Origin of the sequence: Caballeronia sp. ATUFL_F2_KS9A (assembly GCF_023630765.1) — a bacterium.
Taxonomy (GTDB): Bacteria; Pseudomonadota; Gammaproteobacteria; order Burkholderiales; family Burkholderiaceae; genus Caballeronia; species Caballeronia zhejiangensis.
In genome coordinates, this window is record NZ_JALQEK010000004.1 from 114,219 (window position 1) to 170,678 (window position 56,460).

General features: G+C 63.9%; 55 protein-coding genes (2 of these 55 running past the window's edge). 42 read left to right on the plus strand and 13 right to left on the minus strand.

Going from position 1 to position 56,460, the window contains the following annotated elements; all coding sequences use genetic code 11:
• Positions 1-1,549: the 5' portion of a protein adenylyltransferase SelO gene (locus NCS67_RS06185; RefSeq protein WP_250434688.1), read on the minus strand. 44 nt of this gene lie to the left of the window's left edge; 1,549 of the gene's 1,593 nt are visible here — the first part of the coding sequence; it begins with the start codon at positions 1,547-1,549; the stop codon falls past the left edge of the window.
• Positions 1,550-1,654: 105 nt separating this feature from the next.
• Here NCS67_RS06185 and NCS67_RS06190 point away from each other — a divergent pair, with 105 nt between their 5' ends.
• From NCS67_RS06190 to NCS67_RS06235, 10 genes are all read left to right on the plus strand, one after another.
• Entirely contained in the window at positions 1,655-3,313 is a 1,659-nt protein-coding gene (locus tag NCS67_RS06190; protein ID WP_250434689.1) for a 3-(methylthio)propionyl-CoA ligase, read from the plus strand.
• 171 nt (positions 3,314-3,484) lie between these two features.
• The gene (locus NCS67_RS06195) at positions 3,485-5,569 is read left to right on the plus strand and encodes a 3-hydroxyacyl-CoA dehydrogenase NAD-binding domain-containing protein (protein ID WP_250434690.1); all 2,085 of its coding nucleotides are present in this window, start codon (positions 3,485-3,487) and stop codon (positions 5,567-5,569) included.
• Complete coding sequence (pncA, locus tag NCS67_RS06200; RefSeq protein ID WP_284504053.1) at positions 5,562-6,212, plus strand: bifunctional nicotinamidase/pyrazinamidase; 651 nt, start codon at positions 5,562-5,564, stop codon at positions 6,210-6,212. Before NCS67_RS06195 ends, pncA begins: the two co-directional genes overlap by 8 nt.
• Positions 6,209-7,387, plus strand: a complete 1,179-nt coding sequence (locus NCS67_RS06205; RefSeq protein ID WP_034473389.1) for an acetyl-CoA C-acyltransferase — start codon at positions 6,209-6,211, stop codon at positions 7,385-7,387. Before pncA ends, NCS67_RS06205 begins: the two co-directional genes overlap by 4 nt.
• A 60-nt stretch (positions 7,388-7,447) precedes the next feature.
• On the plus strand, positions 7,448-7,750 hold the full coding sequence (locus NCS67_RS06210; RefSeq protein ID WP_061161325.1) for a Dabb family protein: 303 nt from the start codon (positions 7,448-7,450) through the stop codon (positions 7,748-7,750).
• 5 nt (positions 7,751-7,755) lie between these two features.
• Complete coding sequence (locus NCS67_RS06215) at positions 7,756-8,238, plus strand: PaaI family thioesterase (protein WP_008349701.1); 483 nt, start codon at positions 7,756-7,758, stop codon at positions 8,236-8,238.
• Between the two features lie 27 nt (positions 8,239-8,265).
• Positions 8,266-9,270: an NADP-dependent oxidoreductase gene (locus NCS67_RS06220; RefSeq protein ID WP_175982904.1), complete on the plus strand. Its 1,005-nt coding sequence runs from the start codon at positions 8,266-8,268 to the stop codon at positions 9,268-9,270.
• The gene (locus NCS67_RS06225; protein ID WP_250434691.1) at positions 9,270-10,130 is read left to right on the plus strand and encodes an SDR family oxidoreductase; all 861 of its coding nucleotides are present in this window, start codon (positions 9,270-9,272) and stop codon (positions 10,128-10,130) included. The genes NCS67_RS06220 and NCS67_RS06225 overlap by 1 nt, the downstream gene beginning before the upstream one ends.
• Before the next feature lie 49 nt (positions 10,131-10,179).
• Positions 10,180-11,139, plus strand: coding sequence for an alpha/beta hydrolase (locus NCS67_RS06230; RefSeq protein ID WP_008349697.1), 960 nt, complete (start codon positions 10,180-10,182; stop codon positions 11,137-11,139).
• A gap of 40 nt (positions 11,140-11,179) precedes the next feature.
• The gene (locus tag NCS67_RS06235) at positions 11,180-11,416 is read left to right on the plus strand and encodes a hypothetical protein (protein WP_008349694.1); all 237 of its coding nucleotides are present in this window, start codon (positions 11,180-11,182) and stop codon (positions 11,414-11,416) included.
• Here the strand turns inward: NCS67_RS06235 and NCS67_RS06240 are convergent, their stop codons facing one another.
• Both NCS67_RS06240 and ygfZ read right to left on the minus strand, forming a co-directional pair.
• Positions 11,417-12,235 carry an NRDE family protein gene (locus NCS67_RS06240; RefSeq protein ID WP_244808081.1) on the minus strand — a complete coding sequence of 273 codons (819 nt, stop codon included), beginning with the start codon at positions 12,233-12,235 and terminating at the stop codon, positions 11,417-11,419. It lies immediately after the preceding gene.
• Between the two features lie 12 nt (positions 12,236-12,247).
• Entirely contained in the window at positions 12,248-13,234 is a 987-nt protein-coding gene (gene ygfZ / locus NCS67_RS06245; protein ID WP_250434692.1) for a CAF17-like 4Fe-4S cluster assembly/insertion protein YgfZ, read from the minus strand.
• Positions 13,235-13,338: 104 nt separating this feature from the next.
• Between ygfZ and mltG the strand changes: the two genes are divergently transcribed.
• The 9 genes from mltG (at position 13,339) to NCS67_RS06290 (ending at position 22,347) form a co-directional block, all read left to right on the plus strand.
• Entirely contained in the window at positions 13,339-14,349 is a 1,011-nt protein-coding gene (gene mltG, locus NCS67_RS06250; protein WP_008349688.1) for an endolytic transglycosylase MltG, read from the plus strand.
• Positions 14,350-14,970, plus strand: a complete 621-nt coding sequence (gene tmk, locus NCS67_RS06255; RefSeq protein ID WP_008349687.1) for a dTMP kinase — start codon at positions 14,350-14,352, stop codon at positions 14,968-14,970.
• A gap of 18 nt (positions 14,971-14,988) precedes the next feature.
• Positions 14,989-16,026 carry a DNA polymerase III subunit delta' gene (locus NCS67_RS06260; protein WP_008349685.1) on the plus strand — a complete coding sequence of 346 codons (1,038 nt, stop codon included), beginning with the start codon at positions 14,989-14,991 and terminating at the stop codon, positions 16,024-16,026.
• 60 nt (positions 16,027-16,086) lie between these two features.
• A complete protein-coding gene (locus NCS67_RS06265; RefSeq protein ID WP_250434693.1) occupies positions 16,087-16,872 on the plus strand; it encodes a TatD family hydrolase in 786 nt (261 codons plus the stop codon).
• Between the two features lie 69 nt (positions 16,873-16,941).
• Positions 16,942-17,673, plus strand: coding sequence for an ankyrin repeat domain-containing protein (locus tag NCS67_RS06270; protein ID WP_008349681.1), 732 nt, complete (start codon positions 16,942-16,944; stop codon positions 17,671-17,673).
• A gap of 103 nt (positions 17,674-17,776) precedes the next feature.
• Positions 17,777-18,133 (plus strand): Rap1a/Tai family immunity protein, encoded by a 357-nt coding sequence (locus NCS67_RS06275; RefSeq protein WP_008349679.1) that lies wholly within the window; start codon positions 17,777-17,779, stop codon positions 18,131-18,133.
• Positions 18,134-18,321: 188 nt separating this feature from the next.
• The gene (locus NCS67_RS06280) at positions 18,322-19,560 is read left to right on the plus strand and encodes a mechanosensitive ion channel family protein (RefSeq protein ID WP_250434694.1); all 1,239 of its coding nucleotides are present in this window, start codon (positions 18,322-18,324) and stop codon (positions 19,558-19,560) included.
• A 101-nt stretch (positions 19,561-19,661) separates the two neighbouring features.
• Positions 19,662-21,047 (plus strand): alpha,alpha-trehalose-phosphate synthase (UDP-forming), encoded by a 1,386-nt coding sequence (otsA, locus tag NCS67_RS06285; RefSeq protein ID WP_175982897.1) that lies wholly within the window; start codon positions 19,662-19,664, stop codon positions 21,045-21,047.
• A gap of 229 nt (positions 21,048-21,276) precedes the next feature.
• Positions 21,277-22,347 carry a glycosyltransferase family 4 protein gene (locus tag NCS67_RS06290; protein WP_008349671.1) on the plus strand — a complete coding sequence of 357 codons (1,071 nt, stop codon included), beginning with the start codon at positions 21,277-21,279 and terminating at the stop codon, positions 22,345-22,347.
• Positions 22,348-22,458: 111 nt separating this feature from the next.
• On the opposite strand, the gene NCS67_RS06295 is transcribed toward NCS67_RS06290, so the two are convergent.
• From NCS67_RS06295 to NCS67_RS06305, 3 genes are all read right to left on the minus strand, one after another.
• A complete protein-coding gene (locus NCS67_RS06295) occupies positions 22,459-23,049 on the minus strand; it encodes a BPSL1445 family SYLF domain-containing lipoprotein (RefSeq protein WP_008349670.1) in 591 nt (196 codons plus the stop codon).
• Positions 23,050-23,448: 399 nt separating this feature from the next.
• Positions 23,449-23,919: a hypothetical protein gene (locus NCS67_RS06300; RefSeq protein WP_244808084.1), complete on the minus strand. Its 471-nt coding sequence runs from the start codon at positions 23,917-23,919 to the stop codon at positions 23,449-23,451.
• A gap of 225 nt (positions 23,920-24,144) precedes the next feature.
• Positions 24,145-24,441 (minus strand): PsiF family protein, encoded by a 297-nt coding sequence (locus tag NCS67_RS06305; RefSeq protein WP_008349666.1) that lies wholly within the window; start codon positions 24,439-24,441, stop codon positions 24,145-24,147.
• A 227-nt stretch (positions 24,442-24,668) separates the two neighbouring features.
• On the opposite strand from NCS67_RS06305, the gene NCS67_RS06310 reads away from it, so the two are divergent.
• The 13 genes from NCS67_RS06310 to NCS67_RS06370 all read left to right on the plus strand — a co-directional run bounded on the left by NCS67_RS06310 (position 24,669) and on the right by NCS67_RS06370 (position 40,665).
• Positions 24,669-24,950: a hypothetical protein gene (locus NCS67_RS06310; protein ID WP_008349664.1), complete on the plus strand. Its 282-nt coding sequence runs from the start codon at positions 24,669-24,671 to the stop codon at positions 24,948-24,950.
• A gap of 254 nt (positions 24,951-25,204) precedes the next feature.
• The gene (locus NCS67_RS06315; protein WP_008349661.1) at positions 25,205-26,167 is read left to right on the plus strand and encodes a sugar ABC transporter substrate-binding protein; all 963 of its coding nucleotides are present in this window, start codon (positions 25,205-25,207) and stop codon (positions 26,165-26,167) included.
• Positions 26,168-26,325: 158 nt separating this feature from the next.
• Complete coding sequence (locus tag NCS67_RS06320; protein ID WP_008349659.1) at positions 26,326-27,915, plus strand: sugar ABC transporter ATP-binding protein; 1,590 nt, start codon at positions 26,326-26,328, stop codon at positions 27,913-27,915.
• Positions 27,916-28,905 (plus strand): ABC transporter permease, encoded by a 990-nt coding sequence (locus NCS67_RS06325; RefSeq protein WP_008349658.1) that lies wholly within the window; start codon positions 27,916-27,918, stop codon positions 28,903-28,905. It abuts the gene before it with no gap.
• A 217-nt stretch (positions 28,906-29,122) separates the two neighbouring features.
• The gene (locus NCS67_RS06330; RefSeq protein ID WP_008349655.1) at positions 29,123-30,145 is read left to right on the plus strand and encodes a LacI family DNA-binding transcriptional regulator; all 1,023 of its coding nucleotides are present in this window, start codon (positions 29,123-29,125) and stop codon (positions 30,143-30,145) included.
• A gap of 36 nt (positions 30,146-30,181) precedes the next feature.
• On the plus strand, positions 30,182-31,114 hold the full coding sequence (gene rbsK / locus NCS67_RS06335) for a ribokinase (protein WP_250434696.1): 933 nt from the start codon (positions 30,182-30,184) through the stop codon (positions 31,112-31,114).
• Positions 31,115-31,295: 181 nt separating this feature from the next.
• The gene (locus NCS67_RS06340; RefSeq protein ID WP_008349650.1) at positions 31,296-33,011 is read left to right on the plus strand and encodes a methyl-accepting chemotaxis protein; all 1,716 of its coding nucleotides are present in this window, start codon (positions 31,296-31,298) and stop codon (positions 33,009-33,011) included.
• Between the two features lie 116 nt (positions 33,012-33,127).
• Positions 33,128-33,889: a hydratase gene (locus NCS67_RS06345; RefSeq protein ID WP_250434699.1), complete on the plus strand. Its 762-nt coding sequence runs from the start codon at positions 33,128-33,130 to the stop codon at positions 33,887-33,889.
• 386 nt (positions 33,890-34,275) lie between these two features.
• Positions 34,276-36,198 carry a PrkA family serine protein kinase gene (locus tag NCS67_RS06350; protein ID WP_008349646.1) on the plus strand — a complete coding sequence of 641 codons (1,923 nt, stop codon included), beginning with the start codon at positions 34,276-34,278 and terminating at the stop codon, positions 36,196-36,198.
• A 204-nt stretch (positions 36,199-36,402) separates the two neighbouring features.
• Positions 36,403-37,668, plus strand: a complete 1,266-nt coding sequence (locus NCS67_RS06355; protein WP_008349643.1) for a YeaH/YhbH family protein — start codon at positions 36,403-36,405, stop codon at positions 37,666-37,668.
• Entirely contained in the window at positions 37,665-39,329 is a 1,665-nt protein-coding gene (locus tag NCS67_RS06360) for a SpoVR family protein (protein ID WP_008349642.1), read from the plus strand. Before NCS67_RS06355 ends, NCS67_RS06360 begins: the two co-directional genes overlap by 4 nt.
• 170 nt (positions 39,330-39,499) lie before the next feature.
• On the plus strand, positions 39,500-40,210 hold the full coding sequence (locus NCS67_RS06365) for a LysM peptidoglycan-binding domain-containing protein (protein ID WP_250434701.1): 711 nt from the start codon (positions 39,500-39,502) through the stop codon (positions 40,208-40,210).
• Positions 40,211-40,224: 14 nt separating this feature from the next.
• Entirely contained in the window at positions 40,225-40,665 is a 441-nt protein-coding gene (locus NCS67_RS06370) for a lysozyme inhibitor LprI family protein (protein ID WP_175982893.1), read from the plus strand.
• 59 nt (positions 40,666-40,724) lie between these two features.
• Here the strand turns inward: NCS67_RS06370 and NCS67_RS06375 are convergent, their stop codons facing one another.
• Positions 40,725-41,954, minus strand: a complete 1,230-nt coding sequence (locus NCS67_RS06375) for a hypothetical protein (RefSeq protein WP_250434703.1) — start codon at positions 41,952-41,954, stop codon at positions 40,725-40,727.
• A gap of 121 nt (positions 41,955-42,075) precedes the next feature.
• Positions 42,076-43,137, minus strand: coding sequence for an AI-2E family transporter (locus tag NCS67_RS06380; protein ID WP_175982891.1), 1,062 nt, complete (start codon positions 43,135-43,137; stop codon positions 42,076-42,078).
• Between the two features lie 244 nt (positions 43,138-43,381).
• On the opposite strand from NCS67_RS06380, the gene rarD reads away from it, so the two are divergent.
• Positions 43,382-44,257 carry an EamA family transporter RarD gene (rarD, locus tag NCS67_RS06385; RefSeq protein WP_008349632.1) on the plus strand — a complete coding sequence of 292 codons (876 nt, stop codon included), beginning with the start codon at positions 43,382-43,384 and terminating at the stop codon, positions 44,255-44,257.
• 4 nt (positions 44,258-44,261) lie between these two features.
• On the opposite strand, the gene NCS67_RS06390 is transcribed toward rarD, so the two are convergent.
• Positions 44,262-45,257 (minus strand): aldo/keto reductase, encoded by a 996-nt coding sequence (locus NCS67_RS06390; protein WP_250434705.1) that lies wholly within the window; start codon positions 45,255-45,257, stop codon positions 44,262-44,264.
• 40 nt (positions 45,258-45,297) lie between these two features.
• A complete protein-coding gene (locus tag NCS67_RS06395) occupies positions 45,298-46,689 on the minus strand; it encodes a DHA2 family efflux MFS transporter permease subunit (RefSeq protein ID WP_250434707.1) in 1,392 nt (463 codons plus the stop codon).
• Positions 46,690-46,842: 153 nt separating this feature from the next.
• Here NCS67_RS06395 and NCS67_RS06400 point away from each other — a divergent pair, with 153 nt between their 5' ends.
• Positions 46,843-47,703 (plus strand): LysR family transcriptional regulator, encoded by an 861-nt coding sequence (locus NCS67_RS06400; RefSeq protein ID WP_008349626.1) that lies wholly within the window; start codon positions 46,843-46,845, stop codon positions 47,701-47,703.
• Positions 47,704-47,816: 113 nt separating this feature from the next.
• Entirely contained in the window at positions 47,817-49,475 is a 1,659-nt protein-coding gene (locus NCS67_RS06405; RefSeq protein WP_250434709.1) for a tannase/feruloyl esterase family alpha/beta hydrolase, read from the plus strand.
• Positions 49,476-49,487: 12 nt separating this feature from the next.
• Here the strand turns inward: NCS67_RS06405 and NCS67_RS06410 are convergent, their stop codons facing one another.
• Positions 49,488-49,886 carry a DUF2917 domain-containing protein gene (locus NCS67_RS06410; protein WP_008349622.1) on the minus strand — a complete coding sequence of 133 codons (399 nt, stop codon included), beginning with the start codon at positions 49,884-49,886 and terminating at the stop codon, positions 49,488-49,490.
• 276 nt (positions 49,887-50,162) lie between these two features.
• Here NCS67_RS06410 and NCS67_RS06415 point away from each other — a divergent pair, with 276 nt between their 5' ends.
• The 4 genes from NCS67_RS06415 to NCS67_RS06430 all read left to right on the plus strand — a co-directional run bounded on the left by NCS67_RS06415 (position 50,163) and on the right by NCS67_RS06430 (position 53,983).
• Complete coding sequence (locus NCS67_RS06415; RefSeq protein WP_250434710.1) at positions 50,163-50,516, plus strand: YciI family protein; 354 nt, start codon at positions 50,163-50,165, stop codon at positions 50,514-50,516.
• Between the two features lie 77 nt (positions 50,517-50,593).
• On the plus strand, positions 50,594-50,992 hold the full coding sequence (locus NCS67_RS06420; protein WP_250434713.1) for a VOC family protein: 399 nt from the start codon (positions 50,594-50,596) through the stop codon (positions 50,990-50,992).
• Positions 50,989-52,293 (plus strand): RNA polymerase sigma factor, encoded by a 1,305-nt coding sequence (locus NCS67_RS06425; protein ID WP_250434714.1) that lies wholly within the window; start codon positions 50,989-50,991, stop codon positions 52,291-52,293. Before NCS67_RS06420 ends, NCS67_RS06425 begins: the two co-directional genes overlap by 4 nt.
• A gap of 304 nt (positions 52,294-52,597) precedes the next feature.
• A complete protein-coding gene (locus tag NCS67_RS06430) occupies positions 52,598-53,983 on the plus strand; it encodes a glycosyltransferase family 9 protein (protein ID WP_250434722.1) in 1,386 nt (461 codons plus the stop codon).
• 4 nt (positions 53,984-53,987) lie between these two features.
• On the opposite strand, the gene NCS67_RS06435 is transcribed toward NCS67_RS06430, so the two are convergent.
• Entirely contained in the window at positions 53,988-54,494 is a 507-nt protein-coding gene (locus NCS67_RS06435; protein ID WP_008349614.1) for a CBS domain-containing protein, read from the minus strand.
• Positions 54,495-54,554: 60 nt separating this feature from the next.
• Positions 54,555-54,866: a TFIIB-type zinc ribbon-containing protein gene (locus NCS67_RS06440; RefSeq protein ID WP_250434723.1), complete on the minus strand. Its 312-nt coding sequence runs from the start codon at positions 54,864-54,866 to the stop codon at positions 54,555-54,557.
• A gap of 244 nt (positions 54,867-55,110) precedes the next feature.
• Here NCS67_RS06440 and NCS67_RS06445 point away from each other — a divergent pair, with 244 nt between their 5' ends.
• The 3 genes from NCS67_RS06445 to NCS67_RS06455 form a co-directional block, all read left to right on the plus strand.
• The gene (locus tag NCS67_RS06445) at positions 55,111-55,809 is read left to right on the plus strand and encodes a carbonic anhydrase (RefSeq protein WP_008349610.1); all 699 of its coding nucleotides are present in this window, start codon (positions 55,111-55,113) and stop codon (positions 55,807-55,809) included.
• 84 nt (positions 55,810-55,893) lie between these two features.
• A complete protein-coding gene (locus tag NCS67_RS06450) occupies positions 55,894-56,118 on the plus strand; it encodes an FmdB family zinc ribbon protein (RefSeq protein ID WP_008349608.1) in 225 nt (74 codons plus the stop codon).
• Between the two features lie 204 nt (positions 56,119-56,322).
• Positions 56,323-56,460 carry the start of a DUF1488 family protein gene (locus tag NCS67_RS06455; RefSeq protein WP_008349606.1) on the plus strand. 138 nt of this gene lie beyond the right edge of the window, so the window shows 138 of its 276 coding nt (coding positions 1-138); its start codon is at positions 56,323-56,325; the stop codon falls past the right edge of the window.

A 56,460-nucleotide genomic window follows, 5' to 3' on the forward strand; every position in this document is an offset into this window, starting at 1 on the left:
GCAGGCCCGCGTAGGCTTCGTATTCGGGCTGTTCGTCGTATGGATGGCGCAGCACGTCCAGAAGACGCGCCACTTCCGAAAAATCCTTTTCCGCCGCGCGCCGAATGGCGTTTTCCGCCAGATGATTGCGCAGCACGTACTTCGGATTCACGCGATTCATCGCCGCGGCGCGCTCGGCGTCGTCGCGCGGCTCGTGGGCGAGGCGCTCGCGATACTGCGCGGCCCACGCATCGAATGCGGCGCGATCGAGGAACAGATCGCGCACGGGCGCGTCGCGGCTCGCGTCGGATTTCGAGAGCTTCGACAGGTTCCGGAACGTCAGCGTGAAGTCCGCGCGATTCGCATGCATGATTTCGAAGAGACCGTTGGCGAGCTTGTCGTCGCCTTCGCGCTCGATATCGAGGCCGAGCTTCGCGCGCATCTTCTCGACGAGCGCGGGCCCGAAGCGATCCTTGTAGCGCTCCATCACCTTTTGCGCCTCTTCCACCACGCGCTCGGCGCGGCCCTCCTCGGGCAGATTCGCGCCGAAGAGCGGCACGAGCGCCTGCGCGAGACAGAAGAGATTCCAGTACGCGACCTGCGGCTGGCGCCCATACGAATAGCGTCCTTGCGTATCCGAATGATTGCAGACGTGATGCGCGTTGAAGGCATCCATGAAGCCGAACGGACCGTAATCGATCGTGAGGCCGAGGATCGACATGTTGTCGGTATTCATCACGCCGTGGCAGAAGCCGACGCCTTGCCACTCCGCCATCAGATCGGCGGTGGAGCGCACGGCTTCGTCGAGCAGCGCGAGATACGGATCGTCGGCATCCCTGCAATGCGGATAGAACCGGTCGATGACGTGATCGGCGAGCGTCTTCAGCTCGTCGATGCGATCGTTCGAATAGAAATGCTCGAAGTGGCCGAAGCGCACGAAGCTCGGCGACACGCGCGTGACGATCGCCGCCGTTTCGACGATCTCGCGCCGCACCGGCAAGTCCGAGCCGATGACGGTGAGCGCGCGCGTCGTCGGGATGCCGAGATGATGCATCGCTTCCGAGCACAGAAACTCGCGGATCGACGACCGCAGCACCGCGCGGCCATCGCCCATGCGCGAATAGGGCGTGCGGCCCGCGCCCTTCAGTTGCACTTCCAGACGCGCGCCGTCGTGCTCCGCTTCGCCTAGCGTCAGCGCGCGGCCATCGCCCAGTTGTCCCGCCCACACGCCGAACTGATGCCCCGAATAGACGGCGGCATAGGGCAGGGCATCGGCTGGCCAGTCGCGCGTCGGATTGCCGGCGAAGAAGGCGGCGAACGCGTCTTTCTCAGGGCCGGTGGCGACTTGCGGATCGAATCCGAGCGTTTCGGCCATCTCGCGCGACATCCCGACGAGATACGGATCGGGAACGGGCGCGGCAGGAAGACGGGTGAGAAAAGCGGTGCCGAGCGCGGCGAAGGAGCCCGGCTCGCCGACCCGGATCGCGCTGGCGATTTCGTTCACGGAACGCGCGTCGGCGGGCGTCTCGTCGCGCGCCGCGCGCACGGCATTGCTTGGGGAAAACGACATGTTGAGCGCCTCTGAGTTAAACGATATTGTAATTCCGCGCCCGCGGGCCTGCAGAGCGCGGCCCGGCCATCCGATCAGCATTCGCCAGATTCGAGGACTTCGCCTATGACGTCGCCGCTCTACGGGCAGATGATGGACATACCGCTGCTCGCGTCGTCCCTGCTGTCTCATGCCTCACGCCACTTCGGCGACAACGAGATCGTGTCGCGGCGCATCGAAGGCGATATCCACCGCTACACCTACCGCGATTGCGAGAAGCGCGCGAAACAACTGGCGCAGGCGCTGACCGCGCTCGGCGTCGAGCAGGGCGAGCGCATCGGCACGCTCGCGTGGAACGGCTACAGACATCTCGAATGCTATTACGGCATCAGCGGCATGGGCGCCGTGTGCCACACGATCAACCCGCGTCTCTTTCCCGATCAGATCGCGTTCATCATCGATCATGCGGACGATTCGTATGTCTGCTTCGACATGACTTTCGGTCCGCTCGTCGAACTGATCGCGCCGCAGTGCCCGAACGTGAAGGGCTGGATCGCGCTCGGCGATGCCGCGTGCATCGCCGAACATCTGTCGAACATGAGCGTGCCGGTGATGAGCTACGAAAGCCTCATCGGCGAGCACGACGGCGACTACGCATGGCCGAAGCTCGATGAGCGTCAGGCATCGTTTCTCTGCTACACGTCGGGCACGACGGGCAATCCGAAAGGCGCGCTGTATTCGCATCGCTCGACGGTGCTGCACGCGTACGGCGCGGCGTTGCCCGACGCGATGGGCGCATCGTCGAGCGATGCGATCCTTCCCGTCGTGCCGATGTTCCACGTCAACGCGTGGGGCATTCCGCACGCGGGGCCGCTCGTCGGCGCGAAGCTCGTCTTTCCCGGCAAGGATCTGGACGGCAAGTCGCTCTACGAATTGATGGAAGCCGAAGGCGTCACGTATTCCGCCGGCGTGCCGACGGTGTGGATGAGCCTGCTCACGTACATGAAGCAGCAGAACGTGCGTTTCTCGACGTTGAAGCGCACGGTAATCGGCGGCTCGGCGTGTCCGCCCGCGATGCTGCGCATCTTCGAGGAAGAGTACGGCGTGCAAGTGATCCACGCGTGGGGCATGACGGAGATGTCGCCGCTCGGCACCTTGTCGCGCCTCAGTTTCAGGCAGAAGCAGCGTCCGCTCGACGAGCAGCGCCGCTCGCTGGAAAAGCAGGGCCACGCGCTCTTTGGCGTGGACATGAAAGTCGTCGGCGACGACGGCACCGAACTGCCGTGGGACGGCAAATCGTTCGGCGATCTCCATGTGCGCGGGCCGTGGGTCATCGACCGGTATTTTCGCCGGGATGATTCTCCGCTCGTCGACGGCTGGTTCCCGACCGGCGATGTCGCGACCATCGATGAAGACGGGTTCATGCAGATCACCGATCGCAGCAAGGACGTAATCAAGTCCGGCGGCGAATGGATCAGCTCCATCGATCTGGAGAACATCGCGGTGTCGCATCCGCAGGTGGCGGAAGCGGCGTGCATCGCGTGCTCGCATCCGAAGTGGACCGAGCGGCCGCTGATCGTCGCGGTGCTGAAGCCGGGCGCGACCGTCACGCGCGAGGAACTGCTCGCGCATTTCGAGGGCAAGGTCGCGAAGTGGTGGATTCCGGACGATGTCGTGTTCGCCGAGGAACTGCCGCACACCGCGACGGGCAAGCTGCAGAAAGTGCGCCTGCGCGAGCAGTTTCGCGATTACGTGTTGCCCAACGCCGCGGAGAATCCGGTCTAGCTTTTTCTTGCGTCATCGAAAGCCCCGGCTCGCGGTGCGCGCGCCGGGGCTTCGTGCATTTCTGGCGATCGATTGGCGCGAAACGCGTCGTTTGAACGATCGTGCTTTTTTGTGTATTCTGCCCCGATCGCCCACAATTGATTTCATATCCGGTCGACAGGAGACACGTTCATGGCAGTGGACTACACGATCCGCGACGGCGTCGCCGTCATTACGCTCGACAATCCGCCGGTCAACGGTCTCGGGCATTCGACCCGGCTCGGCATCGTCGAAGGTGTCGAGCGCGCGAACGACGATGCCGACGTGCGCGCCATCGTCATCATCGGCGCGGGCAAGGCGTTCTCGGGCGGCGCGGACATCACCGAATTCAACACGCCGAAAGCCACGCAGGAACCGACGCTCATGACCGTCATCGCGACGCTCGAAGCGAGCGCGAAGCCCGTCGTCGCGGCGATTCACGCCGTCGCGATGGGCGGCGGTCTGGAACTCGCGCTCGGCGCGCATTACCGCGTCGCCGTGCCCGGTGCTCAGATCGCGCTGCCGGAAGTGAAGCTCGGGCTTTTGCCGGGCGCGGGCGGCACGCAGCGTCTGCCGCGCGTGGTCGGGCTGGAAACGGCGCTGAACATGATCGTGTCGGGCGCGCCGGTGCCCTCAGAAAAGCTCGCGCAAACCGCGCTTTTCGATGAACTCGCCGACGGCGATCTGCTGGAAAGCGCGTTGTCGTTCGCGCGCCGGGCCGCCGATCGCGGCGGTCCGCATCCGAAAGTCCGCGATCGCCAGATCGTGCATCCGAACGCCGAGGGTTTCATCCAGTTCGCGCGCAACAGTGTCGCGGGAGTCGCGAAGCATTTCCCGGCGCCGCACAAGTGCATCGATGCAATCGAAAAAGGCGTGAAGGAAGGTTTCGAGCGCGGTCTCGCCTTCGAGCGCGAATGCTTTCTCGCGCTCGTGCAGACGCCCGAAAGCCGCGCGTTGCGGCATGCGTTCTTCGGCGAACGCGCGGCTGCCAAGATCGCCGATGTCCCGTCGAACACGCCCGTGAGGAAGATCGAGCGCATCGGCGTGATCGGCGCGGGCACGATGGGCGGCGGCATCGCGATGAACTTTCTCAACGCCGGCCTGCCCGTCGTGCTGCTCGAAACGAAGCAGGACGCGCTCGATCGCGGCATCGCGACGATCCGGCGCAACTACGAGGCGCAGGTCAAGAAGGGCAAGCTCACGCAGGAAAAGGTCGAAGAGCGCATGGCGCTCATCGCGCCGACGCTTGCCCTCGGCGATCTGGCCCAGGCCGATCTGATCGTCGAAGCCGTGTTCGAAGACTTGAGCGTGAAGGAACAGGTCTTCCGTCAGCTCGACGAAATCGCAAAGTCTGGCGCGATCCTCGCATCGAATACATCGACGTTGAATCTCGACACCATCGCCTCGTTCACGAAGCGTCCCGGCGACGTGATCGGCATGCACTTCTTCAGCCCCGCGAACGTGATGAAGCTGCTCGAAGTCGTGCGCGGCGCGAAGACCGAAAAGGACGTGCTCGCAACGGTCATGCAGCTCGCGAAGAAAATCAGGAAGACGGCGGTGGTGTCGGGCGTATGCGACGGCTTCATCGGCAACCGGATGATCGAGCAGTACATCCGCCAAGCGCTCTTCATGCTGGAGGAAGGCGCGCTGCCGGCGCAGATCGATCGCGCGATCGAAAACTTCGGCTTCGCGATGGGGCCGTTTCGCATGAGCGATCTCGCGGGCAACGACATCGGCTGGGCGATCAGAAAGCGGCGTTATCGGGAGCAGCCGGAGCTGCATTATTCGCGCGTCGCGGATCGTCTGTGCGAGATGGGCCGCTTCGGCCAGAAGACCGGCGCGGGCTGGTACGACTATCAGCCGGGCAAGCGCGACGCGCTGCCGTCGAACGTGGTCGATGACATGATCGTCGCGTATTCGAAGGAACGCGGCGTCGAGCGGCGCAAGATCCGCGATGAAGAGATCGTCGAGCGTCTCGTGCTTTCGCTCGTGAACGAAGGCGCGAAGATTCTCGAGGAAGGCATCGCGGGCAAGGCTTCGGACATCGACATGGTTTATCTGACGGGCTACGGCTTTCCGCTCTGGCGCGGCGGCCCGATGCTGTATGCGGACACCATCGGCCTCTACAACGTGGAACGCGCGATGCGCAAATACGCGAAGCAGGTCAACGGCTACGCGTGGCAACCCGCCGCGCGCGTCACCGAACTCGCGCAATCGAATGGACGCTTCAATGGCTGATATCAAACCTGTCGAAGACGTGTTCCTCGCCGTGGACGTGCAGTACGACTTCATGCCGGGCGGCGCGCTTGCCGTCGCACACGGCGATGAAGTCGTGCCGGTCATCAATCGGCTTGCGCGCGCGTTCCCGCATGTCGTGCTGACGCAGGACTGGCATCCGCGCTCGCATGTGTCGTTCGCGGCAAATCACGAGGGCCGCGCGCCATTCGAGACGATGACCTTGCCTTACGGCGAACAGGTGCTGTGGCCGGTGCATTGCGTGCAGGACACGCGAGGCGCGGCGCTGCATCGCGATCTGCATGTGCCGCACGCGCGGCTCGTGATTCGCAAGGGGCATCACGAACACGTCGACAGCTATTCGGCGTTGCTCGAAGCGGACCGTTCGACACCGACCGGTCTCGAAGGCTATCTGCGCAACGTCGGCGCAAGACGCGTGTGGCTCGCCGGACTGGCGACGGACTATTGCGTCGCGTGGTCCGCGCTCGATGCGCGTGCGGCGGGCTTCGACGTCATCGTGATCGAGGACGCGTGCCGCGCGATCGATCTGAACGGCTCGCTCGACCGAGCATGGAACGACATGCGCGATGCGGGCGTGCAACGCGTGAGCTCGGACGAAATTCTCAAAGCGGGGGCAACGACATGACCGATGCAGTCATCGTATCGACGGCGCGCACCGCGCTCGCCAAATCGTGGCGCGGCGCGCTCAACATGACGCACGGCGCGACGCTCGGCGGCCATGTGACGAAGGCGGTCGTCGAACGCGCGGGCATCGATCCGGCGCGCGTCGAGGACGTCATCATGGGCTGCGCGAATCCGGAAGGCGCGACGGGCGCGAACATCGCGCGGCAGATCGCGTTGCGCGCGGGCTTGCCGGTTTCCGTCCCCGGCATGACGGTGAACCGCTTCTGCTCGTCGGGCTTGCAGACGATCGCGCTTGCCGCGCAGCGCGTGATGACGGGCGAGGGCGATGTGTTCGTCGCGGGCGGCGTCGAATCGATCTCGTGCGTGCAGAACGAGCTGAACCGTCACATGCTGACCGAAGGCTGGCTCAGGCAACACAAGCCCGAAATCTACTGGTCGATGTTGCAGACCGCCGAGAACGTCGCGAAGCGCTACGAGATAGCGAAAGAGCGGCAGGACGAATACGGCGTGCGCTCGCAGCAGCGCGCGGCGGCGGCGCGGGCGGCGGGCAAGTTCGACGATGAAATCGTGCCGATCACCGTGCTTGCCGGCATCGCCGATCAAGCGACGGGGCGCATGTTCACGCAAGAAGTGACGCTCGCCGCCGACGAAGGCATCCGCGCCGATACGACGCTCGAAGGCGTGTCGAAGATTCGCACCGCGCTGCCTGGCGGCGTCATCACGGCGGGCAACGCGAGCCAGTTCTCGGATGGCGCGTCGGCGTGCGTCGTGATGAGCGCGACGCTCGCCGAGAAGGAAGGTCTCGCGCCGCTCGGCATTTTTCGCGGCTTCGCGGTCGCGGGCTGCGAGCCGGACGAAATGGGCATCGGTCCGGTGTTCGCCGTGCCGAAGCTTTTGAAGCGCGCGGGCCTGTCCGTCGACGATATCGGCTTGTGGGAGCTGAACGAAGCGTTCGCCGTGCAAGTGCTCTATTGCCGCGACCGGCTCGGCATTCCCGACGAGCGCCTGAACGTGAACGGCGGCGCGATCGCGGTCGGGCATCCGTACGGCGTGTCGGGCGCGCGCCTGACGGGTCACGCGCTCATCGAAGGCAAGCGGCGTGGCGCGAAGTTCGTCGTGGTCACGATGTGCATCGGCGGCGGACAGGGCGCGGCGGGCCTTTTCGAAATCGTGTGAGCATTTGCGGCCCGGCGATTTTTGCTACGCTTCGAGATTCGTTCGATAACAGGAGTCGCCGTGCTACGTCACATCGTCATGTGGAAGCTGAAGGAAAACGCCGAGGGCGCGAGCCGCGCCGAAAACGCGCAGAAGCTGAAGGCGAAGCTCGAAACCTGCCGCAGCATCGTGAAAGGGCAAGGGCATTTCGAAGTCGGCACCGCGCAGCCGGGTTTCGATTGCACCTATGACGTCGTGCTCGTGTCCGACTTCGACGACAAGGCGGCGCTCGAAGCGTATCAGGTGCATCCGAAACATCAGGCGCTGAAGGACTTCGTCGCGGCGATCCGCGAAGCGCGTCAATGCGTCGACTACGAAGTGTGAGCGCGATGTCCTCTTCCGATCAACCTGCAAGCAACGGCGTCGCGCTCGAGAGCCCGTTCATCGATACGCTCGGCGTCGAGCTCGTCAAGGCGCAGGACGGCGAAAGCGAAGTGCGGCTGCCGCTTCGCGACGAACACCTGAACACCTGGGGCATCGCGCACGGCGGCGTCACGATGACGATGCTCGACGCATCGCTGGCGCTCGCCGCACGCAGCGTCGCGGGCGATGGCATCGGCGTCGTCACCGTCGAGATGAAGGTCAATTTCATGCAGCCGGGGCGCGGCGAATTGCGCGGTTACGGCCGCGTGTTGCATCGCTCGACGACGATGGCTTATTGCGAAGGCGAGATTCGCGACAGCGAAGGCCACTTCGTCGCGAAGGCGCTCGGCACGTTCAAGTACATGAAGCGGCTCGCGGTCGGGCGCGACATCGTCCGGCAGAAGATGCGGTCCGATCCGAAGGCGACGCCCGGTCCGAGCGACGCCTGAACACCATTCGAGCGAAGGAGGTTCAGCATGGCAGACGCACAGATCAACCGACAAATTCTGCTCGTGTCGCGTCCGCAAGGCGAGGCGTCGGTGTCGAATTTCAGGCTCGTCGAGACGCCGCTTGCGCCGCTGAAGGACGGCGAAGTGCGCGTGCGCAATCACTATCTGTCGCTCGATCCGTACATGCGCGGCCGCATGGACGACGCGAAGTCGTACGCCGCGCCGCAACCGCTCGATGAAGTGATGATCGGCGGCACCGTGGGCGTCGTGAGCGAATCGCGCAATCCGGCGTTCAAGGCGGGCGATAGCGTCGTCGGCATGTTCGGCTGGCAGGAATACGGCACATCCGACGGCACCGGCCTGAACAAGGTCGATGCCTCGCGCGTGCCGCTTTCCGCGTATCTCGGCGCGGTCGGCATGCCGGGCGTCACGGCGTGGTACGGACTGAACCGCATCATCGAGCCGAAGGCGGGCGAGACGGTCGTCGTGTCGGCGGCGAGCGGCGCGGTGGGCAGCGTCGTCGGGCAACTGGCGAAGGCGGCGGGCTGCCGCGTGGTCGGCATCGCGGGCGGCGCGGACAAGTGCCGCTATGTCGTCGAGACGCTCGGCTTCGATGCGTGCGTCGATTACAAGGCCGGCAAGCTGCACGAAGATCTGAAAGCCGCGACGCCCGATGGCATCGACGGCTACTTCGAGAACGTCGGCGGCGACGTGCTCAATGCCGTGCTCGCGCGCATGAACGCGTTCGGGCGCATCGCCGTATGCGGGATGATCTCCGGTTACGACGGCAAGCCGACGCAATTGGACGCGCCGCGGCTGATCCTCACGCAGCGGTTGAAGCTGCAGGGCTTCATCGTCTCCGAACATCTCGATGTCTGGCCGCAGGCGCTGAAGGAACTCGGCGAGCGTGTCGCGACGAAGAAGCTGCATTTTCGCGAGAGCATCGCCGAAGGGCTCGAGAATGCGCCTGAGGCATTTCTCGGCCTCCTGCGCGGCAAGAACTTCGGCAAGCAACTGGTGAAACTCGTGTGATGGATCGCTTCGAAGGCAAGGTCGCCGTCATCACGGGCGCGGGCAGCGGATTCGGGCGCGAGTTCGCGAAGAAGGGCGCGGCGCTCGGCATGAAGCTCGTGCTCGCCGATCTCGACACCGCCGGGCTCGCCGCGACCGTCGATGCGCTACGCGCGGCGGGCGGCGACGCGATCGGCATCACGACGGACGTATCCGACGCCGCTCAGGTGCACGCGCTCGCGCAGGCATCGCTCGCCACTTACGGCGGCGTGCACATGCTCTTCAACAACGCGGGCGTCGGCGCGGGCGGCTTCGTGTGGGAGAACAGCGCGAACGACTGGCAATGGGTCTTCGGCGTGAACGTGATGGGCGTCGCGAACGGCCTGCGCGCGTTCGTGCCGATCATGCTCGAACAGAACGAGCCGGCGCATATCGTCAATACGGCGTCGGTGGCGGGCCTGCTCGCCGCGCCCGCGATGGGCGTCTACAACGCATCGAAGCACGCGGTCGTCGCGCTGACCGAGACGCTGCATCACGATTTGCGGCTGGCGGGCGCGTCGATGATCGGCGTGTCGCTGCTGTGTCCGGCGTTCGTGCCGACTGGCATCGCGGATGCCGAGCGCTCGCGCCCCGACGCGCTCGCCAACGACGCGCCGTACACCGCCTCGCAAAAGCTCGCGGCGCGGCAACTCACGCGGGCGGTAGAGGGCGGGAAGCTGTCGGCGCGCGACATCGCCGATTTGACGTTCGATGCGGTGCGCGAAGGGCGCTTCTATGTCATCACGCATCCGGCCATCATGCCGTCGGTGCAACTGCGGCTCGACGATATCGCGCAACTGCGCAACCCGACCGATCCGATGTCCCTGAAACGTCCGCGTTGATGTGCACGGTTCGTGGCATGATCGTGTCCCTTTGACGCTCTTTCCGCCGATGCCGCTCAATCCAAAGATCGCGCAAATTCTGGAGATGGTCGCGCGCGCGAATCGACCGCCGTATCACACGCTCACGCCGAAAGAGGCGCGCGCAGCCTACGCGATGAGCGCGCAGATTCTCGATATCGCGCCATTGCCGGTGCACGCCATCGAGGATCTGCGGATTCCCGTGCGCGATGGCGCAACGATCGGCGTGCGCGTCTATCATCCGATCGAGCCGAGCTGGGCGCAGCCTTCTCCGGGGCTTCTTTATTTTCACGGCGGCGGCTTCACCGTCGGCAGCGTGGCGACGCACGACGCGCTGTGCCGCAAGCTCGCGCACGATGCGCAATGCGCGGTCGTATCGGTCGATTACCGGCTTGCGCCGGAGCACAAGTTTCCCGTCGCCGTGACCGATGCCTTCGATGCGCTGCAATGGCTGGCGCGCGAGGCTCCGACGCTCGGCATCGATCCGGCGCGGCTCGCGGTTGGCGGCGACAGCGCGGGCGGCACGCTCGCGATCGTGTGCGCGGTGCTCGCGCGCGATGCGGGCATCGACCTGAAACTGCAATTGCTGATCTATCCGGGCACGAGCGCGTGGCAGAAGAGCGATTCCCATGCGCGCCTCGCGGACGGGTATCTGCTTTCAGGCGAAACGATTCAGTGGTTTTTCGCGCAGTATCTGCGTGATGATCGCGATCGCGACGATTGGCGTTTCGCGCCGCTCGATGCGGCGCGCGGTACGCCGGATTTCGCGGGCGTCGCGCCGGCGTGGATCGCGGCGGCGGACTACGACCCGCTACACGACGAAGACACTGCGTTCGCGGCGAAACTCGAAGACGCGCGTGTGCCGGTCACGCTCAAGCGCTACGAAGGCATGATTCACGAATTCTTCAAGATGGGCGGTTTCGTGCCGGAAGTAGCGGCGGCGCACGCGGATGCGGTGAGGGCGTTGCGGGAGGCGTTCGGGACGCTGTAGAAGCCGGCTCACCCATGATTAGAATCCGAATTATCGGCCCATGACCAGGAAAACGCCTCGCTCCTTCATCTATCTCGGCGCGCTGTTCATCTTGCTTCTCGTCGCCACATTGAATGTGTACAACCTCAATGAAGCATACGGCGACGGTCCGCCGTACTACGCGCGCACGACGAACATGGACAAGTGGACCGATCCTCTTCCCGCGCTCGTTGCGGTCGATGCCATTGCCGTCGTGCTGATCGCTGCGATCCTGTATCTCACACGAAGGAAACGCTGATCAACCGATCTCAAACGAAAAAGCCCGCTCAAACGCCCCCGGCCTCACGACGCGATGCGAGCCGTCATCGTCGCTGCGTTCCTTGATTTCCAGCGCTAACCCGAGCGCCGCCGGATTCACGCGCAAGGCCGTCGTGCTGCGCGTGCCGTAATCGGCCGTTTCGATGAACGCCGCCGACAGCACGCGCTCCCGCTCGATCGAAATCCCCGTCGATGGCAGATGTTCGTCGTTCGCGATGCGCGGGTCGCGCAACGTCTCGATGAGCACATCGAGCGACGGGCGTTCATCGGCGTGAATCAGATCGCACAGCGCCTCCCGCTGCGCGACGAGCTTCGGCCACGGCGTATTCAACAGGCTGTTCGACAAACCGTGCACGCCTGCATCGAGCAAAGCGGGCGGCGCGTCGGCACGATTGCCGTACCAGCCGAGTTCGCGCCGCAAGAAGTCGCCGCAAAGCAGATTGAACCCGTTATACCGATGCCCTTCGCGCGCCACGCCCTGCAGATAGTCGAGCGGCGCCATGCGCTCGCCCGCGAGAAAAGCGCTCACGAGCGTGCCGCGCGTCGGCGCATTCGGCTGCATGTCGCCCGGCGCGCGATAGTTGGTCAGCGCCGCGAAGCGCCCGTCGCGCGATACGCCGAGCCACGTCCCGCCGCCCGTCAGATCGCGGCCGGCGAGCACGTCTGGCGCGTCTTGCCACCAGTGCATCGGTTCGGCGTCGCGGCGAAAGAATTCATCGCGATTGGCGGAAAGCGTCAGCAATGCGCGGCCGTTTTCCTGCGACGCCGCGGGTTGCCAGTCGAAGACGATCAGACACATGCGCGCTCGACCTCAGGCGTCGGCCGGAAACGCGTAGGGCAGCGGCACGAACGTAAGCGCGGGGCCATAGGCGGAACCGACATGCACCGAGCCATTGTCAAGCGCCGCGAGCTTGATCTCGACGAGACAATCGACGCCGCCATGCTCCGCGGGCGCGACGTTGACGACGAGTCCGCACGGCTGGCCGGGATCGTCCGAATGAAAGAGCTCCGCGCCGGGCGTCGCGCTCTCGACGTGCGCGAGCGCCGTGCGCCGCTTGATCGTGCCGCGATACTGGCTGCGCGCGACGATCTCCTGCCCGGGATAGCAGCCCTTCTTGAAGTTCACCGCGCCGAGCACGTCGAAGTTGACCATTTGCGGGACGAACTGCTCGACCGTCGCGTGCGTGATGCGCGGCTCGCCCGCGTGGATGTCGAGCCAGTCCCACATCTGCTCGGGCACGCGCTTGAGTTTTTCATCGAGTTTCGCGAGTTGCGCCTCGACATCGGCTTTCGGGCCGACCCACAGGAAGCGCGGCCGATGCGCCGCGTCCGGCACGCGGATCAGCGAACCGTGCGGGCCTTCGACCTTGACATGCACGCCGTCGGGCAGCGCATCGAAAATTCCGGAGAGCGCCGCGCGCACGTCGCCCGCGAAGCCGACGGCGGCCACTTCGGGCGTCGCGTCGGTGAGCTTCGCCTTCGCGCGCAGCACGAACATCGACAGGCGTTTCTGCACGGCCGCCTGCACGTCGTGTGCGATCAGGAGACGCACGGCGTCGGCGGTGCGCCACATCAGGAACGAGCCGAGGAGCCGGCCCTTGGCCGAGCAGTAGCCCGCGAGACGCGCGGTCGACGCGTCGAGATGCTGGACGTCGTTCGTAAGCTGACTGTGCAGGAACGAGGCGGCGTCCTCGCCCTTGACGTCGATCACGCCGAACTGGGTGAGCGGCATGTATGCGCCGGCGGTCTTGACGGAATCGAAGTCTGAAGCGGCGAGAGCGATGGTCTGGGAATTCATGAGTCGGCGGGCTGTCAATCCTATCGTTTGGGCGCGGGCCCGGGAATGCGGCTCTGGCGCAGGCGGCAAGTTATTATATTGGTCTTATCTCAAGCGTGTTTCGCATGTCCTTTCTGAAGAAATGCGTCGTGGCAGCGGTGCTCGCCGCCGTGCTCGCGGCAGCCGTCGCGGGCGGCGTGTACTGGTGGGCCAACCGGCCCATGGAATTGCCGACGCCCGAACTCGACGTCACCATCAAGCCCCACAGCAGCCTGCGCAGCGTGAGCGCCCAGTTGAACCGCGGGGGCGTGCCCGTCGAACCCGAGCTTTTCGTGCTGATGACGCGCGTGCTCGGCCTGTCCGCGCAACTGAAATCGGGCAATTACGCGTTCAAGACCGGCATCACGCCTTATGAGGTGCTGGAGAAGATCGCGCGCGGCGACGTCAACGAATATGTCGCGACCGTCATCGAAGGCTGGACGCTGCAGAAAATGCGCGGCGAGCTCGACAGCAATCCCGCGCTCAAGCACGACACCGTCGGCATGACCGACACCGACCTGCTGCGCGCGATCGGCGCGGCCGAAGTCGACAAGGCGTCCGCCGAGGGCCTGTTCTTCCCCGACACCTATCTGTTCGACAAAGGCACGAGCGATCTGGCCGTCTACAAACGCGCGTATCGGCTGATGCAGGCGCGCCTCACGGAAGCGTGGAACACGCGCGCACCGAATCTGCCTTACAAGACGCCTTATGAGGCGCTCGTGATGGCGTCCATCGTCGAGAAGGAGACGGGGCGCGCTGCGGACCGGCCGCTCGTCGCGGCGGTGTTCGCGAACCGGCTGCGCATCGGCATGCCGCTACAGACGGACCCGAGCGTGATCTACGGCTTAGGCCCGGCCTACGGCGGCAAGCTGAAGAAAAAGGACCTGCAGACGGACACTCCGTACAATACCTACACGCGCATGGGCCTGCCGCCGACGCCGATCGCGCTGCCCGGCGTGGCCGCACTGAACGCCACGCTCAATCCCGCCTCGAGCAACGCGCTGTATTTCGTGTCGCGCGGCGACGGCAGCAGCATCTTTTCCGACAATCTCGGCGACCACAACAAGGCCGTCGACAAATACATCCGGGGTCAATGAATGGCGCGCGGCAAGTTCATCACGTTCGAAGGCATCGACGGCGCGGGCAAGACCACGCATCTGGACTGGTTCCGCGAACGGCTCGAAGCCAAAGTGGAACCGGGCGGGCATCGGGTCGTCATGACGCGCGAGCCGGGCGGCACGCCGCTCGGTGAAACCCTGCGCGGCATCCTGCTGAATCAGCCGATGGACCTCGAAACCGAAGCGCTGCTCATGTTTGCCGCGCGCCGCGAGCATCTGGCGCAGGTGATCGAACCGGCGCTGTCGCGCGGCGACTGGGTGCTGTCGGACCGTTTCACCGACGCCACGTTCGCGTATCAGGGCGGCGGCCGCGGTCTGCCGCGCGACAAGCTCGAAGCGCTCGAACGCTGGGTGCAGGGCGGTTTCCAGCCCGATCTGACCGTGCTTTTCGACGTGCCGACCGACACCGCGAGCGAGCGCCGCTCGGCCGCGCGCGCGCCCGACAAGTTCGAAAGCGAATCGGAGGCGTTTTTCGAGCGCACGCGCAGCGAGTATCTGCGCCGCGCGGATGAATCGCCGCAGCGCTTTTTCATCGTCGATTCGACGCGCTCCATCGACGAGATTCGCAAAAAGCTCGAAGAAGTTATCGCAAGCGTCTGAATTCAAAAGAATCTATCGATGATCTATCCCTGGCAAACCGACGACTGGCAGCGTCTGCAGCAATTGCGCGCGCACTGGCCGCACGCGCTCCTGCTGCACGGAGAAGCGGGCATCGGCAAGCTGCAGTTCGCCCAGCATCTCGCGCAGGGTTTGCTGTGTGAGACGCCCGCCGCGAATGGCGAGCCGTGCGGGACTTGTCCGGCGTGTCACTGGTTCTCGCAAGGCAATCATCCCGATTACCGCGCGGTGCTGCCCGAAGCGCTCGCGGGCCTTGCCGCAACCGGCGACGCAGCCGACGCTCCCGCCGACAAAGCCGATGGCGAAGAAGGCAAGAAGACCCGCACGCCGAGCAAGGAAATCAAGATCGAGCAGGTGCGCGGGCTGCTGGATTTCTGTGGCGTGGGCTCGCATCGGGGCGGCTTGCGCGTCGTCGTGCTGTATCCGGCCGAGGCGCTCAACGTCGCAGCGGCGAACGCGCTCTTGAAGACGCTCGAAGAACCGCCGTCGGGCGTCGTGTTCCTGCTGGTGTCGGCGCGCGTCGACCGGCTGTTGCCGACGATCATCAGCCGCTGCCGCCAATGGCCGATGAGCGTGCCGCCGGCGAACGAAGCGAGTGCGTGGCTGGCGTCGCAAGGCGTCGACGATCCGGCGGCGCTCCTCGCGCAGGCGGGCGGCGCGCCGCTCGCTGCGCTCGCGCTGGCGAACGACGAGAACCGCGCCTTGCGCGACTTCACGCTCGCGCAACTTGCCGCCGGACCGAATTGCGATGCCTTCGCGTGCGGCGAAAACCTGCAGAAGCTGCCGGTGCCGCTCGTGCTCGGCTGGTTGCAGCGCTGGCTTTACGATCTGCTCGCGCAACGCACGGCTAGCCGTCCGCGCTATTTCCCCGCCGCGGCGAAGGCGCTCGCACGTTGCGCGCAAAGCGCCGATCCGGCCGCGCTCGCGCGCTACATGAAGACGGTCACGCGGCAGCGCGCGGTGGAAAATCATCCGCTGAACGCGCGCCTCGTGTTCGAGGAACTGTTCATGGGCTATCGCGGGATCTATACGGCCTGAGCGGCCTGAGCGGCAGAGACCGTCGAGCCGCGCCGCAAGGAATGCATCAAGGAGCACCCGATGTTTGTCGATTCACACTGTCATATCAACTTCGAAGGGCTCGCGGACCGATTGCCCGACGTCCTCGACAAGATGCGCGCGCATTCTGTGACACATGCGCTGTGCGTGTCGGTGGACCTCGAGACGCTGCCTTCGGTGCTCGCGATCGCCGAGCAGCACGAAAACGTCTATGCGTCGGTCGGAGTGCATCCCGACCACGAGGATATGCGCGAACCGAGCGTCGCGGAACTCGTCGAGCTGGCGAAGCATCCGAAAGTTTGCGCGATCGGCGAAACCGGGCTCGACTACTATCGGCTGGAAGGGCGCAGCATCGCCGACATGGAATGGCAGCGCGAACGCTTTCGCACGCATATCCGCGCCGCGCACGCGACGGGCAAGCCGCTCATCATCCACACGCGGTCGTCGTCGGACGACACCTTGCGCATCATGCAGGAAGAGCGCGCGTACGTGCCGGGCGGCGTCATGCATTGCTTCACCGAACCGTGGGAGATCGCCGAACGGGCGCTCGCGCAGAATTTTCATATCTCGCTGTCGGGCATCGTCACGTTCAAGAAGGCAACCGATGTGCAGGACGTCGCGCGGCGCGTGCCGATCGAGCGCCTGCTCATCGAAACCGATTCGCCGTACCTCGCGCCGGTGCCGTATCGCGGCAAGCCGAATGAACCTGCGTACGTGAGTTATGTCGGACGTTTCATCGCGCAGTTGCGCGAGCAGCCGGAAGAGGCCGTCGCGCAGGCGACCACCGACAACTTCTTCCGGCTCTTCAAGATCGCGCGGCCAGTCTGAGGGCGGCCGGCCCGCGCGCAAAAAAACTGTTTCAAGGCAATTCGAAGGTCACTTATGAACACTTCCCCGATGGTTTCCACTCTGAACACGACGCGCGGTGCGCGCAAGGGCACGGCCGTGCGCGGACTCGTCGCCGGCGCGCTGCTGGCGGCCTGCGCGATCGCTCAGCCGGTCTGGGCCGCGTCCGTGGACTCGCTCATCAAGGCGGTCAAGTTCGACGACGTATCGGCGGTCAAGAAGCAGCTCGCGCAGGGCGCGGACCCGAACACCGTCGACAACACGGGCACGCCGATCCTCGTGATCGCCGCGCGCGAGAAGTCCGACAAGGTCGGCCAGTTGCTCGCCGACAACCCAAAGACCGATCTCGAGAAGCTCGATCCTGCCGGCGAAAACGCGATGATGCTTGCCGCGCTCAATGGCGACGCGACCTTCGTGAATCTGCTGATCGCCAAGGACGCCGAAGTGAACAAGAAAGGCTGGACGCCGCTGCACTACGCCGCGACCAACGGCCATGACGACATCGTGAAGATTCTGGTCGACCATTCGGCCTATATCGACGCGGGTTCGCCCAACGGCACGACGCCGCTCATGATGGCGGCGCGCGGCGGTCATCTTTCGACGGTCAAGCTGCTGCTCGACTCGGGCGCCGATCTGCGCGTGAAGAATCAGCTCGGCCTGACGGCGGTGGATTTCGCGCAGAAGTACAACGAGAAAGATGTCGCCGAAGGTCTGAAGGCGCGTCTGGACTCGATGCAACAAGGCGGCGGCGCTGCGCAAAGCGGCTCAAACGGTGCAAAATAACGGCGCGACATCAAGTCACGGGGCGAGCGCGGTCAGGCGCGGCCGCGCATCGCTCCGAACCCGTTGCTCCGACCAAGCCGCCGCTCAACATAAAAGGAAGACCATGCTGCGGGAATTCGTCCTCGCCTGTGCTCTCGCGACGCCCGTCTGTGCGTTCGCGTTTACCGGCAACGATCTGAACAAGCTCTGCACCAAAACGGATCCCAACTCACGGACCGCCTGCGCGGCCTATATCGAAGGCGCGGCGGACGGCATCTACAACACGATCGAGGCGATCGGGGGAACCTCCGGGCCGCAGGTCGGCCAGTACTTCTGCCTGCCGGCGGACGTGAAGCCGCAGCAGCTTACGGACGCGGTGCGCAAGTACATCGCCAACAATCCCGACAAGGCCGATTTCAACGCGACCACGATGGTTTCGCTCGGACTCGGCAAGGCGTTTCCCTGCAAGGCGGAACGCTGAGCATCTGGTGACGCCGGAGCACTGGCGTCACGCTTGCTGAACCAAGAGGCGACGGCCGCGCCCGGACGGCCATCGCCGCTGCTGTCTGCAACCTGGCGCAATATCGCGCAGCACCACGCATACGTGCGATGCGACCGCCGTATCCTCCTCGCCGCTTTCACTTTCTCGAGGCTGATCCCGCGACGCTCATGCTCTCACTCGACCATTTCCTGAATCTTGCGGAACGTCCGCTCGGCACCTGGCCCGGCGCGCTCGTCGTGGCCGTCATCGCGGTGGCGTTTGCGATTGCCGCGCATCGCATCGGCGCGCGCATTCTCGTGCGCATCGCGCGTCCTTATCCGCTGATGAGCGTCGTGCTGCGCTATATCGACACGCCCGCGCTCATCCTGCTCATCATCCTCGGGCTCGGTTTCATGATCTTCGAGGCGCCCGATACGCTGCCGTTCATCGGCGTGCTGCGCGATGTCGAGACCGTCGCGCTGATCGTCGCGCTCACGTTTCTCGCGGCGCGCTCGGCGGGCGCGGTGGGCGAGGCGATCGTGCAGGCGCATCCGCTCGACACCGACGACAATCTCAACGCCCGCCGCATCCACACGCAGGCGCGCGTGCTCGCGCGCTCGGTGATGGTGGTGATCGTAATCATCGGTTTCGGCGCGGCGCTGATGGCGTTTCCGAGCGTGCGGCAGATCGGCGCGAGCCTGCTGGCGTCGGCGGGCGTCGCCGGGCTCGTCGCCGGTATCGCCGCGCGGCCGGTGCTCGGCAATCTGATCGCGGGCTTGCAGATCGCGCTGTCGCAGCCGATTCGCCTCGACGATGTCGTCGTGATTCAGGGCGAATGGGGACGCGTCGAGGAAATCACGGGCACGTACGTGTCGATCCGCATCTGGGATCAGCGGCGGCTGATCGTGCCGTTGCAGTGGTTCATCGAAAATCCGTTCACGAACTGGACGCGCAACAGTTCGCAGATCATCGGCACGGTGTTTCTGTATGTCGATTACCGGATGCCGCTCGCGCCGCTGCGCGAGGAGCTGGAGCGCATCCTCGAGCAGGCGCCGGAATGGGATGGCCGTGTGCAGGTGCTGCAGGTCACCGACGCCACCGATCGCGCGATGCAACTGCGCGTGCTCGTCAGTTCGTTCGACTCGGCGCTGAATTGGGATTTGCGCTGCCGCGTGCGCGAAGGGCTCGTGAACTTCGTGCAGGCGACTTATCCGCACTATCTGCCGCGCGCGCGGGCGGATCTGTCGACCGACAAGGAAAGTCACGTCGATTTCGCGCCGCCGCTCGAAAGGGCGGGCACGGCACACGCGGCAAGCACGGCGAATACGGCCGCCGATCCGGTCGCGAGCCGCGGCGAACCGACCGGGCCGGATCCGAAGGCGCACGCGGCGGCGTCCACCGCGCCGGCGCCGGCAGAAAAGACCTGACGGAAACCCGCGCGGCGTTTCCGGGTCGAAAATTTCGGGTTGATGCTGAGAAAGTCACGTTAAGTCACGTTAATCACGTTCGAAGAGGAAAAGGAAAGTCTATGAGCCGTCTCGTCGTCGTATCCAACCGGGTCGCCACGCCGACCGAAACCAAGGGCTCCGCGGGCGGGCTCGCCGTCGGCGTCTTCGGCGCGCTGAAGGACAGCGGCGGCGTCTGGTTCGGCTGGAGCGGCGACGTCGTGAGCGAAACCGTCGCGAATCAGGGACCGAAACTCGAACAGGACGGCGCGGTGACCTTTGCGACCGTCGGCCTGCCGAAAAAGGACTACGACCAGTACTACCGCGGTTTCTCGAACGCGATGCTGTGGCCGGTTTTCCACTATCGCAACGATCTCGCCGTCTACGACCGGGACGAGTACGCGGGCTACCGGCGCGTGAACGCGTGGCTCGCGCACAAGCTCATCAAGCTGCTCGAACCCGGCGACATCATCTGGGTCCACGACTATCACATGATCCCGTTCGCCGAGGCGCTGCGCTCGGCGGGCATCACGAATCGCATCGGCTTCTTTTTGCACATTCCGTTTCCGTCGCCGCAGATCCTGTTGAACATTCCGCCGCACGAGGAACTGGTGAAGTCGCTGTGCTGCTATGACGTCGTCGGGTTTCAGACGGAAAGCGATCGCGTCGCGTTTCACGACTACATCGTCCGGCACGCGCACGGCACCGCGACCCCCGACGGCCACGTCGAGGCGTTCGGACGCAAGCTGCGGACGAACGTTTATCGCATCGGCGTGTTTCCCGATGAAATCGCCGAGCAGGCCGAACGCGGCGAGGCGCGTCAGGACGTGATGGACCTGAAGCAGAGCCTCGAAGGCCGTAAGCTCATCATGAGCGTGGATCGGCTCGATTACTCGAAAGGACTGGTCGAGCGCTTCCGCGCGTTCGAGCATTTTCTGGAAAAGTCGCCCGAGTGGCGCGGCAATGTCACGCTCGTGCAGATCGCGCCGCCGACGCGCTCGGACGTCGAAACCTATCAGCAGATTCGCCAGAACCTGGAGTACGAAGCGGGGCGCATCAACGGACGTTACTCCGGGCTCGATTACACGCCGATCCGCTATCTCAATCAGCGATACGACCGCTGGAAGCTGATGTCGCTGTTTCGCGAATCGCAGATCGGGCTCGTCACGCCGCTGCGCGACGGCATGAATCTCGTCGCGAAGGAATACGTCGCGGCGCAGAATCCTGACGATCCCGGCGTGCTCGTGCTTTCCCAGTTCGCCGGCGCGGCCGATGAAATGACCGGCGCGGTGATGGTCAATCCGCACGATATCGTCGGCACGAGCGAAGCGATCGGCCGCGCGCTGGCGATGCCGCTCGCCGAGCGCAAGCAGCGCTACGAAACCAACATGGCGGCGCTGCGCAAGCACGATCTGGGCGTGTGGCGCGACAACTTCCTCGCCGATCTGCGCGGCGATGCCGAACGGTAACCGTCGCCGGAAACGAATGTTTCCGTGCTGTAACAGAGCGATGAAAGTGCAAGAGACGTCCGGAACGGGCGTATCCGCACTCGATAATGGGCTTCATCGCAGCGGATGGCGGAACGATTCGTAAGGGCAAACCTCGTTGTCCGGCCTTACGATCCGCTGTCATACTCGATGCGCGCCGCGGCTGGCAAGCGATCAGCCGCACGTCGATATCCGCATGGAGACGAGAACGATGAGAATTGCCCAGATTGCTCCGCTGACCGAATCGGTGCCGCCGAAGCTCTATGGCGGGACCGAGCGTGTGGTGTCGTACCTGACCGAGGCGCTCGTCGAGCTCGGTCACGAGGTGACGCTCTTCGCCACCGGCGATTCGCAGACCAGCGCCAACCTGGAACCCGTGTGGCCGCGCGCGTTGCGGCTCGACCCGGCGATCCGCGACCGCATCGCGCCGCACATGCTGCTGATGGAACTCGTGCGCCGCCGCGCCGAAGAGTTCGATGTCCTGCACTTTCACATGGACTATTACTCGTTCTCGCTGTTCAAGCGCCAGGACACGCCGTTCGTGACGACAATGCACGGCCGGCTCGATCTGCCCGAGCAGCAGCCCGTATTCGATACGTTCAACACCGCGCCCGTAATCTCCATTTCCGACGCGCAGCGGCATCCGCTGCCGCAGGCGAAATGGGTCAGCACCGTTTATCACGGCTTGCCGGAGAAGCTCTACGTGCCGCAGCCGGTGGAGCAGAAGTATCTGGCGTTCCTCGGACGCATTTCGCCGGAAAAGCGCGTCGATACGGCCATTCGCATCGCGGGCCGATGCGGCTTGCCGATCAAGATTGCCGCCAAGGTCGATTTCGCCGACCACGAGTATTTCGAGCGCGAGATTGCGCCGCTGCTGGAGCTGCCGTATGTCGAGTACGTCGGCGAGATCAACGACAGTCAGAAAGCCGAATTCCTGTCGGGCGCGCACGCGCTCGTGTTTCCGATCGACTGGCCCGAGCCGTTCGGCCTCGTGATGATCGAGGCGATGGCGTGCGGCACGCCGGTCATCGCGTTCAATCGCGGCTCGGTGCCGGAAGTGGTGGACGAGGGCGTGTCTGGCTTCATCGTCGAGGATGAAATCGGTGCGGTGGCCGCGGTGAATCGTCTGCATACGCTGTCGCGCGAGCGCGTGCGCAATCGCTTCGAGGAGCGCTTCACGTCGCATCGCATGGCTCGGCAATATCTCGAGGCGTATCAGTCGGTCGTGCGCGCGCAGAAGCGTGCGCGCTTCAAAGTGATCGATCGCGCGACGACGACCTGACGCGCGACCCGACACGACGCGGGAAAAAACAAAAAACCGCCGTGTGGCGCGACCCGGAAGGACCCACCACACGGCGGTTTTGCATTCGCCGCGAGGTAAAGCGCGACGCGCTCAGTACTTGATGCGCGACACCTTCGTGCCTTGCAGCGACACGTCGGCCATCAGGCCGGCGTTGGTCAGCACGATGGCCTCGACCGGTTTCGTGGCGGTGGTCGTGTCGATCACGCCGTTCGCGCCCATCTTCACCAACGCCACCGATGCATCCGCGCCCGCCGACCAGCCGTCGGAGTTGCGGAATTTGTCGAGCGCATCCTGCGTCATGAACAGGAAGATCAGCGCCTTCGACTGCGCGCCTGCCTGCAGGCCGAACGAGCCGGACGTCGTGCTGTAGTACCCGACGCTGCTGCCACCCACACGCAGCGCACCCTTGCCGTATTGCGCGCCGACGATGAAGCCGGCCTGAAGCACCGACGGGAACACCAGCACGCCGCGCGCTTTCGCGACCAGCTCGCGCGAGCCGCCGACGGTGGCATAGAGACGCTGGATCGTGCTGTCGACATCTGCGTCGATGGCGCGGCGGTCATCGGCGGCGCCCGCGGCCGCTTCGCTGCCGGCGTTCCGGTTTGCCGTGCAGCCGGCAAGCGCGAGGCCACCCATTGCCAGCACGGCCGTCGACTTGAGCATGAAGTTTCGTCTTTGCATCATTGTTCTCCATCGTGGAATTTAGGAAACCCCATAAGAGCGGGAGGGTGAGGCACGCCAAGTTATAGCACAGCAAGGTGAAACCGCGAGCCTCGGCCCATGCGCCGAAAGCCTTGTCAGGCTTGGGTCTTCAGGCTCCGCAACATTCGGGCGAACAAGCCGGACCTAGCTTACTCCGAATCCGTCCCCATAAGCGTCAGGCGCGTCGTTAAATTACACAAATCTTTCGAAGCACACATCGTCTGATACAAGGTTAGACGAAGCTTTGACCAAACCGAAATGGAAACGGCGTTTTCGCCCGAAGTGCGGCCCAAGGCGAGCAGAATTTTCGTGACGCTGCCTTTAGGTCGTACGAGAAAACCGCTGAAGGAAGTAGCAACGACCGTACCCGAGGCTTGGTCACGGATGGGTCGTCGTTTTTACTTCGGCGGAGGGCGGCGCGGGCGTGTGTTGCGGACGGCGCAGCGCGCGCCGGATGCCGCCGATCAGCACGCCGAGCACGAGCAGGAACGCTGCGGGCACGATCCAGTAGCCGACGAACGCATGCCAGAGATAATCGGCGAGCGTCGCCTTGCGATGCGCGTATTCGTTGAGCGCTTCCTGATGCTTCACCTCGGTGGCGGCGATGGCATCTTCGGGACAACCGGCTGCGCGCGCTTCTTCGGACGTGCCGTGGCAGCGCGCCGCGGCGCCGGCCGCGCGTTGGGCATCGGTCAACTCCCAGCTGGCAAGCGACTTCTGGAGATCGACGTTGTTGTACGCCATCTCCTCGCGCACTTCGTTCACCGCGACGATCAGCACCGGCACGAACCAGAACGTGATCGCCACGAGCCACCGCCTGAACCAGCGGTTCTTGTGTCTCCATGCCATCCGATGCCTCCATGCGCGGCTTTTCGCCTCGCTCGAAACGGCGGCGGCCGATGGCGTCTTTCTTGTATTTCGTAAGGGGCCGCCTTCGCGCCATCTTATGAGAAAAAGACGACGGTGCGAATCACTAGCTTGGGTGCAGTGCAATATCGGCCGGTAGGGAGCGTAAATACGCAACGGGCGCCGCGCGCGAACGGCGCGGCGTGCAGAACGCGAACGCAGGCGAGATCAGCCCTTGTTGCTGAGGCAGCTTTTCATGAAACTCTTGCGGTCGTCGCCTTTCTTGTCGCCTGCTTGGCTGTTGCACGCCGTCATCTTCTGCTGCTGCGTCATCGGCGCGGATGCGGCAGCCGGCGCGGCGGACAGACAGCTCTTCATGAAGGCCTTGCGGTCGTCGCCTTTCTTGTCGCCCGCCTGCTTGTTGCAATCGGTCATCTTGCTTTGCTGACTGTTGGCGGCGAAGGCGACGTTCGCGCCGAGCGTCAGGCTCAGCACGGCGATGAGGGCGGTGGCTCGAATGGTCATGTGACGCTCCCTGATTTGAGTGACGGTTGTTGTTCGACGGCGCGTGTCTGTATCGGCATGTCGCCCGCGCATTATGGCAAACACAATATGAACGGTGTGCGGGATAGGGTGAAATCGGGAGTCGCGGGAACGAGGCTTGCAAACGCCTTTCGTCGCCGGCGATCCGCACGACCGATGCAGCCGACGTATGATCGTGCGATGCATGTGAATGCGAAAGGAGATCGTCCATGTCCACGCCGCTGTCGGATCATTACAAAGGCTTCGAGATCAAGGTTCAGGCATTGAGGCGCGCGAAGGATCGCGACGAGCCGGACGACAGCCCGCGACACTTCGACATAGTCGTGACGATCGCGAAGAGCGCGCACGGCGAAAGCGGCCGCTCGGTGATGTTCGGCGTGCCCGATCAGGAACCGTTCGACAGTCCGATCGACGCGACGCGCGCGGGCATCGACTACGCGCGCGACATCATCGACAACAAGGTCGAAGGGCAGTCGGTCGAAGATCTCTGAGTCTTGTCCGCAGGCAACTAAAAACGCCGTCGAGCAGCCGTTCGACGGCGTTGTCGTATGTGCTGCACTACACGTTAGCCCGATTGACCTCCGGCGCCTGTCCAACGAGAATCGACGGCGGGCAAACGTTCAAACGTGCGCGAAAGGGCGTCGAAGGCATTGGCGCGCGAGCGTCCGGCGCGTTTCGATTGGCGTTGCTCGCGTTCGCTGCATCTCGCAAGACCAACAAACCAGAATAAGCATTGGAGATCCGCATGAACCGAATCATCCGCCGACGCGTCCTCACGGCTGCCGTCGCGCTCGCCGCCTGCACCGCATTGCCGTTCGCGTCGTCATCGGCGTTCGCGCAGCCGGCGGGCAAGCCCAAGGTGGCGCTCGTCATGAAATCGCTCGCCAACGAGTTCTTCCTGACGATGGAAACCGGCGCGAAAGACTATCAGGCGCACAACGCCGGCCAGTTCGACCTGATCACCAACGGCATCAAGGACGAGACCGACACGGCGGCGCAAATCCGCATCGTCGAGCAGATGATCGTCTCGAAGGTCGATGCGCTCGTGATCGCGCCGGCTGATTCGAAGGCGCTCGTGCCGGTCATCAAGAAGGCGGCGGACGCGGGGATCATCGTCGTGAACATCGACAACCGGCTCGATCCGGACGTGCTCAAGTCGAAGGATCTGAACGTGCCGTTCGTCGGACCGGACAACAAGAAGGGCGCGCGTAAGGTCGGCGACTATCTCGCGCCGAAACTGAAGAAGGGCGATGAAGTCGCGATCATCGAAGGCGTGACGACCACGACGAATTCGCAGGCGCGCAGCGCGGGCTTCAAGGAGGCGATGGACGCCGCCGGCATGAAGGTGGTCGCGCTGCAGTCGGGCGAATGGGAAATCGACAAGGGCAACGCGGTCGCGTCGCAGATCCTGAACGCCAATCCGAACGTGAAGGCGCTCCTGTGCGACAACGACAACATGGCGATCGGCGCCGTGTCGGCGATTCGCGCGGCGGGCAAGGCGGGCAAGGTGCAGGTCGTCGGCTTCGACAACATCGGCGCGATCAAGCCGATGCTCAAGGACGGCCGCGTGCTCGCCACGGCCGACCAGTACGCGGCGAAGCAGGCGGTGTTCGGCATCGACGTGGCGTTGAAGGCGATTGCCGGCCACAAGAAGCAGTCGGAGCTTTCGCAGGTCGTGGAAACGCCGGTCGATCTCGTGACGAAGTGAGCCGGCGCGAAGCCTCAAGTTCGCGGCGGGCGTGCCGATAACACACTGACGAGCGCGAAAGGCAGACGGCGCGGGCACGCTCCGCGGCCTTTCGCGCGGGCTTCGCCCAGCCGTGCTGGATCATTCCGAGGATGCACAACCGAGCCTTGAAGCGCCCCATGACCGGACCGAACGATGCGAACGTGCTAACGGTGACGGGCATCGGCAAGACCTATGTCGAGCCGGTGCTGACGGACGTATCGCTCGATCTCGTCGCGGGCGAGGTGCTCGCGCTGACCGGCGAGAACGGCGCGGGCAAGAGCACGCTGTCGAAGATCATCGGCGGGCTGACCGATCCGTCGACCGGCGCGATGACGCTCGCGGGCCAGCCCTACGCGCCGAAGAGCCGCTCGGAGGCCGAATCGCTCGGCGTGCGCATGGTGATGCAGGAGCTGAACCTGCTGCCGACGTTATCGGTGGCGGAGAATCTCTTTCTGAACCGCTTGCCGCGCAAGGGCTTCGGCTGGATCGACCGCAAGCGCCTCGCAGAAGACGCGCGTCACGCGATGGCGCAAGTCGGGCTCGACGCGATCGATCCGGATACGCTCGTCGGCGGTCTCGGCATCGGGCATCAGCAGATGGTGGAAATCGCGCGCAATCTGATCGGCGATTGCCGCGTGCTGATTCTCGACGAGCCGACCGCGATGCTCACCGCGCGCGAAGTCGATCTGCTGTTCGAGCAGGTCGAAAGGCTGAAGGCGCGCGGCGTCGCGCTCGTGTACATCTCGCACCGGCTGGAGGAATTGCGGCGCATCGCCGAGCGCGCGGCCGTGCTGCGCGACGGACGCCTCGTGCATATCGGTCCGATGGACGCGCTCACGAGCGACCGGCTCGTCACGCTGATGGTCGGACGCGAGATCGGCGAGCGCATCGATCTGGGCGAACGGCGGATCGGCGATGTCGCGCTGAAAGTGGAAGGCATGACGCGGCTGCCGGCCGTGCGCGACGTGTCGTTCGAGGTGCGCGCGGGCGAGATTTTCGGCGTGAGCGGGCTGATCGGCGCGGGCCGCACCGAGCTGATGCGGCTCATCTACGGCGCGGATCGCGCGGACGCGGGCACGGTGTCCGTCGCGCGCAAAGGGCAGGCGCTGCGGCGCGTGACGGTGCAATCGCCGTCGGATGCGGTCGAAGAAGGCATCGCGCTCATCACGGAGGATCGCAAGGGCGAGGGCCTGCTGCTCAGCCTGCCTATCGCCGCGAACGTTTCACTGGGCAACGTCGGCGCGGTGGCTCGGCACGGCGTGGTCGACGCGCGCCGGGAAGCGGCGCTCGCGCAACGGCAGATCGACGCGATGCGGATTCGCACGTCGGGGCCGGCGCAGGCGGTGTCGGAACTGTCGGGCGGCAACCAGCAGAAGGTCGTGATCGGCCGGTGGCTCGCGCGCGACTGCTCGGTGCTGCTGTTCGACGAGCCGACGCGCGGCATCGACGTCGGCGCGAAGTTCGACATCTACGGGCTGATGGGCGCGCTCGCTCGCGAAGGACGCGCGCTCGTCGTCGTGTCGAGCGACCTGCGCGAGCTGATGCTGATCTGCGACCGTATCGGCGTGATGTCGGCGGGGCGCATGACGGGCGTGTTCGAGCGCGCGAACTGGACGCAGGACGCGCTGCTCGCGGCGGCGTTCTCGGGTTACGCGAAGCGCGAGGCGATCCTGCACGAGCCCATCGCCCCGGACGCGAAAGCGCCCGAAGACAACGTGGAGCATTGAATGAGCGAAGCGAATCTGCCCGCCGATGCGCCGAAGAGCACGAAAGGCGTCGGCACGCGTCTGGGCATTTCGAATTACCTGGGTCTCGCGGGCGCGCTCGCCGCGATGATCGCGCTGTTTTCGGTGCTGAGCACGCACTTTCTGACGTACGACACGTTCAGCACGATCGCGAACCAGATTCCGGATCTCGTCGTGATGTCGGTCGGCATGACGTTCGTGCTCATCATCGCGAGCATCGATCTGTCGGTCGGCTCGGTGCTGGCGCTGGGCGCGTCGGTGGTGAGCGTGGCCGCGCTGAAGTGGCACTGGCCGGCGTTTCCGGCGGCGCTGATCGGGCTCGCGGCCGCCGCGCTGACGGGCGCCGTGACCGGCCTCGTGACGGTGGCGTGGCGGATTCCGTCGTTCATCGTCTCGCTCGGCGTGCTGGAAGGCGCGCGCGGGCTTGCGTATCAGATGACGAATTCGCGCACGGCGTACATCGGCGATGCGTTCGATTTTCTGTCGAATCCGATCGCGTTCGGCATCTCGCCCGCGTTCCTGATCGCGGTCGCGGTGATGATAATTGCCCATCTGGTCTTGACCCGGACGGTTTTCGGCCGATATCTCGTAGGGATCGGCACGAACGAGGAAGCCGTGCGTCTCGCGGGCGTGAATCCGCGGCCGTACAAGGTGATCGTTTTCGCGCTGATGGGCGCCTTGTCCGGACTCGCGGCGCTCTTTCAGATCTCGCGGCTCGAAGCCGCCGATCCGAACGCCGGCGCGGGGTTGGAACTGCAGGTGATCGCGGCGGTCGTGATCGGCGGAACGAGCCTGATGGGCGGGCGCGGCTCGGTCATCAGCACGTTTTTCGGCGTGTTGATCATCTCCGTGCTGGCGGCGGGACTGGCGCAGATCGGCGCGAACGAGCCGACCAAGCGCATCATTACCGGCGCGGTGATCGTGGTGGCGGTGGTGCTGGATACATACCGCAGCAGGAGAAAGCGGGTTTGATCGAAGGGCGGCGCAGGCGGGCGCTCCGAACGGGGTGGAGCAACGGCCGGCGACGAGAGAAGGCAGCGGGCGGCAGCGGCGAACGGGGATTCATCGCCGCCGCACACAATGAAGCAGGCAGGGCGCGGGGAAAGCAGAGCGGCGCATGAAAGTGGTCGCGCCGGACGCCTTACGACCAATAAGAGCAGTTGGACCAAAGCATAGCGAAGGACGATGTATGGCGACGATCAAAGACGTGGCAGCCATTGCCGGGGTGTCGTTTACGACGGTATCCCACGTAGTGAACAATTCGCGGCCGGTTTCGGCCGACGTGCGGGCGAAAGTCGAGCGGGCGATCCGTGAGCTCGACTACGTGCCGTCGGCGGTCGCGCGCTCGCTGAAGGCGCGCTCGACGGCGACCATCGGCCTGCTCGTGCCGAACGCGACGAATCCGTATTTCGCCGAGCTCGCGCGCGGCGTCGAGGACGGCTGCGCGAAGAACGGCTATTGCGTGTTCTTCTGCAACTCCGACGACGATCCCGCGAAGCAGCGCAACTACCTGCGCGTGCTGCAGGAAAAGCGCATCGACGGGCTCGTGATTGCATCGGCGGGCGAGGACTCGGTGCTCGCGCAATGCCTCGCGGGCGCGCGCGAGCCGCTCGTGATCGTCGACCGCAATATCGAGGGGCTGCAATCGGACCTCGTGCAGATCGACCACGAAAAGGGCGCGTATCTCGCGACGCGGCATCTGCTGCAGCTCGGGCATTCGAAGATCGGCTGCATCACAGGCCCCGTCGCGACCGCCGTTTCCGCGATGCGCCTGCACGGCTTCATCCGCGCGATGGCCGAGCGCGGCATGGAAATCGCGCCGAACGCGATCCAGCAGAGCGACTTTTCCGCGACGGGCGGTTACGCGGCGGCCTCGCTCCTGCTCGACAACATGAAGCCGACGGCGATCTTCGCGTGCAACGACATGATGGGCATCGGCGCGCTGCGTGCGGCGGCGGAGCGTCACATCAACGTGCCGACGGACTGCTCGATCATCGGTTTCGACGATGTCGAGCTGTCGCGCTACACCTATCCGGCCTTGTCGACGGTGGGGCAATCGGTGCGCGCGCTCGGCGAAATGGCCGCGCAGACGCTGATCGAGCGCATCACCGGCAAGCTGACGGGCACGACGCGCCGCCGCGTGGTGCCGCCGCGCCTCGTGCGCCGCGAATCGACCGCGGTGGTGCCCGAGTCGCGCGGCGCGAAGGCCTAACGACCGCGGTGCAGTAAAGGAACCAAAGGAAACGAGATGGGCGACAGTGCCAAGACCGGCCGCGTGACCGTGGTCGGCAGCCTCAACATGGATCTCGTCGCGCGCGCGCCGCGCCTGCCGCGACCGGGGGAAACGCTCGCCGGACACGCGTTCGCGCAGATGCCGGGCGGCAAGGGCAGCAATCAGGCGGTCGCCGCGGCGCGCCTGGGCGCGCATGTCGCGATGATCGGCTGCGTCGGCGACGATACGAACGGCGCCACGCTCAGAGGCAGCCTCGAAGCGGAAGGCATCGACTGCACGGCGCTCGCGACCAGCGCCAGCGCGCCGACGGGCGTCGCGCTCATCGTCGTCGACGATGCGAGCCAGAACGCGATCGTCATCGTCGCGGGCAGCAACGCCGAAGTCACGCCCGCGCGCATCGAAGCGCAGGAGGCGCTCATCGCGCGCGCCGACGTCATCGTGTGCCAGCTCGAAACGCCGCCGGACGCCGTGCGCGCCGCGCTCGCCACCGGCCGTCGCCTGAAGCGCACGACGATCCTGAATCCCGCGCCCGCGGCGCGCAAATTGCCGCCGGACTGGTTCCCGCTGATCGACTATCTGATTCCGAACGAACTCGAAGCCGCGACGCTCTCCGGGGTCGCCATCGAAACGCCCGACGACGCGCGCCGCGCCGCGCAGGCGCTCAAGGCGAAAGGCGCGCGCAACGTCATCGTGACGCTCGGCGCGCAAGGCGTGCTGGCTTTGCTCGACGGCGCGGACGACGAAGGCGTTCATCTGCCGTCGCCGCGCGTCGAAGCGGTCGATACGACCGCCGCCGGCGACACGTTCATCGGCGGCTTCGCGGCGGAACTCGCACGCGGCGCGGCGGCAATGCACGCAATCGCGTTCGGCCAGCGCGCGGCGGCAATCGCGGTGACGCGCGAGGGCGCGCAACCATCGATTCCGCACCGCAGCGAAATTTCAGCATAACTTTTCAATATTCATTGAAAACACGGCGCGTCTGACGCGCCGTTTTCTTTTCATACGAAATAAATTCCTCAAGTGCCGACACATTCGCGCCGTTTACATCGATAGCGGTCGCGCGATGTCCAGCGCGCACGCTGCCACGCAACGACGACTCCGCTCGCGAGCGGCATCAGGGAAAAATTCAATGAAAACAGCTTTGACGATCAAGGCGCGCCTCGGCATCTCGATGGCGTTTCTGGGGGCACTGCTCATCGCGATCGGCGCGTTGGGGCTCACCGGCATGAGCCATTCGAATCGCGCGTTTCAAGACACCTATTCGGTGCAGATGCCCGCGGCGATCGCCGTCGGCAACGCGGAAATGTATGCGGCGCGCGAGCGTCTCGTGTTCGATCGCGCGGCGCTGCTCGCCGGCACGCCGGAGGTGGCGGCCACGGTCGAGCGCGCGCGCATGATGCGCGAACGCGCGGACGGCTACTGGAAGCAATACCTGGCGCTGCCGCAAGCGCCGGAAGAAAAGCGCCTCGCCGACGCCGCTCAGGACCGGCGCCTCGCGCTGCAGGGCATCGTCGACAAGGGCGTCGCGGCGGTCTTGGCGAACGATCACGACGCCATCATCGCGAACGCCAAGGCGATGCAGGCGACGTACAACGAGCTCGCCAACGCCAACGACGCGCTGCGCAAGCATCTGACCGAAGCATCCGCGAGAAGCTATGAGGAGACGCAGGACCGCTTCGGATGGTTCCGCGCGCTGAGCTTCGGCGCGATCGCGCTCGGCATCGCCGCGGCCGCGTTCGCGTGGCTGTCGCTCAGGCGCGCCATCGCGCGGCCGCTCGAAGCGGCGCTCGGTCATTTCGAATCGATCGCCGCGGGCGATCTGCGCCGCGAGGTCGCCATCACGTCGCGCGACGAAATGGGCCAGTTGCTCGAAGGTCTCGCCAAGATGCGCGCGAGCCTGCTGACGACCGTCCGCACGGTGCGCTCGGGCAGCGAATCGATCGCGTCGGCGACGCAGCAGATCGCCGCGGGCAATACCGATCTGTCGTCGCGCACGGAAGAACAGGCATCGGCGCTGCAGGAAACCGCGTCGAGCATGGAAGAGCTGACCGGCACCGTCCGCCAGAACGCCGACAACGCGCGGCAGGCGAGCGCACTCGCGGCGAACGCGTCGGAAATCGCCGGCAAGGGCAGCGCGGTCGTCACGCAGGTCGTCGACACGATGCGCGAGATCAACGGCAGTTCGTCGAAGATCGCGGACATCATCACGATCATCGAAGGCATTGCGTTCCAGACCAACATTCTGGCGCTCAACGCGGCCGTCGAAGCGGCGCGCGCGGGCGAAGAAGGGCGCGGCTTCGCGGTCGTCGCGGGCGAAGTGCGCAGTCTGGCGCAACGCTCGTCGGCGGCGGCGAAGGAAATCAAGGAACTCATCGACACGTCCGTGGCGCGCGTGCAGACGGGCACGACGCTCGTCGACGAAGCCGGCCGCACGATGAGCGAGATCATCGGCGCGGTGCAGCGCGTGACCGACATCATGGGCGAGATCGCGGCGGCGTCGGAGGAACAGTCGAGCGGCATCGAGCAGGTGTCGCGCGCCGTCACGCAGATGGACGAAGTCACGCAGCAGAACGCGGCGCTCGTCGAGGAAGCGGCGGCCGCCGCGCAGTCGCTCGAAGATCAGGCCGGGCGGCTGCGGCAGGCGGTGGCGGTGTTCCAGGTCGCGGACGGCGCGGCGCTTGCTGCTGTTCCGGCAGCATCCACGATGGCGGCGAAAATTGCACCGCGCGCAACGATGCCTGCGCGCGTTGCCTTGAAGTCGGCGAAGCGCGCACCCGCCGCGCCGTCGCCCGCGCCGAAGGCGTCCGCCACGACGGAGGCAAGCGGCGACTGGGAGACGTTCTGAGCGCGACAGACGGCGCTTAAGGCCTGAATGCGCGCGAGTGCACACGCGCGCGACCAACGTCGATCCGGTAACCCGTACACTGGTGGGTGCCTCACCGCTCACACGAGGATATCGACATGACCGGATCGACACTCGCCGCGAAGCTCGCGGACGCCCGCCGCCGGCATCAGCTGATCGACACGCTGGCGCCGGCCGACATACCTGCGGATGCGCCCACCGCCTACGCGATCCAGCACGAGATGCTGAGCGAGGCGGATGCGCGCATCGGCGCCTGGAAGATCGGCGCGCGCGCCCCCGACGCGCTCGCCACGGGCGCGCCCATCGACGCCGCGCTCGTCCATGTTTCGCCCGCGCGCCTACCTTTTCAATCGTTTTTCCGCGTGCTCGTGGAACTCGAAGTCGCGTTCCGCTTTTCCTATGCGCTGCCCGCGCGACCCGACCCTTACACACGCGAGGAAGTATTCGACGCGATCGGCGGCATCGCGGTCGCGCTCGAAGTCGTCGACAGCCGTTTCGCTCAATGGCCCAATCTCGATCCGCTGGCCCAGCTCGCGGATTCGCAGAACAACGGCGCGCTCGTCGTATCGGGCATGGAACCTTACGACGTCGTCGCGCCGGGCTTCGACTTTCTGACGCCGCGACTGGAATTCACCCTCGACGGCGTGTCGATCGCACCGGCCGCGCTCGGCAATCCCGCGGGCGATCCGCGCGAATTGCTGCCGTGGCTGGTCAACCATTGTTCTCGCATGGGTTTGACGGTCGAGCCGTTCTGGACCATTACAACAGGTTCCTATACGGGCGCGTATCGCGTCGATGGACCGGGCATGCTGCATGGTGCGATCGATCGCATCGGCGAACTGGAATTGGTGCTCGCTTGATGTTCGGATGCGCCGCACCGGGAACGATTATTGATGATGTCGCACGCGCATCGTCTTTATCGGATGCGTGCATCTCTTGAGCGCTTGTCCACGTAACCAAGGATGTGAGGCGCGCGTCGCATTGGCGGACGGAAGCAGTAGATAAGTAGCGAAGAGCGCGGGGAAGCGAACAGGCAGGGACCATGTCGCGCAAGAGGATAGCGACATTGGGATGAACATTGTAGGTGAACGAAAATAGCGCACCAAGCTAGGAATTCTTCGAAGCAAATGAACAACGCAAGTGCGTGAAAAAAAATTCGAAAGGGTTTAGGATGATTTCAAGCGATGTCGTTTCGATTACGCGCGTTGCGCACGGCATAGCTTTCTGACTTCGGCGAGGAGGTAGCATGGATATCTACAGCAGTTTCGCGACGCGCTTCGAAAAAACTCGCGAGGAGGAATTCTCGCTCGAAGAGTATCTCGCGCTCTGCAAAGAAGATCCTGCCACATATGCAACAGCGGGCGAACGCATGTTGACGGCCATCGGGGAACCGGAGATGGTCGACACTCGGCTCGACCCGCGTTTATCGCGTGTGTTTGCAAACAAGGTCATCAAGGTGTATCCGGCATTCCGCGAGTTCTACGGAATGGAGGAAGTGATCGAGAACGTCGTGTCCTACTTCCGGCACGCGGCGCAGGGTCTCGAAGAGAAGAAGCAGATCCTTTATCTGCTGGGTCCGGTGGGCGGCGGCAAGTCGTCGATCGCCGAACGACTCAAGCAGCTCATGGAGCGTGTGCCGTTCTATTCGCTGAAGGGCTCGCCCGTCAACGAATCGCCACTCGGCCTTTTCGATTACGACGAAGACGGTCCGGTGCTCGAAGAGCAATACGGCATTCCGCGCCGCTATCTCAAGAGCATTCTCTCGCCGTGGGCGGTGAAGCGCCTGCACGAGTACAACGGCGACATCCGCAAGTTCCGCGTCGTGCGCCGCTATCCGTCGATTCTTCGTCAGATCGGCATTGCGAAGACCGAGCCTGGCGACGAGAACAATCAGGACATCTCGTCGCTCGTCGGCAAGGTGGACATCCGCAAGCTCGAAACGTATTCGCAGGACGACGCCGATGCCTACAGCTATTCCGGCGGCCTGTGCCTCGCCAATCAGGGCTTGCTGGAATTCGTCGAGATGTTCAAGGCGCCAATCAAGGTGCTGCACCCGCTGCTGACCGCGACCCAGGAAGGCAACTTCAAGGGCACGGAAGGCTTCGGCGCGATTCCGTTCGACGGCGTCATCCTCGCGCACTCGAACGAGTCTGAGTGGAAGGCGTTCCGCAACAACAAGAACAACGAAGCACTGCTCGATCGTATCTTCGTCGTGAAGGTGCCGTACTGCCTGCGCTACGGCGAAGAGATCAAGATCTACGAGAAGCTGCTGCGCAATTCGTCCCTCGCCGAGGCGGTCTGCGCACCGGGCACGCTCAAGATGATGGCGCAGATGGCCGTGCTCACGCGTCTGCACGAACCGGAGAACTCGAGCCTCTTCTCGAAGATGCAGGTCTACGACGGTGAGAACCTGAAGGACACGGACCCGAAAGCGAAGTCGTATCAGGAGTATCGCGATTACGCGGGTGTCGATGAAGGCATGACGGGTGTGTCCACGCGTTTCGCGTTCAAGATCCTGTCGCGTGTCTTCAACTTCGATTCGAGCGAGGTCGCGGCGAATCCGGTGCATCTCATGTACGTGCTCGAACAGCAGATCGAGCGCGAGCAGTTCCCGCCGGAAACGGAGCAGAAGTATCTGTCGTTCATCAAGGACGTGCTCGCGTCGCGCTATGCCGAGTTCATCGGCAAGGAGATTCAGACCGCTTATCTGGAGTCGTATTCGGAGTATGGACAAAACATCTTCGACCGCTATGTGACGTATGCGGACTTCTGGATTCAGGATCAGGAGTTCCGCGATCACGACACCGGCGAGAGCTTCGACCGCGCGGCATTGAACGCCGAGTTGGAGAAGATCGAGAAGCCCGCGGGCATCAGCAACCCGAAGGACTTCCGCAACGAGATCGTGAACTTCGTGTTGCGCGCTCGTGCGGCCAATGGCGGCAAGAACCCCGCGTGGATCAGCTATGAGAAGCTGCGTGTGGTGATCGAGAAGAAGATGTTCTCCAACACGGAAGAACTTCTGCCGGTGATTTCGTTCAACGCGAAAGGATCGGCCGAAGAGCAACGCAAGCACGAAGACTTCGTCAATCGCATGGTCGCGAAGGGTTATACGCCGAAGCAGGTCCGGCTCCTGTGCGACTGGTATCTGCGCGTGCGCAAGTCGTCGTGATGTAAGCAAGGCAAGACGGGAGCCGGCGCTCGAAGCGCCTGGCTCCGGTCCCGCGCAAAGCGATAGTCAGGAAGTCCCGGCGGCCCGGGCGCGTGGATTGCAACCGGACCGCACAGTGGACAGTTTGCGAGACGAAAGACGCTGCGATCAGTCGAAGCTCCGCGCAGCGCCTCACAACCTCGCCAATAACGCGGGAGACTGGATGTGCTGCACCAAATCATCGACCGCAGGTTAGCCGGCAAGAACAAGAGCATCGCCAATCGCGAGCGCTTCCTGCGACGCGTCAAGAGTTACATTCGCCGCGCCGTTTCCGACGCGGTGCGCGATCGCAGCATCAAAGACATTCAAAGCACTCAGAGCATCACCATTCCCAAGAAGGACATCTCCGAGCCCTCGTTCCGTCACGGACCGGGCGGCAAGCGCGAGTACGTTCATCCGGGCAATGCGGATTACATTCGCGGTGACAAGATTCCGCGCCCGCCGGGCGGCGCGGGCGGCGGCGGCAAGAGCGCGAGCAACGAAGGCGAAGGGCAGGACGACTTCGTTTTCGAGCTGTCGCGCGAAGAGTTCATGCAGTACTTCTTCGACGATCTCGAACTGCCGCGCCTCGTCAAGACGCAACTGCTCGCCGTGCCGACGTGGAAGAACGTGCGCGCGGGCTGGGCGGCGGAAGGCACGCCCAACAATATCGACGTGGTGAGATCGCTGCGCTCCGCGCTCGGACGGCGCATCGCGCTCGGCTGGCCGCTTGCATCGCAACTGCGTGAGATGGAGCGCCAGCTCGAACAACTGAAGGAAGAGAACGGCGATCCGGAAGACATCGCCCGGCTCGAAGCGGATATTGTCATCATGCAGGGCCGGATCACGCGCATTCCGTTCATCGATCCGTTCGACCTGCGCTATATCAATCGCGTGAAGCAGCCGACGCCGTCGAGCAAGGCCGTGATGTTCTGCCTGATGGACGTCTCCGGTTCGATGGACGAGCAACGCAAGGATTTGTCCAAGCGCTTCTTCATCCTTTTGTATCTGTTCCTGCAGCGGAACTACGAGAAGATCGAAGTCGTGTTCATCCGGCACCATACGCGCGCGGAAGAAGTGGACGAAGACACGTTCTTCCATTCGACGGAAAGCGGCGGCACGGTTGTGTCGAGCGCGCTCGAACTCATGAAGAAGATCATGGACGAGCGTTATTCGCCGACTGAATGGAACATTTACGGCGCGCAGGCATCGGACGGCGACAACTGGACGGACGACTCGCCCAAGTGCCGCAAGCTGCTCGCGGAAGACATCCTGCCGAAGGTCCGGTATTTTGCCTATATTCAAGTTGCGCCGGAGGAGCAGAATCTCTGGTTGGAGTATGCTCAGCTTGCGATGGGCGCGCCTGAACTCGCCATGAAGAAGGTCGATTCGGCGGCGGACATCTATCCGGTGTTCCGCGAGCTGTTCGAAAAGCAGCAGGCGGCCGCATGACGACGCGGCATTTGCACAACGAGACGCGTGGGTATCAGCTGGAAGGCACGGACGATCGTGTGGATTCCCAGCTCGAATCAGAGGCCAGGCAACGCAAGGCGTCCGCGAAAGCAGACGGCGCGCACGAGGAAGGCAGAATGAATGTATCGGAGAAGCGGCGACCGCTGCCGTGCCCGTCGGACTGGAGCGTCGAACTGATCGAGGAGTACGACGCCGAGATATCGCGCGTCGCGAACCGTTATGGTCTCGACACCTATCCGATCCAACTGGAAATCATCAGCTCCGAGCAGATGATGGATGCGTATGCGTCCGTCGGCATGCCGGTGAATTATCGCCACTGGTCGTTCGGCAAGCACTTTCTTGCGACCGAGAAAGGCTATCGGCGCGGGCAGATGGGCCTCGCGTATGAGATCGTTATCAACTCGAATCCCTGCATCGCGTATCTCATGGAAGAGAACACCATGACGATGCAGGCACTCGTGATTGCGCACGCCGCGTACGGGCATAACTCCTTTTTCAAGGGCAATTATCTTTTCCGCCTGTGGACGGACGCGCACGCGATCATCGATTACCTCGTCTATGCGAAGAATTACATCGCGGAGTGCGAGGAGCGTTATGGGCTGGATCGCGTCGAGGAACTGCTCGATTCGTGCCACGCGCTGATGAATTACGGCGTCGATCGCTACAAGCGGCCGCAGAAACTGTCGCTGGCGAAGGAAGCGGCGATGCGCCGCGAGCGCGAAGCGTATCTGCAATCGCAGGTCAACGAACTGTGGCGCACGCTGCCCAAGGGCAAGGAGCCGTCGCCCGAGGAAACCGAGAGCCGGTATCCGCCGGAGCCGCAGGAGAATCTGCTGTATTTCGCGGAGAAGAATGCGCCGTTGCTTGAGCCGTGGGAGCGGGAAGTGATCCGCATCGTGCGCAAGATCGGGCAATATTTTTATCCGCAGCGGCAGACGCAAGTCATGAACGAAGGCTGGGCCACGTTCTGGCATTACACATTGCTGAACACGCTTTATAACGAAGGCCGTCTCGAAGACAGCTTCATGATGGAGTTTCTGCATTCGCATTCGAATGTGGTGTATCAGCCGCCGGTGACGAAGCCGTATTACAGCGGCATCAATCCGTACGCGCTCGGCTTTTCGATGATGAGCGACATTCGCCGCATCTGCGAAAACCCGACGGACGAGGATCGCGAATGGTTCCCGGAACTCGCGGGAAGCGACTGGCTGGAATCGCTGCATTATGCGATGCGCAACTTCAAGGACGAGAGCTTTATCGCGCAGTATCTGTCGCCGCATCTGATCCGGGAAATGCGTCTGTTCTCGATTCTCGATGACGATATGCGCGATGCGCTGGAAGTGTCGGCCATTCATGACGACAGCGGATATCGTTACGTGCGTCAGGCGCTGTCGCGGCAATACGATATTCATCATCGGGAGCCGAACATTCAGGTTTATTCGGTGAACACGCGTGGGGATCGCAGCCTGACGCTGCGGCATTTCATGACGGATAACCGCCATCTCGCGAACGATAGCGACGAAGTGCTCAAGCACATGGCGCGCTTGTGGCAATTCGACGTTTATCTGGAAAGCGTCGATGAAAACGGAACGGTGAGGAAGCGGTTCGAATGCCGGTATACGGCGCCGAGTACGCGCTGACACCACCTCCGACAGTTATCTGAACAACGCGCGCCGTCTTGAAAGGACGGCGCGTTTTTTTTTGCTCAGACGCGTCGCTTCGCATGGATCGCAGTCAGCCACGAATTAAGAGGATTCGTCTAAACAATCTGCGCTACATGACTGAGAATTGTCCGCAGGAGGATCGAACCATGGCGGACAATTCAGCACCCAGTTTTGATAAATGGCGCGACGGAATAAGTGCAGCGGTTGGGGATGATAGATGGAACAGTTGGGACAATGAAGTTCAGCTGGCGGTCAGCGAATTCAATCATCACCTGATCGGAAACGCGGGATATCGACCGCTCGATTGGCGGATCATCAAGGCAATGACATGGGTCGAATCCGGCGCCAACAGTTCCGAATGGAAAAAGAAGCCGATGCAAATAGGTGTAGCAGGAGATCCGGGGCTGTCAGCGCTGCTCTCTGCCAAGGAAGGTGGAGACTTGATTCTGCCGCCAGCATGGAAGTCCCGCCTCACGGTCGCGTCGGTCAGAGCAGACCCCCTTCATAACATTCGGGCGGGAGTGGGTTATCTGCTCATGCGTTCGGCAAGATTCGAGTACCGAAGTGTGCTGGACGGCGATTCCAGAACGTTCGATGTAACCGTCAAGGCTGGCGATAGCCTCGAAAAGATCGCAAAGGCGCAGGGGAGTACGGTCGATGTGCTCAAAAGCCTGAATCCGGCAGCGAATATCCTGCGCTCGGGTCAAATCTTAAAGTGCCGAAAGGCAGCGATCGGACAAGTCATCACTGGCTGGCGACCGATAAACTCAGCCATGATTGCGAATCGCTATAACGGCGGTGGGGACAGCGAGTACGCAAAAAAATTCGACTACGTCTGGACCATTATTGCGCGATGAAGAATGAGAAGGCCATGAGTACGTTAAGGCGCGTCGGCGTGAGTCTAATAGCCTGCTTTCCATTTTTCGGTCATGCAAATTCAGTGTTGAGCGAAAAGGAACTACGCGCACAATGCAGTTCACTCCACTTTTCGCAGGTGCACGTGCGCGCGTGCCTGGAGGAAAAAGCAAATCAGAGCGAACGCGATTTGAAACAGGCCGAACAGAATGCTATCAGCGCGCTCGCGCAGTGGGATGAAGACGACAGATTCAGCCGCGCGGCCCGAGCGGGTCTCTCAACGTCGAATAAGTCGTTCACTCAGTATCGTGAGGCTCAATGCAAATTCTCAGCGTCACTCAATGGTGGGGCCGCAGGGAATTCTCACGAGATCAGGCGACTCGCGTGCATCGCAGAACTCAACAGCAGACGCGCAGAACAACTGCGCAGCGCAGCGTCGGAACTACCTTCGAAGTAACCGGGGTGAGTGGCATGGCAGCGCGCCAATGCTGCGAGACCACCACTACGCGCCGCAATTCAGATCGCCTTCAACTTGATAACCAGCGTGCGTTTCCCTCGTTCGACAGTCACCTCGCCGGTCGCGGCCGCGTTCAACAGTTCGAGCAGACGGACGAACTTAAGCGTCGCAACCGACGTCCGCTCAACCATGACGACCCGATCGCCAATCTCGATGCCGCTTGCGGCCAATCTGCCGTCCGGTGTGAGTGCGGCGACCCTGTAGCGATCGCCAGCGCGCTGCAGGCCAGCGCCGATAATAGAGGGCGTGCTGTCTTTGGGCGTATCGGGAAGATCGAAGCAGAACCGGTAGTGACGGAAATCCATTTCGAAGCGGTCCATCTTTTCCAGCAAGCCCTGGCCGATACGAGGCGTTGGTGAGCCTGCCAGCACCGTGAGTTTCGGTAGCGCCTTCTGACCGATGGCGAATCCGGCGATCAAACCCTGCTGATTCGGCGTGAATCGATCGGTCGCATCGTAGGAAAAGGTCGTATTGATGCGCTCGAACCATTGCGCTTCCGCGATCGCATCGAACGTTTCCTGTGGCAGCGCGACATCCCCGTTGTCGCCCGTATCGAGCAGGAACGGCAAAGATTCGTCCCTGAGACGCAGTTCGATGAGCGGCGTTCGCTGCGCGGCATCCAGCGTCATGAACGCGCACTGCTGCCATGCATGCGCAGGTGCTTCGCCGGCATACGCGGAGAGCCGCCCGGCAACATAATCGGCTCGCCATGTCAGATTGCGCATCGACTCCATCCCGATGATGCCGTCGAAAGGCCTCTCATCGACGGAAGAAAGGCGCGCCATGTCACCGATGAGCACAGCGCCGCCCGCCGGGATCGACCAGCCGTCGAGACGGATCGCCGGACTCGTGCCAAGCTCCATGCGCATCGTGTCGCTCGCCGTTCCGCTCGTGACGGCGCGGTCGCCAACGGGCTCCGGTAGCAGGCCGTTCCTGAGGAAAACCGCTTCGGCGGCCGGCGTCATCTGGACGGCGGCCAGCCGACCGCGCCTATCGAGTACGTTCAGGGTCGCACCTGTATCCAGAAGGACCCGCACTGATTTGCCGTCCGCGCTGCGCGCCTCGAGGAGCCAGTGGCCGTCACGCTTGACGGGAACCGAAAGCACCGGAACGTCGTCGGCCGCGGCGGGCATGTCGTCGTGCCTGCCGTTGCAACCGGCGAGCACCGCGCAAAGTAAAAAGCCAGTTGCCGTTGCTCGGAGTTTTGCGAGTCTGGGATCGGTTGTCATGCGGTACTGCCGGATGGTGGTTCGAAACCGCCACCATACAGACAGCCTACACGCCAAGACACATCTTCTTGATGATTCGTTACAGACGAGCAGGCCACGACACCAGGCAGACCAACGCGCGTCACTCGCCCCGGCCGCTCACCCCATCCTGCGAAAACAAATCCCAGCTCGCCATGAACAGCGCCGCGACGAGCGGCCCGATCACGAACCCGTTGATGCCGAAAAGCGCCATCCCGCCGAGCGTCGAAATAAGCACGACCCAGTCCGGCATTTTCGTATCCTTGCCGACGAGAATCGGTCGCAGTACGTTATCGACGAGCCCGATCACCACGACGCAGAACGCGACCAGAATCAGCCCCTTGACGATTTGCCCCGTCATGAAAAAGTAGAGCGCGGCGGGCGCCCACACGATTGCCGCGCCGACCGCGGGCAGCAGCGACAAAAACGCCATCAGCACGCCCCACAAAAGCGAACCGCCGATGCCGAGGATCCAGAAAATCAGCCCGCCGAGAAGACCCTGCACGGCCGCAACCGCGATGTTCCCCTTGACCGTCGCGCGCACCACGGTCGTGAACTTCGCGATCAGATGCTGCTTCGGCTCGGGATCGAGCGGAATCGCGCGCCGGATGCGCCGTCCGATTTCGCCGCCATCGCGCAGTAGAAAAAACACCAGATAAAGCATCACGCCGAAGCTCACCACGAACTGGAACGTGTTCTGCCCGATCGACAGCGCCTGCGTCGCGGCGAACTGGCTGATCTGCGACGCGCCTTCCATCAGCTTGCGCTGCACGCCGGGAATGTCGTCGAGTCCATAACGGCCGAGCAGTTGCTGCACCGACGCCGGCAACGCGTGCAGCACATGCTGGAAGTAAAGCCCGAAATTCAGCTCGCCGCTCTTGATCCGCGCGTAGACGAGGGCGATTTCCTGCACGAGCGTCACCGCGACGATCGCGAGCGGAATGATGACGATGAGAATCGCGGCGGCCAGCGTCGTCAGCGCGGCGAGGTTTCGACGCTTGCCGAAGCGCGCGGCGAGGTAACGCTGCATCGGCTGAAACAGGATCGCGAGAATCGCACCCCAGAAGATGGCGCCAAAAAACGGCAGCAGCACCCAGGCGAGCGCGAGCGTCACGACGCACAGCAGGATATGGAAGAAATTCTGATTGACGTTGTGGTTATTCATTAGCGGCCAGGAAACAAACAAAAGGGCGAAGAGCGGGGCGTTCGCGCTAGGGTTCGAGCAAGAATTCGTCCAAGGGTTCGCCGCGAACCGGCCGATTGTTCGGTCACTGCTGGAGCCGAACCGCTCGCGTCGACTAAAATCCGGCTTCCAATCCTTGCGGATCGCTTTCCGGGAACACGGCGAGCAGGCGCGCGAACGAGCCGATCGTTCGTACGCGGCGTTTATCCGCTCAACGCATCGAACAATGAATCCAGGCGTCGTCTACGCATTCGCGGCCTTTGCCATCTGGGGCCTTTTTCCGATTTACTTCAAGGCCTTGCATTCGATCGGCGCGGTCGAGATGCTCGCGCATCGCATGGCGTGGTCGATGGCATTCCTGCTGATCGTCATGACCGTGCGGCGTCAATGGAAGTGGCTCGGCCCCGTCCTGCGCGACAAGCGTCTGCTTGCGCGTTTCGCCGCGAGCGCCGTGCTGCTGTCGGCGAACTGGGGCATCTATATCTGGGCGGTGAACGACGGGCGCATCGTCGAGGCGAGTCTCGGCTACTTCATCAACCCGCTCGTCAACGTGCTGTTCGGGATGGCGTTCCTGCACGAGCGGCTGCGGCCGGTGCAGTGGCTCGCAGTGACGATCGCCGCGGCAGGCGTCGCGTGGCTGACGTGGGTGAACGGCGCGCCGCCGTGGATCAGTCTCGCGCTCGCGCTGACCTTCGGCGGCTACGGGCTGTTGCGCAAGACCGCATCGCTCGGCGCGCTCGAAGGACTCACGCTCGAAACGATGCTGTTGTGTCCCGTCGCGCTGCTGTATCTCTTTTTTCTGAATTCGCACGGCGGCAGCGGCTTCGAGCATGCCTCGCTCAGCGTGAAACTGCTGCTCGCGGCGGCGGGGCCCGTGACCGCAGTGCCGCTGCTGCTGTTCGCGGCAGGCGCGCGGCGCATTCCGCTATCGATGCTCGGGCTCATCCAGTACATCACGCCGTCGCTGCAATTGCTGATCGGCGTCGTGATCTATCACGAGTTCTTCGGGCACGATCAGGTGATCGGCTATGGCGCCATCTGGACCGCGCTCGCGATCTACTCGCTCGAAGGCGTGGTTCGCGCCCGCGCGGCCCGCGTCTGAACGATCAGCGCAACGCGTCGCCGAAGCGGTATTCGACCGTCGCTTCGTCGAGCTTCGCCTTGATGTCGGGATCGATCGGCTGATCGACGGCCGCGAGCGTCTCGTTCAGCTGATCGGGCCGGCTCGCGCCGATGATCGCCGACGTCACCGCCGGATTCGCCAGCACCCACGCGAGCGCCGTGCTCGCGAGCGAGCGTCCGGTCGGCGCAACGATCCCGTTGATCGCTTCGATGGTGTGAAATTCGCGCTCGTGCCAGTACCGCTGCGTATACATCGCGCCTGCCTTGCCGACCGCGCCGGTGAAGCGTCCGTCGCTCGGGGCGGCGTCGTAGCGGTGCTTGCCCGTCAGCAGTCCGCCGGCGAGCGGGTTGTAGGGAATGATGGCGAGTCCTTCCTCGGTCGCGAGCGGCAGCAATTCGCGCTCGATCTGGCGAAAGAGCAGGTTGTAGCGCGGCTGCACGGAGACGAAACGCGCGGCGCGCAGCACATCCGAGCGGCCGAGCGCGCGCGCCAGCCGGTACGCCAGAAAATTCGATACGCCGATATAGCGCGCCTTGCCTTGCCGCACGATGGTATCGAGCGCTTCGAGCATCTCGTCGAGCGGCGTGTCGTGATCGTCGTTGTGAAGCTGATAGAGATCGACGTAATCCGTATCGAGCCGTTTAAGCGATGCATCGATCGCGTCGAGCAGATGCTTGCGCGATGCGCCCTTGTGCCACGCGAGCGGCCCCATTTCATGCACGGCCTTGGTCGCGAGAATGTAATGGTCGCGACGGCCTTTCAGCCAGCGGCCGACGATTTCCTCGGTGCGGCCCGCGAGATCGTGCCCGCTGCCGAGCGGATAGACGTTCGCCGTGTCGATGAAATTGACGCCCGCGTCCGCCGCCCGGTCCATGATGCTGCGCGACACGTCTTCCTCGGTCTGCAGGCCGAAGGTCATCGTGCCGAGGGTGAGACGCGAAACGGTGAGACCGGTATTGCCGAATTTGCGGTATTGCACGGTTGCGCTCCAAAGATCGGTTGGACGGACAGAATACTTGCTATGCCGCGCGCTTGCCCGCTGCGGCAGGCGCGGAGCGGCCCGGCGCGTCATCGAGATAGCGGAACACGACACCCGACAGCAACGTGACGACGCCCATGCACACGAAACTCAGCTTGAAGCCGGTCGCAGTCGAGAACGACCCCTCGAAGAGCTGCACGAGCGAGCCGCCGATCGACACGCCCAAACCGATCGCGAGCATCTGCACCATCGAGAAGAGGCTGTTGCCGCTGCCCGCGTCCTTGCTCGACAGGCCTTTCAACGTGACGCTGTTCATCGCGGCGAACTGCATCGAGTTGCACGCGCCGAACACGGCGAGAATCGCGATTTCGACGGCGAGCGGCAGCGTCGGCGAAAACAGCGCGAACGCGACGATCGACGCGCCCACGAGCGCCGTGTTCACGAGCAGGAACATGTCGTAGCCGTAACGCTTCACGAGCTGCGCGATCCAGCGCTTGCTGATCGTGCCGGCGACGGCGATCGGCAGCATCATCAGACCCGAATGCAGCGGGCTGTAGCCGAGTTCGAGCTGCATCAGAAGCGGCAGCAGAAACGGCACGGCGCTCGATCCGATCCGGCATAGCAGATTGCCGATCAGCCCGACGCTGAAGTTCGGCTCGCGAAAGAGCGCGAGCTGAAAGAGCGGATTGCGCTTCTTGCGCGCGTACGGAACATAAGCGAACGCCGACACGGCCGCGAGCGCGAACAGCGCCGCCGATACCGCGCCGCGATGCGTCTCGACCGGGCAATCGAGCGCGAGCGAGAACGACACCATGCACATCGAGAGCAAGCCGCAGCCGACGAAGTCGAAGGGCGGGGCGTCATGCACCGTGTCGTTCGGCAGGAAGCGCTGCACCGCATACAGGCCGACCGCGCCGATCGGCACGTTGATCAGGAAGATCCAGTGCCACGAGAACGACTCGACGAACCAGCCGCCAAGCGTCGGGCCGAGAATCGGGCCGACCTGGCCGGCGACGGAGATCATCGCGAGCGCGGAAACGTAGGCTTCGCCCGACACGGCGCGCAATATGGCGAGACGCCCGATCGGCAGCAGCATCGAGCCGCCGACGCCCTGCAGCACGCGCGCGAGCACCAGTTGGTTCACCGAGTGCGCGTTCGCGCAGGCGAGCGAGCCGATCACGAACAGCGAAATGGACACCTGATAGACGCGGCGCGTGCCGAAGCGATCGGCGAGCCAGCCCGATGCGGGTGTGAGCAGCGCCATCGTGAGCGTGTAGGCGACGACGATCGACTGCATCGCGAGCGGCGCGGCGTTCAGACTGCGCGCGATGGAAGGCAGCGCCGTGTTGACGATGGTCGTGTCGAGCGCCTGCATGAAAAAGCCCACGGCGACGATCCAGAGCAGTGCCGTGTGGGAGGAACCTTTGGTCATGTGGAAGCGGAGTTGCGGAGGGCCGCGCGCCCACGAAAGCCTTTTGAAAACAAGGTCGTTTGCGCGATATGTGAAATCTTAATGACTCCGCACGTCATCGGGAAGACCGCTAGCCGCATTGACTGTCATCGGAATATGCGATGACAATATCGCATGCTCAATCCAGTCTGGCTGACGACATTCGCGACGGTGGCCGCGTCGCACAGTTTCACCGACGCCGGGCGCCAGCTCGGGCTGCGGCAGTCGAGCGTGTCCGAGCATATTCGTCGCCTGGAGGAGAGCGTCGGGCGGCGGCTTTTCGTGCGCGATACGCATTCGCTCGCGCTCACCGCCGACGGCGAAGCGATGCTGGTCCACGCCCGCGTGATTCTGGAAGCGATGGCGCACGCGCAGTCGCAGTTCAGCTCGCCGCGGCTGCGCGGACGCGTGCGGCTCGGCTCATCGGACGATATCGCGCTCGGGCCGCTGCCGAGCGTGCTCGCGGCCTTTCGCGACACGCATCCCGATGTCGAGCTGGAGATTACGATCGGCATGACGGGACGGCTCTATCAGATGGTCGATGCGGGCGAGCTCGATCTCGCGGTCGGCAAGCGGCGTCTGGGCGATGCGCGCGGCATGCGGCTTTTTTCCGGCCGGCTCGAATGGCTCGCGAAGCCGGGAACGGTCGTCGATACGAAAGAGCCGCTGCCGCTCATTCTGGTCTCGGAGCCGAGCGTCACGCGCGGCGTCGTGCTCGATTCGCTCGCGATGTCCGGCGCAAGCTGGCAGATGGTCTGCACGAGCAGCAGCCACGCGGGCTGCATCGCCGCGGCGCGCGGCGGTCTCGGGCTGACGGTGCGCTCGCATTTCCTGGCGGCGCGCGGACTCGCGCCGCCGGTGAATCGCGCCGACTTGCCCGAATTGCCCGAAGTGGAATTCATCGCGTTCGGCGCCAAACATCTGAGCCGTCCGGCCGAAACCTTGCTACAGCTTCTGGAAAATAGCGATCTGCGCGGCGAATGGGACGGCGAATGACATGCGCGGGCAGCGCACCGGACGCGGCCCTGCAACGACCGGCAGACCCGAATGGCTATCTGCAAACTGTTCTTATATATTGTGCGGCGTTTGAAGTAGCCACCTTAAAAGACGTGCTTCGGTTCTTCCTTTTCTTCACTTCCGGTTTGCCCGGCATCCGTGCGCTTCTCGCGGCGATCGCGTTCGCCGCGTGCTCGAACGCCCACGCGGCGACCTATCTGACGAAACACTGCGCCGATCTCGAAGGGAAAACCGTGCCCGCGTCTATCATCGGCTTGCCGACGCGCGGCGCGGCGATCGTTTCGGCATCGGTCGTCAAGGCGGCGGCGCTCGGCAACCGCAACGGCGAATACTGCCGCATTACCGGCTTCATCAGGGCGCTGCAGGACACGACGCCCGATATCCGCTTCGAAGTGAATCTGCCGAGCCGCTGGAACGGCCGCGCCCTGCAGATGGGCGGCGGCGGCTACAACGGCACCATCGTTTCCGGCACCGAGCCGATGTCCTTCGCCCCTGATTCGACGCCGCTCGCGCGCGGCTACGCGACCTTCGGCTCCGATTCGGGCCACGTCGGCAATTCGGGGCGCGCGGACTTCGCCGGCAACGACGAAGCCATCGTGAACTTCGGCTTCGGCCATCTGAAGAAAACCCGCGACGTCGCGCTCGCGCTGATCCAGATGGGCTACGGGCGGGCGCCCGAAAAGACCTATTTCGCGGGCGGCTCGACCGGCGGCCGCGAGGGCTTCACGGTGATCGAGCGGTTTCCGAACGACTACGACGGCGTCATCGCCAACGCGCCCGCCATCAACTTTTCCGGCGTGCGGCTGATGGGCGTGAAGATCGGCCAGGCGTCGTATGCGAAGCCGGGCGGCTTCGTCGGCCTTGCGCAGCAGCGGCGCGTATTCGAGACCGTCGTGCACGATTGCGACCGGCTCGACGGCGCGGCGGACGGGATCGTCAGCAATGTCGAGGCGTGCAGGAAACTGGAGCCGCAGATCATCGCGTCGCTGCGTTGCGAGAACGGACAGCGGCCTTCCTTGCGCGACAGTTGTCTGTCGGACGCGCAGATCGACACGCTCGAGACCCTGCGCGACGGCGTCACCTTGCCGTATCCGCTCGCGTATGACGTCAGCGCCTATCCGGGCTACAACGTGTTTCAGGGCGTGGACTTCTCCGGCGCGCTCGGCCTCGGCGATTCGCCGACGCTGCTCAATCCGCCGACGTTCGCGGCGAACGGCTATCTGTTCGCCCAAGGCGATGCCTATATCCGCCACTTCGTCACGCGCGATCTCGCGTTCAGCCCGCTCACGTTCGACGTCGACACGCCCGGGCGCTTCAAGCAGCGCCTGGTCACGCTCGCGTACACCGTCGGCGCGATGAACCCGGATTTCACCGCGTTCATCGCGCATGGCGGCAAGCTCATCGCGATGCACGGCCTCGCCGACGAAGTCATCAGCCCGAATCAGACGATCGCGTTTTATCGCGGGCTCGTCGATCGTTACGGAAAGGACAGCGTCGATGCGTTCATGCGGCTCTACATGGTGCCGGGATTCCAGCACGGCAACGGCGTGTTCATCCCCGCGTGGGACGAGCTCGGCGCGCTCGACGACTGGGTGAGCAACGGCATCGCGCCGGAGACGCTGATTGGCAGCGACATCGCGCCCGCCACCAACGGACGCACGCGGCCGATGTGCCGTTATCCGAACTATCCGCGCTATATGGGCAAGGGCAGCATCAACGTCGCGGCGAGCTTCCGTTGCGTCGAGCCGTGAGCATCGGCATCGTCAGAATGCGTTGGCGTGCCGGTCCGACATGCGCGGCCAGTATCTCGCCAGCCAGCGCGACACGAGTCCGCGCTTCGCGACGCGATACGACGTGAGCGACACCTCGATCGGCTGATCGCTCTCGGACGTGAGCCACACACGCTCGCCGCGCGCGAGACGCACGACATCGCCGGGCTTCATCCAGTAATCGTACGGATCGCGATGACGCGTCAGCCAGATCGACGGCGCCGCCGCATCGCCGATGCGCAGTTCGGCGTCGCGCGTGAGCCGCCACGACACCATTTGATGCGGATGCACTTCGACAAAGACCACGACGCGCGCGCCCGATGCAGCAAGGCGCCCGGAAGCGACGCCGTGGCCGACGCCATGACGCGCGAAAACTTGCGATACCTCTTCCATCTCTGCTCTCCATGATGTGAGCCGAAGACGGAACCTTGCACGCAAAAACAAGAAGGCCCCGTCTTGCGGCGGGGCCTTCGGAATCTGTCTGCTTGCTTTTCTGCTAGCGCACACGCTGTCCCGATGACCCGCCACGGATGGCGTTCATGCGGTTTTTAATCGCGGCGATGGAGAAAAGGATGGCTGCGTGCATGTGTCGCAGTATCGATGGGCATGTTCGTGTTTGTCAATATCGAGATAGACTTGAACGCATCAAAAAACATTCGGAGGCTCGTCGTGGCTTATCTGCTACTCGTCGTGGAACCGGTCGAACAGCGTGGCCAGCGCACGGAAGAAGAGGGGCGCGAGGCGTATCGCCAGATGGGCGAATTCGCGGAAGGACTGAAGGCGCGCGGCGTGCTGCGCGCGGTCGAATCGCTGACATCGCTCAGGGATGCGGCGCGCGTCAGCGCAACGAACGGCGATGCGCGCGTCATCGACGGACCGTTCGCCGAAGCTAAGGAGATGATTGGCGGCTTTTTTCTGATCGATTGCCAAACGCGCGCCGAAGCGGTCGCGATCGCGGCCGAATGTCCGGCAGCGAAATGGTGCACCGTCGAAGTCCGAAAAGTCGGCCCTTGCTATACCTGACACGCGCTTCGTGTCGATTTTCCTGAGCGCCGTTCGTCGTGGTATTGAAAACAGCGATCAACCCGGAGACCGCCGCCATGCACAAACAAATTTTCGTGAACCTTCCCGTTCGCGATCTCAAGCGTTCGATGACGTTTTTCAAGGCACTGGGCCTGAGCCTCGATCCGGCGTTCACGAATGACGACGCCGCGTGCCTCGTCATCGGCGAAAACATTTACGCGATGCTGCTCGTCGAAACGTTCTTCCAGACTTTCACCGAAAAACCGATCGTCGATGCCCACGCGAGCACCGAAGCGCTCGTGTGCCTGTCGTGCGAGAGCAGGGCGGAAGTCGACGATCTGGTTGCGAAAGCCATCGCCGCGGGCGGACGTGCGCCGCGCGCGCCGCAGGATCACGGCTTCATGTACGGCCACGGATTCGAAGATCTCGACGGCCATATCTGGGAGCTCGTGCACATGGATCCGGAAGCGGCGTGAGCGGGCGCGCGAAACGGGACAGCACGCCGGACGATGCCGCCCGGCGCGCCATCGACGCGGTGTGGCGCATCGAGTCCGCGAAGGTGATCGCGAGCGTGGCGCGCGTCGTGCGCGACGTCGCGCTTGCCGAGGAACTGGCGCAGGACGCGTTCGTCGCCGCGCTGGAACACTGGAGCCAACCGGGCGTGGGCGTGCCCGAGAAGCCGGGAGCGTGGCTCATGACGACAGCGAAGAACAAGGCGCTCGACCGTCTGCGGCAACACGCGCTGCACGCGCGCAAGCACGAAGAATACGGACGCGATCTCGACGCGCGGGAAGCGCATATCACGCCCGATTTCGTCGATGCGCTCGATGCCGCGCGCGAGGACGACATCGGCGACGATCTGCTGCGGCTCATCTTCACGGCGTGTCATCCGGTGCTGTCCGTCGATGCCCGCGCCGCGCTGACGCTGCGCCTGATCGGCGGACTCACGACGGATGAAATCGCGCGTGCGTTTCTCGTGCCGGAGCCGACGATCGCGCAACGTATCGTGCGCGCGAAGCGCACGCTGTCGGCCGCCCGCGTGCCGTTCGAGGTACCGAAAGCCGATGCGCGCGCCGCGCGGCTCGGATCGGTGCTCGAAGTCATCTATCTGATTTTCAACGAAGGCTATTCGGCGACCGCCGGCGACGACTGGATGCGACCGGCGTTGTGCGAAGACGCGCTCAGGCTCGGGCGCATCCTCGCGGAGCTGACGCCGGATGAGAGCGAGGTTCACGGGCTCGTCGCGCTGATGGAGATTCAGGCGTCGCGGACCAAGGCGCGCGTCGACCGGGAAGGCCGTCCGGTGCTGTTGCCGGATCAGGACCGCAGCCGCTGGGATCCGCTTCTGATCCGGCGCGGGCTTGCCGCGCTGGAGCGATCCGAAGCGCTGGGCGGTGCGCGCGGCGTGTATGCGTTGCAGGCGGCGCTCGCGGCGTGCCATGCGCGCGCGCCGAGCGCCGCCGACACCGACTGGCCGATGATCGTCGCGCTCTACGACGCGCTGATGCAGACTGCGCCGACGCCTGTCGTCGAACTGAATCGCGCGGTCGCCGTGAGCATGGCGTACGGGCCGGAAGCCGCGCTGCCGATCGTCGACACGCTCGCCGACGCACCCGCGCTCAAGAGCTATCACTGGCTGCCGAGCGTGCGGGCGGATCTGCTCGCGAAGCTCGGGCGCAAGAACGAGGCGCGCGCGGAATTCGAGCGCGCGGCTTCGCTGACGAAGAACGGGCGGGAACGCGCGTTTCTGCTGGAGCGGGCTGGCGAGATGGGATGAGACCGTGAGAGATGGGCTTCGTCCAATCGCGTCATTGATTTAACATAAGACAAATTATCGGCGTTTTTGATGTTACGCCGAATTGGAATGTCGTGTTTTGGTCATCGCGCCGGGACCGACTCGAGCGAGTTTCCCCGCCGGCACGCCACCTATAATCGAACGAGACGCGCCGCTATTTTTCAAAAATTGTCGGATTATCAACGCATTAATCAAGAATCCGAAATTTTTGTGAAAAGGCTTGCCGCCTGCGCGCCCGACGCTTCGGCGCACGCAATAATGCCGCCACCTGACTCGGCAAGCTCCCATGATCGACAGTTACCCGCAGTTCCATTCCAGCCTGTATGCAGGCGAAATCGAGGCATGTTTCCGTTTTCTCGATGGTCGCTTCGCCGCCGACGGACACACCTCGGAGTACCTGCACGCGCGCGCGCTCGCGCATCTGCGAGGGGGCGAATTTCTGCGCGTCGTCGATATCGGCTGCGAGCTCACGCGCCGATCGAACACCTTCGGCTTCCAGCTTCACAGCCTGTGCGACGCGTGCGCGCATCTCGGATTGAAGGAAGTCGCGCTCAGCATGATCGAGTACGTGGGATGCAAGCCCGATGTCGCACCGATCTTCGCATTCCTGTGGCGCGTCTACGGCTGGCATTATCTCGGCTGCGACGACCGGGTTCTGGAACTGAGCGCGCAAGACGTCGACGAACATTCCGCCTATGTGCTCGGACATCATCAGGGACGCAGCGCGATGCGCCTGAACGGCATCGCGAGCGGCGTCGAACTGTTGCATCGCTATTGGTCATCGCACGAAGCGCGCCGCGTGCTGTTTCCCGATGTCGATATCGAGCATTACTGGTGCGGACAGCGGGTCCTGCCGGCGCATCTGACGATGACGTCGATCGCGTCGGGCCACGGCGATCAAGTCAACTGGGTGCGCTACGCCGGCGCGCTTCAGGCGCTGGGCGTGCAGATCGCCTACGCCGACGGCTCGGACCGGAACTATCGCTTCGCGATGCCCGATGCCGAATCCGCCCGAGACGCCGAAGCCATGCGCGCGGCCGGCTTCGCCGTCGCAACGGACGGCGCGCTGTGGACCGATCCTTTCGCGCTCTTTACCGCGCTTTTCCCGGTGCTCGGTTATGCGTCGTCGGCACGCTATATCGAGCCCGCCGATCCTTGCGCCGCCGATGCAATCGTCGATGAGATCCGCCAGCGCGCGCAGGGCCGGCGCTGCGTCGGCATTTTCTGGTCGTCGTGCGAATCGGCGAACAATTTCGCCAGCCGCAGCCTCGCCCTGCCCGATCTCGTCCCGCTTTTCGACAGCACGCCCGACATCCACTGGGTCGTCATGCAGCGCGGCTTCGAGCGCAAGCGCTGGCTGAACGCCCCGCGTTCGAACGACCTCGACCGCTTCACCACCCTCGCCTCCGACGTCACGCTGACGCAAAGCGTGAGCATCATCGACAGGCTCGATGCGTTCGTCGGCAATGATGGCGCGCTGTCGCACATCGCGGGGGCGCTCGGCAAGCCCTGCTACTTGTTTCTCAATCAGGTCGCGGAATGGCGTTACGAGCGCGATCCGCATGTCACGCCCTGGTATGCCTCGATGCGCCTGGTTCGCGCCCGCGGCCTCGGCGACTGGAACGATGTCGTGCGCAACCTGCAGGCGCTTCTGACGGCGCAAGCGCGCTGACGCGCTACACGATACGCAGTGCGAGTGTCTGCGGAATCTCGCTACGCCGCGTGAGCGCGCACGTCGGTGCATCGTGGCGCGGGCCGCGCACATAGCTTTCGAGCTGGTCGATGGCGAACTGCTGCTCCTCGATCAGATGCCGCACCATATCGCCGATCGAAATCATCCCGACGAGCCGGCCGCCCTCGATCACCGGCAGATGGCGAATCCGCTGCCGCGTCATCAGCGTCATGCATTCGTCGGCGCTCGTTCCGAGGCTGACCGACATCACCGGCGCGGTCATGATCTCGCATACGGTGGTCGTCCGCGAGACTTTGTCCTGCAGGATCACCTTGCGCGCATAGTCGCGTTCGGTGACGATGCCGCACACCGCGTCGCCCACCACGACGACGAGCGCGCCCACTTCCGCCCGCGACATCAGCGCGATCGCTTCGTACACGCTCGCCTCCGCGTCGATGGTGTGAACCGTCGTGTCGCGCTTTGCCTTCAGGACTTGCTTCACCGTTGACATTTGCCGTTCTCCTTGCTGTTTTGCCGCCGAATTACTGCCGATGCGCGTGACGCTCGCCGATCAGTCGAAGTCGAACAGATCGCCGAGAAAGGATTTTTTGCGCCGCGCATGTTCGCGCTTGCCGCGCGAATCGCCGTAGTGGTAACCGTCCTGCCGATGCGTGCGGCGCTCGCGATCGTGTCCGCGCTCGTCCCATTCGCCGCGCCCGGACGCTTGCGCCTCCGCGAGCGACGCCTGCGCCGCGCGCCGGATGATCTGATCGAGCTCGCCGCGGTCGAGCCACACGCCGCGACAGTGCGGGCAATAGTCGATTTCGATGCCCTCGCGCACGGTCATCAGTAGTTCGGTCGCGGGACATACCGGGCATTTCATGTCGGTTCCTTTCTGATTGCTTTCAATGAAAACAATCTAGCGGAATGGTACGCGTCGAAAAATAGGAGATTTTGAGCGCGTCACTTCGGGAAAACCGAACCGGATGATGCCCTCGCACCGAATTGGTGCGCCCGTGAAGGTCTTGAATGGGAGCGACTTGCGATCCATCTCAAAACCCCGCAAGCTTTCGCCTTGACGTGACGCGCACGCACGCGCGTCGGAACCGCACAACAAAGGCGACACCATGTCCGACAAATCGATGAGCGAAGAACGCCACGGCGCCGAAACCGGCGACCTGCTGTACCTGCTGCAAGGCGCCGACGACTTCAGCCGTTTCGTGTTCCCCGACAGCGAAGCGCTGTTCAAGAGCCTCGCGCGCCAGCAGGCGCCGCATACGCTCTTCATTACCTGCGCGGATTCGCGCGTATCGCCGGAAATGATCACGCAGACGCGCCCCGGCGAGCTTTTCGTGTGCCGCAACATCGGCAACATCGTGCCGGCTTATGGCGAGATGCTCGGCGGCGTGTCGGCGGTGGTGGAATTCGCGGTGCTCGCGCTCAACGTCCGGCAGATCGTGATTTGCGGCCACTCGGATTGCGGCGCGATGAAAGGTCTCGCGTCAGGCGCGGCCATCGCCGATGAAATGCCGACGGTTCACGCATGGCTGCGCAACGCCGAAGCCGCGCGCAGCGTCGTGATGGCGCGCAAGCTGGAAGAAGAACGCATCGTCCAGGCGATGGTCGAGGAGAACATCCGCCTGCAACTGACGCATCTGCGCACGCATCCGGCGGTCGCGGGCCGGCTCGCGCTCGGCAAGCTGCAGGTGCAGGGCTGGGTGTACGACATCGGGCGCGGCAAGGTGTCGATCTACGACGAAGCCGACAGCAAGTTCGAGTCGCTCGAAGAAGCGCGTCTGCGCCTGTTGCGCAAGGACGGGCGTTGACATCGGCACGCCCGGCTTCGCGGCGAGGCGTTGCATAGCGCTTGCTACCGTGATTGATGCCCTCTTTCTCCGAGTGAAAACGTCATGCCTGTCTACGATTACGAATGCGCGGATTGCGGCGCGTTCGAAGCCGTCCGCCGCATCGCCGAGCGCGACGATCCCGCGGCCTGTCCACAATGCGGCGCGACCGCTGCGCGCGTGACGATCGGCGCGCCGAGCGTGGGCGGTTCGAGCGCATCCGCCGGCGCCGCCGAAGAAGCCGGCAGTTACGGCATGAGGCATCGCGGCGGCTGCCTCTGCTGCGGATAGCGCGCTTTGTACCGCGCGCGGGCACGGTCATTGCAAAGTCACCTCCCGTACGCCCCGCGCAGCGCGGGCGTATCATGCAAGACGACGTGCGCGGCGCGCAAGGCCGCACGCAGTCGTAGGCATCGACATCGCGGGCGCGTCGTTGCAAGTCTCGCGATGATCGCGCTCAACCGTGTTCCGAACGAAAAACAGGAGGTGATAAGGATGACGATAGAGTTCAGCGGGCGCCGTCATGTCGTGGCGGCAGCGCGTGTCGCGTTCGAGGCGAAGGTGGACGGCCGCGAGGTGTGGTGCAGCATTTCCCTCGATGCGCTCAACGATCACTTCGGCAATAGCGGGACG

Excerpts from the sequence above, each read along its gene's own strand:
- NCS67_RS06190 (WP_250434689.1), top strand. The coding sequence starts at position 1,655 with ATGACGTCGCCGCTCTACGGGCAGATGATGGACATACCGCTGCTCGCG.
- NCS67_RS06195 (WP_250434690.1), top strand. The coding sequence starts at position 3,485 with ATGGCAGTGGACTACACGATCCGCGACGGCGTCGCCGTCATTACGCTC.
- pncA (WP_284504053.1), top strand. The coding sequence starts at position 5,562 with ATGGCTGATATCAAACCTGTCGAAGACGTGTTCCTCGCCGTGGACGTG.
- NCS67_RS06205 (WP_034473389.1), top strand. The coding sequence starts at position 6,209 with ATGACCGATGCAGTCATCGTATCGACGGCGCGCACCGCGCTCGCCAAA.
- NCS67_RS06215 (WP_008349701.1), top strand. The coding sequence starts at position 7,756 with ATGTCCTCTTCCGATCAACCTGCAAGCAACGGCGTCGCGCTCGAGAGC.
- NCS67_RS06220 (WP_175982904.1), top strand. The coding sequence starts at position 8,266 with ATGGCAGACGCACAGATCAACCGACAAATTCTGCTCGTGTCGCGTCCG.
- NCS67_RS06225 (WP_250434691.1), top strand. The coding sequence starts at position 9,270 with ATGGATCGCTTCGAAGGCAAGGTCGCCGTCATCACGGGCGCGGGCAGC.
- NCS67_RS06230 (WP_008349697.1), top strand. The coding sequence starts at position 10,180 with ATGCCGCTCAATCCAAAGATCGCGCAAATTCTGGAGATGGTCGCGCGC.
- NCS67_RS06235 (WP_008349694.1), top strand. The coding sequence starts at position 11,180 with ATGACCAGGAAAACGCCTCGCTCCTTCATCTATCTCGGCGCGCTGTTC.
- NCS67_RS06240 (WP_244808081.1), bottom strand. The coding sequence starts at position 12,235 with ATGTGTCTGATCGTCTTCGACTGGCAACCCGCGGCGTCGCAGGAAAAC.
- ygfZ (WP_250434692.1), bottom strand. The coding sequence starts at position 13,234 with ATGAATTCCCAGACCATCGCTCTCGCCGCTTCAGACTTCGATTCCGTC.
- mltG (WP_008349688.1), top strand. The coding sequence starts at position 13,339 with ATGTCCTTTCTGAAGAAATGCGTCGTGGCAGCGGTGCTCGCCGCCGTG.
- tmk (WP_008349687.1), top strand. The coding sequence starts at position 14,350 with ATGGCGCGCGGCAAGTTCATCACGTTCGAAGGCATCGACGGCGCGGGC.
- NCS67_RS06260 (WP_008349685.1), top strand. The coding sequence starts at position 14,989 with ATGATCTATCCCTGGCAAACCGACGACTGGCAGCGTCTGCAGCAATTG.
- NCS67_RS06265 (WP_250434693.1), top strand. The coding sequence starts at position 16,087 with ATGTTTGTCGATTCACACTGTCATATCAACTTCGAAGGGCTCGCGGAC.
- NCS67_RS06270 (WP_008349681.1), top strand. The coding sequence starts at position 16,942 with ATGGTTTCCACTCTGAACACGACGCGCGGTGCGCGCAAGGGCACGGCC.
- NCS67_RS06275 (WP_008349679.1), top strand. The coding sequence starts at position 17,777 with ATGCTGCGGGAATTCGTCCTCGCCTGTGCTCTCGCGACGCCCGTCTGT.
- NCS67_RS06280 (WP_250434694.1), top strand. The coding sequence starts at position 18,322 with ATGCTCTCACTCGACCATTTCCTGAATCTTGCGGAACGTCCGCTCGGC.
- otsA (WP_175982897.1), top strand. The coding sequence starts at position 19,662 with ATGAGCCGTCTCGTCGTCGTATCCAACCGGGTCGCCACGCCGACCGAA.
- NCS67_RS06290 (WP_008349671.1), top strand. The coding sequence starts at position 21,277 with ATGAGAATTGCCCAGATTGCTCCGCTGACCGAATCGGTGCCGCCGAAG.
- NCS67_RS06295 (WP_008349670.1), bottom strand. The coding sequence starts at position 23,049 with ATGCAAAGACGAAACTTCATGCTCAAGTCGACGGCCGTGCTGGCAATG.
- NCS67_RS06300 (WP_244808084.1), bottom strand. The coding sequence starts at position 23,919 with ATGGCATGGAGACACAAGAACCGCTGGTTCAGGCGGTGGCTCGTGGCG.
- NCS67_RS06305 (WP_008349666.1), bottom strand. The coding sequence starts at position 24,441 with ATGACCATTCGAGCCACCGCCCTCATCGCCGTGCTGAGCCTGACGCTC.
- NCS67_RS06310 (WP_008349664.1), top strand. The coding sequence starts at position 24,669 with ATGTCCACGCCGCTGTCGGATCATTACAAAGGCTTCGAGATCAAGGTT.
- NCS67_RS06315 (WP_008349661.1), top strand. The coding sequence starts at position 25,205 with ATGAACCGAATCATCCGCCGACGCGTCCTCACGGCTGCCGTCGCGCTC.
- NCS67_RS06320 (WP_008349659.1), top strand. The coding sequence starts at position 26,326 with ATGACCGGACCGAACGATGCGAACGTGCTAACGGTGACGGGCATCGGC.
- NCS67_RS06325 (WP_008349658.1), top strand. The coding sequence starts at position 27,916 with ATGAGCGAAGCGAATCTGCCCGCCGATGCGCCGAAGAGCACGAAAGGC.
- NCS67_RS06330 (WP_008349655.1), top strand. The coding sequence starts at position 29,123 with ATGGCGACGATCAAAGACGTGGCAGCCATTGCCGGGGTGTCGTTTACG.
- rbsK (WP_250434696.1), top strand. The coding sequence starts at position 30,182 with ATGGGCGACAGTGCCAAGACCGGCCGCGTGACCGTGGTCGGCAGCCTC.
- NCS67_RS06340 (WP_008349650.1), top strand. The coding sequence starts at position 31,296 with ATGAAAACAGCTTTGACGATCAAGGCGCGCCTCGGCATCTCGATGGCG.
- NCS67_RS06345 (WP_250434699.1), top strand. The coding sequence starts at position 33,128 with ATGACCGGATCGACACTCGCCGCGAAGCTCGCGGACGCCCGCCGCCGG.
- NCS67_RS06350 (WP_008349646.1), top strand. The coding sequence starts at position 34,276 with ATGGATATCTACAGCAGTTTCGCGACGCGCTTCGAAAAAACTCGCGAG.
- NCS67_RS06360 (WP_008349642.1), top strand. The coding sequence starts at position 37,665 with ATGACGACGCGGCATTTGCACAACGAGACGCGTGGGTATCAGCTGGAA.
- NCS67_RS06365 (WP_250434701.1), top strand. The coding sequence starts at position 39,500 with ATGGCGGACAATTCAGCACCCAGTTTTGATAAATGGCGCGACGGAATA.
- NCS67_RS06370 (WP_175982893.1), top strand. The coding sequence starts at position 40,225 with ATGAGTACGTTAAGGCGCGTCGGCGTGAGTCTAATAGCCTGCTTTCCA.
- NCS67_RS06375 (WP_250434703.1), bottom strand. The coding sequence starts at position 41,954 with ATGACAACCGATCCCAGACTCGCAAAACTCCGAGCAACGGCAACTGGC.
- NCS67_RS06380 (WP_175982891.1), bottom strand. The coding sequence starts at position 43,137 with ATGAATAACCACAACGTCAATCAGAATTTCTTCCATATCCTGCTGTGC.
- rarD (WP_008349632.1), top strand. The coding sequence starts at position 43,382 with ATGAATCCAGGCGTCGTCTACGCATTCGCGGCCTTTGCCATCTGGGGC.
- NCS67_RS06395 (WP_250434707.1), bottom strand. The coding sequence starts at position 46,689 with ATGACCAAAGGTTCCTCCCACACGGCACTGCTCTGGATCGTCGCCGTG.
- NCS67_RS06400 (WP_008349626.1), top strand. The coding sequence starts at position 46,843 with ATGCTCAATCCAGTCTGGCTGACGACATTCGCGACGGTGGCCGCGTCG.
- NCS67_RS06410 (WP_008349622.1), bottom strand. The coding sequence starts at position 49,886 with ATGGAAGAGGTATCGCAAGTTTTCGCGCGTCATGGCGTCGGCCACGGC.
- NCS67_RS06420 (WP_250434713.1), top strand. The coding sequence starts at position 50,594 with ATGCACAAACAAATTTTCGTGAACCTTCCCGTTCGCGATCTCAAGCGT.
- NCS67_RS06430 (WP_250434722.1), top strand. The coding sequence starts at position 52,598 with ATGATCGACAGTTACCCGCAGTTCCATTCCAGCCTGTATGCAGGCGAA.
- NCS67_RS06435 (WP_008349614.1), bottom strand. The coding sequence starts at position 54,494 with ATGTCAACGGTGAAGCAAGTCCTGAAGGCAAAGCGCGACACGACGGTT.
- NCS67_RS06440 (WP_250434723.1), bottom strand. The coding sequence starts at position 54,866 with ATGAAATGCCCGGTATGTCCCGCGACCGAACTACTGATGACCGTGCGC.
- NCS67_RS06445 (WP_008349610.1), top strand. The coding sequence starts at position 55,111 with ATGTCCGACAAATCGATGAGCGAAGAACGCCACGGCGCCGAAACCGGC.
- NCS67_RS06450 (WP_008349608.1), top strand. The coding sequence starts at position 55,894 with ATGCCTGTCTACGATTACGAATGCGCGGATTGCGGCGCGTTCGAAGCC.